Origin of the sequence: Paenibacillus sp. VCA1 (genome assembly GCF_031583795.1) — a bacterium.
GTDB lineage: Bacteria > Bacillota > Bacilli > Paenibacillales > Paenibacillaceae > Paenibacillus_AQ > Paenibacillus_AQ albilobatus.
In genome coordinates, this window is the sequence record NZ_JAVLSX010000015.1 from 1 (window position 1) to 57,671 (window position 57,671).

The window sequence follows — 57,671 nt, forward strand, 5'->3', positions numbered from 1 at the left end:
AAAAGAAAAGCACACACGCACACGTGCTATGTGTTTGCCCTTCCCATCCCATAAAGGGATGTTCTGGCAAAGCCGTCTTTCATCCCACGATTAAAACCGTGGGCTTTCAGTCGGCAATTACTGTAATAAAAGTGCGTCGGATTTATATCAATTGGTAAATATACACAAGTTACAATTTTTTAATTTTCCTCATGGAATTTTAATTTTCGTCGTTTATAACTGGTTGTGTAAGGAATGCGCGTCATTGATCTCGTTTTCGGCCGCATGGCTCCGAGGACGCCGCAAACCTAATTTGCAACCAGGGAGGACGTTATGAACAACAACACGAATAACATCAAAAAAAGCCGAATCGTCAAAACTTTAACCGGGATCGGCCTGGGCCTCTCCATTGCATTTTCCGGAAGCGTGCTGCTTCCATCGCAGCCGGCGCATGCCGCCGCCGCACCATCCAGCAGTTCGATTGCAGATCGCGTCATCGCAACAGGCAAACAATTTTTGGGCGTTCCTTATCATTTCGGCGCTCCATCGGGGCGGACGGATGAGTTCGATTGTTCTTCGTTCACTCAATATGTTTTCAAACAAAACGGTATCGATCTTCCGCGGTCATCGAGACAACAGTCCACCGTGGGAACACCGGTTTCCAAAAATCAACTGCAGCCGGGGGATTTGGTATTTACAGATACGAACCATGACGGCGTTATTAATCACGTAAGCATATATATCGGGAACGGACAATTGCTGCATACCTATCGCGTCGGCATCGGCGTTACGATATCCGATTTTGCCGGAAGCGCTTGGGATCGCTCCTTTGTAACCGCGCGCCGCGTCATTCCCGACAATGGACAAGCTCGCGCGGCTTCGCCGTCGTGGGATACGCAGTCCGTTGATCCACAGTCCGCAGATCCACAGTCCGGGGATGCCCAACCGGCGCATAAACGGCCACAAACGAAGCAGGTCTCCCATGTGAAGAAGCATGAGCGTACTTCCAGTCGCTGGGGTTCCGAAAGATAGGGATCGGCGAATCGGTAAACGTTAAAAACCAAAGCAGAGCCTCATAAAGAGGCTCTGCTTTTTTTCTGCTGAATTTCGCCCGGTGCTCGAGAACGATTTTTCATTTTGACTATACTTCATCCGATTGCGTAAACTAATTTCATTACCCAGCATTTGCATCCTGCGTGAGGGGCGAACCGGATTTCTCATCGATTTCTCATGAATTAGTTCTAGTATAAGACAGAGCCGTAGCCGTTTGAGGAGGAAAAGATGAAACGGATCCTGATTATCGACGATGAAAAGAGTTTGGTTAGGTTTATTCAGCTGGAGCTTGAGCATGAGCATTATTTCGTAAAGGCGGCCTACGACGGAAACAGCGGTTTGCAGGCGGCTTTGTCCGAAGACTGGGATTTGATTTTGCTGGATATTATGCTCCCGAAAATCAACGGGGTTGAAGTATGCCGGAAACTCCGCGAACTCAAAAGCACGCCCGTCATCATGTTGACCGCGAGAGACGGGCTGGAGGACCGGGTATCGGGACTCGACAGCGGGGCGGATGATTATATTGCCAAACCGTTCGACATCGAAGAGCTGCTTGCCCGCATGCGCGCGATTTTCCGCAGAATGGATCTCAAGCAGGGCCAGGATCATACGATTCTGACGTTTAAGGATATGACGGTCGACCTGGATGCTAGAATCGCGACCCGAAAAGGGAAGGTCATCGAGTTGACTAAACGCGAATTCGACCTTTTGGCCGTCTTCATGAAACACCCGAATCTGGTGCAAACCCGGGATATGCTGCTGGATATGGTATGGGGATTTGATTCGCAGGTTGAAACGAACGTGGTTGATGTCTATGTGAGATATTTGCGCAATAAAATCGATACGCCGGGCGAGGAAAGCTTCATTCAAACCATTCGCGGCATGGGATACGTGATGAGATCATGAAGACAATAACCTGCTATTTAAGACGCCTGCCGGTGATATGGAAGCTGATGATCGGAGCAACGCTGCTCATGTTCCTGTTGTTCGCCACGTACAACTTTGCCCAGTACCTGGTGCTAAAACAATGGATGATGCATCAGGAGCGGGATACCCTTCATACGATGATGTCCCAGGTCCAGGTGTTTTTGAAGGATAAAACCGATTCGGCCGAATCGTTGAAGCTTCCCGAGACCCAATCGTATATGAGGGATATCCTCGGCAAAGACCAAATGATGCGGATGATCGACGAGAAGGGGAAGGAGCTGCTTCTTGCCGCCAAAAATTTTGATCCGGCTTGGATTGCGCCGGTCCAAGCGAGAAGCGATTTTTTGGAGGACGCATGGCACGGTGAAGATCATATCCTAATATACAGAAGTCCATTCGCCTTGGGAACGGAACGCGGAACGATAGAAATCGCCACCAATCTCGAGACGTTCGACCACTTTAACGATACGTTGTTATGGGTTATGGTGATTGGAGGTTTTTTGGCGGTGTGCATCAGCGCGCTAAGCGGTTGGGCGATTGCGAATCAGTTCCTCCGTCCGGTAAAGGCGCTGGCCGGCGCCATTCAAAACGTTAAACAAAAGGGACTTCAAGAGCGAGTGACGAACATAAAAAACGGGGATGAGATATCGGAACTGGCCCGGCTGTTCAACGAGCTGATGGATCAGCTGGAAACATCCTTCCGGCAGCAAAAACAATTCGTGGACGATGCGTCGCATGAATTGCGGACCCCCATCACGATTTTGGAGGGCCATTTGAACCTGCTCCATCGTTGGGGCAAAAACGACCCTGCCGTGCTGGACGAGTCGCTGACCGCCTCGCTGCAGGAGGTCCGCCGCCTGAAGGGACTTGTGCAAGGGCTGCTCGCTTTGACGCGTGCAGAATCTTCGCAGTCAAGCGATCATGTCGAATTCATCCGAATCGCCCCCTTTTTGGCCCAAATCAAAATCCGGGCGGAAACGTTATACCCGGAATTCACCTTCAAATTGTCGTTGGAGCAGCAGGACAGCGTGGTAAAAATGAACCCGCTCCATTTGGAACAAATCGTGTTCATTGTGATCGAAAACGCGGTCAAATATTCAGGCGAAAACAAGCTGGTTCACATCGCGTACCGGACGATCCATCACGAAGTGCAAATCTCCGTGCAGGATCACGGCATCGGCATTCCCGAAGCAGAGCTCCCCAACGTATTTAACCGGTTCTACCGCGTCGACAAAGCCCGCAATCGTGAAATCGAAGGGACGGGACTTGGCCTGTCCATCGCCAAAAATCTCATTCAGCGTTATCAAGGGCAAATTTCGATGACCAGCGTCGAAAATGAAGGCACGCGGGTTATCCTTACGCTTCCGGCCGTGTCGCAGACATAAAAAAGCGATGGTTTCAAAGCATTTTCTCATAAATTTCTCATTTTGATGCTGTAAGGTGAATCTACCGGGCCTGAACAGGCCGACAGAACCTTCAGAAGGAGAATGAATATGAGTATAAGTGATATCGACTATCGGCTGTTCCAAGCCATCAATGAAGGGGCAAAATCCGCTTCCTTTTTGAATCCGGTCATGCGTTTTTTGGCGGAGGATGCTTTTTATTTGTTTTTTGCCGGATTATTGGTGTATTGGTTTCTAAGAAATGAAAATAACCGAAAAATGGTTGTGACCTCCGTGATATCGGTTTGTTGCGGTCTCGCCGTCAGTTGGCTGCTTGGCCATTTGTTTTACCGGGATCGTCCTTTTGTATCACATACAGTCATTCAACTGATTCAGCACCCGGCAAACGCCTCGTTTCCCAGCGACCATGCCATCGGCGCTTTCGCGATTGCCGCTTCTTTTGCTTTATACCGGAAGAAGGAAGGCATTGCATGGTTAGTTTTGGCCGCTTTGATTGCATTTTCCCGCGTGTGGACAGGCGTGCACTATCCGACCGACATTCTTGGCGGTGCCTTGATCGGGGTTGCCGTATCGGGCGTCGTTTACATGCTTGTGAATCGGTCCGGGCTGGTGTCCAAATGGGTAGCTGCAAGTTTGAGATTTTATGAAACGTACGAAATGAAAATATGGCCGGGACGTTCCGAAAAAGAAACCCGAATGTCTTCGCATAGGGAGTGAGCGTCCTGCGAAAAGTAGAGGTTTTATGAACATCAACCAGTTGTTTTTCCACATTCATTATTGCAACATACGAAAATGGGAGCATCCTCGCCATATCGCGAGAACCCTGACGCATCATACGCTCCTGTTGGTTACGGAAGGCAGCGGGAGCATCACGATCGGAGATAAAAATCATGCCCTCCAATCCGGGATGTTATATTATGTCGGTCCGGGAACGTTTCACTCGCTGGAGCCGCATTCATCGCAGCCGGCGGGGGTCCTGACCGTTCATTTCAGTTGTTCCCGCGTAATCCTGAACGACGGACGATGGGAGATTGCGGAAGAGGAGCCTGCCCTTCATCTGGCGCCTGCCCAGTCTTTGAAGGATGCCTACGCTGCCCAGGATATGTTCCATAAACTCGTGGAATGCTGGAACGCCAAGCTTCCCGGCTATGAGTTCATGAGCAAAATCCTGCTCCAACAGCTGCTCGTCGCCATCGTCCAACTTCTGAAAAAACAGCGCCAACCGGACGCCGCCTCTTTGAAAGTGGACAAAATAATCCAGCATATGCACGACAAGATCGACGGGAAAATCACGCTCGGCGAGATGTCCGAACTCGTTCGGCTGTCTCCCGCTTATTTGTCGCGCACTTTTAAAGAAACGACCGGATATTCGTTGATTGAATTTTTTAATAAGCTGAAAATCGATAAAGCGAAGGAGCTTCTCGTAGAAGGGGAACGCAAAGTCAAGGAGGTTGCACGCGAGCTGGGATACGCGGACGAGTTTTATTTCAGCCGGATGTTCAAAAAAATCGAAGGCGTCAGCCCTTCTGAATTTTACAGCAAAAATGTCCATGATATTTAAGATCGTGCATGGCATAAGGCCTTTTTTCGAGCTAAGATGAGTTTGTTATTGTTCATGTTGAATGCATAACGACTCGGGCATTGGCAGAAGGGAGGTCTTTTTGGCATGCCGATTTGGAAGCGGAATTTGATCGTGTGCTGGTTCGGCATGTTTGTCACCGGCGTGGGGATGAGCCAGATCGCACCGATCCTGCCCTTGTTTATCAAAGAGCTTGGCGCCGACCATGCGGAATCGGTAGCACAACTCTCCGGCATCGCCTTTGGCGTAACCTTTATCATCTCGGCCATTTTTTCGCCCATCTGGGGAAAAGCCGCGGACAAATACGGGCGCAAACCGATGCTTTTGCGGGCGAGTCTGGGAATGGCGCTTGTCGTAGGATGCATGGGGTTTGCGCACAATGTTTATGTATTGATCGGGCTTCGGCTGCTGCAGGGCGTGATTACCGGTTACAGCACGGCTTGCACGACGCTTATCGCCACCCAGACGGATCAGGAGCATTCGGGTTTTGCCCTTGGCACGCTGTCCACGGCCAACATTGCCGGATCGCTGCTGGGTCCAACGGTGGGAGGTTTCATCGGCGAAAGCTTGGGGCTGCGGTACTCGTTTTTTTTGACCGGCGCACTGCTTTTCATCGCATTTCTCGCGACCGTTTTTTTCGTGAAGGAAAACTTCGTCCGCGGGCATCAAAAAACGCCGAACTTCAAGGAAGTTTGGAACGCCGTACCGGAAAAGGAATTGACCGTTACCCTATTTGTCACGTTTTTTGTGCTTTCGGTTGCCCTGTATTCGGTCGAACCGATCATCACCGTGTATATTACGCAGATTTCCGGCCATGCAGGACATGTCGCCTTGCTGGCGGGAATCACGTTTTCGGCGTCCGGATTGGCGAATATTGTGGCCGCGCCGAAACTTGGGAAGTTGTCCGACAAGATCGGGGCGCATAAGGTCATCTTCGCGGCCTTGATCGCCGCAGGCATCGTTTTTATCCCCCAAGCTTTTGTAAGGAACGCATGGCAGCTGATGGGCTTGCGCTTTTTGTTCGGGCTGGCGGCGGCAGGATTGATCCCGTCCGTCAACATCCTGATCAAAAAGATCACGCCGGGTGCCCTGACAGGCAGAATGTTCGGGTTTAACATGTCCGCAGGGTATTTGGGCGTGTTTGGCGGTGCCGTATTGGGCGGTCAGGTCGCAGCCTGGTTCGGTATCAGGGACGTATTTTTCATAACGAGTGTATTGCTGCTGCTGAACGGTATCTGGGTGTATTTCAGGGTGTACCGGAATCCGATACTGCAAGGAGCAGGTTTAAGTCAAAAAAACGAATGAAACGGAGCGATTCTAATGGAACAACATCAACCAACCGATACACAATCATTAAAGGCGGAAAAAACGGCGCTGGTGGTCATCGACCTGCAGCAGGGCATCGCAAGCGGCGCGATGACTAGCGCTCCGTATTCGAGCGCCGAGGTCATTCGGAATGCCGGCAAATTGGCGGATGCTTTTACGGAAAAGGGCGCCTTTGTCGTATTTGTCAAAGTATCTTGGTTCGATGGAAAAGATGCGCTGAAGCCGGACACGGACATGCAGACTTCTCCAAGACAGCTGCCCGAAAATTGGGACCGCCTGGTTCCCGAATTGGCGGGATTCAAGACCGCCCATGTCATTACCAAACGTCAGTGGGGCGCGTTTTTCGGCACGGATCTTGATTTGCAGCTGCGCCGCCGCGGCATCGATACGATCGTCTTGTGCGGCATTTCAACGTCCATCGGCGTGGACACGACCGCACGGGAAGCTTTTCAACATGGGTACAACCAAGTGTTCGCCGAAGATGCGATGGCCGCTTCCACGAAGGAAGAACATGATTATGTGTGCAAAACGATTTTCCCCCGGATCGGCAAGGTCCGCTCAAGCGAAGATATCGTGCGGATGCTGAAATAGGATTTCCTTAAAATAACCGTAAGTTTAGAAATTCAAATGTGCAAAGAAAATAATGCAAAAAGCCCGCGCGAAACGCGGACTTTTTGCGTCATCCTATATTGCGCGACCCGGTTACCATGAAAACCAACGTTGCATCTACATAAAACGTGACCTGAGCAGTAAAATGATTAAAAAGGAATTTTGGGGTTATCGGAAGAAGATGAATTGTAAAATATAAAGGGGGGAAATTGTGTTGCGTGAATCAGTCATACAATTTTATGATGATCTTGCGGAAAATTACCATCTCATTTTTCAGGATTGGAATAAAACGATTTTAAGGCAGGCCGAAATTTTAAGCAAACTTATCCGTTCAAAATTGGCGGAACCGCGCAAGGATGTGTTGCTTTTGGATTGTTCTTGCGGCATCGGTACGCAGGCCATCGGACTTGCAATGGAGGGATTCAAAGTAACGGCTACCGACATCAGTCCGGTTTCCGTAGAACGAGCCAAAAAAGAGGCGGAATCCCGTGGTGTGGCGATACATTTTGGCGTTGCCGATTTTCGTTCATTGGAACGGGAAATTTCAGGCGTTTTTGACGTCGTACTTTCTGCGGACAATGCAATCCCGCATCTTTTAACGGATGAGGATCTGGATTTAGCCGCCCGCAACCTTTACTCCAAACTTAACGATGATGGCGTCCTTCTCATCACGATCAGGGATTACGATGAGCTCGTCAAAGAAAAACAGAGAGCTACGCCTCCACACGTTTTCGATGGGGGGAAGCGGATCGTTTTTCAAGTTTGGGATTGGGCGGACGATGCCGCCACCTATGCGACAAATCATTTTGTCGTACAGGAGATCGACGGGGAATGGGTCACGAAGCATTCCGTAACGAGATACAGGGCCTTATTGCGTGATGAGTTGGACCGACTTTTACGTGCGGTTGGATTCGTTGAGATCGAGTGGCATATGCCGGAAGAGTCGGGCTTTTACCAGCCCGTTGTAACGGCACGAAAAAAACGCTGATGTTCACGTAAAAAGAGATTCGATTTGCCCTGTACAAAATGTAAGCCCGCCCTGACGGCGGGTTGTTGCTTCCTGTTGTCCATTTTTCATACGGCGAGCCCGGGCTGATTCATGAGAAAACAATACGGGTGATTATTTTTAATGCAATTTTCATATAAGGATTTTATACTGGATGCAAGTCGAGAACATCGGAATAGACCAACAAGCTTCAGGAGGGATCTTTGTGAACATCCGCCATCCTCGAATTCTGATTTTGACAGCAGGCTATGGAGAAGGTCATTTGCAAGTATCCCGAGCCCTGAAACAAGGTTTCCTGTCCAAACAGATTTACGATTTGCACATTGTCGATCTCATGAAAGAAGCCCATCCGATTTTAAACTCGGTTTCTTCCAGGCTATATCGCATGAGCGCGTATTCGTCCCAATTGGGTTTGGATTATTACGGATGGAGTTATTACATGACGCGGGATACCAGCCCGGCGGGTTCTTTGCACCGGTATTTGAACGTCATCGGAAAAAGGAAAATGCTGGAGATGACTGAAAGCGTCCGGCCGGACGCCATTATCAATACATTTCCGTTCGGCGCGGTCACCGAAACAGGAAGAAGATTTTCCATTCCAACCTCCACGGTCATCACGGATTATGCCTTGCATTCCCGATGGGTCCATCAGGAGACCGATAAATACTATGTCGCTACCGAAACGCTCAAAAACGAACTCATCCGAACTTACGGCGTGGCACAGGATCGCATTCGCGTGACCGGTATACCTGTCCGTACCGCTTTTTACCATACGGCGAACGCCGCGGAGGCGTCCGTTTCCGTCGAAACCGGTCCTGGCCGTCATCGAGTCCTGATCATGGCGGGATGTTTTGCCGTATTTCATCATGTCGTGGAGCTTGTGCAGCAGCTGCTGCGCAAGGAGGACTGCGACATCGTTCTCGTCTGTGGACGGCATGCGAGGATGGTTGCGAAGCTGCGGTCGCTCTTTTCGAACAGTCCGGCAGTAAACGTCCTGGGATACGTTGAACGGCTGCATGAGCTCATGGCGTCGTCAGCGTGCATCGTCACCAAGGCGGGTGGAGTTACGTTATCCGAAGCTCTCGTTTTGAAGCTTCCCGTTTTTATATTTAAGCCGTATGGCGGGCAGGAACGCGAAAATGCGCGGTTTTTCAAACGAAGCGGTTTAGGCGATATCGCTTACGACACCCGGGAGTTAGGAGAAAAGATAGTCCGCTTTTTGCGTGACCCTGCCGCCTCGGATGGGATCAGAAACAACATGATTATCCTACACAAAGGGGAGGCTGCCGGACAAATCGTCGAAGATACGTTGTTAACGATTGAGGGACAGCGCGATCTTCGCCGATCTCCGCATTTCACCGCGAGAAAATGATGACTCCAATAACAACAACAATGCCGGCAAGCAGTAACAAATAAAGAGTCCGCTGATATGCAGCGGGCTCTTTTGCCATGGATGAAAGGGAAGATTTGCAGGCGGTTATTTTGTTTTTACAATTCTCCATAAGCTGCCCGTTTTGGGTTTCGGATGTCTCCCGGTTTGCAAGGTGCCCATAATTCCGAAATCAACAAGGTAAAGCTCATCCCCCGCAGCGTTAAATTTGACGTCAATCGGCCGTACCGGGCCTTTCGTTGCGAAGTCCCCTCGGGGATTCGTGAAGAAATCCGAGATTTGCCCCGTATCCAAATCCACCCTTACAACTTTAAAACCGGGAAGCTCCCCCGTTTTTTCAAATCCCGTTTCGCCAAATTGGGCGATGAATATTTCTCCTGGACGGCCAAAATCCGCATGGGTACAAAAATCAAATTTCATCGAAGCGCTGTGTGAATGGAGTCTGACGAGCGGTTGAGAAGAAAGAGGGGGGTGTTCCTTCAACAGAAAAGTTGGCTTTGCTTGTTCATCGGCATGAAAATGGGCAAGGGTCGCAGGCAGGCCGCTGAAAAAGTCAGGAAAACCGTACCAGCCATGCGGAGCGATCTCCCACACTTTATCCCAGTCCAACCGGATTTGCCGGCTGCCCCGCGGATCCGCGCCGTGATCTATGGCAATCAATCTTCCGTTAAAAGGAGAGAATTTTAATCCGAACGTATTCCGAAAACCGTCTGCGACAATACGCAAATTGCTGCCATCCGGATTGCAGCAATAGATAACCCCGTTGGATAGCAATTGGCCCCGGATCATTTCACCTGGGTAACTGGGTTCACCAAAAGGTTTATAAGCCCCCGTAACCGCCGCGCCCTGTTGTTCCGGCAACGGATTCCGGGAGACGAAGTTGGTTCCGGCTAACTCAATATCTCTGGCCGGCGTATCATGAAACCCGGGATGATGTTTCATTATCAGCATGTCGTCGGGACCTACAACGGCAGAATTCGTAGCGGTTCCAACCGAGAAATATAACTTTCCGTCCGGTCCGAAGATCACATCTCCGGTAAAATGGTCGCCGCATGTTTTTAGTCCGGTAACGATCGTTTCCTTTGCGCCGTCTAATGATAGTCGGATAATCTGACCGCATCCAGCCGCATGCTCTTCTCCAATATCTCCCGCCGCTACATAGAGATACCCTTCATGCCAGGCAATCCCCGTCACGGGTCCGCCAAAACCGCCTGCAATTTCCGTAAAAGAACCGTCCGGCTCCATTCGAACGACGCGTCCTTTTCCAGGTTGGGTTCCGTATGCGAAACCTGCCTCCGCTACATAAATTGTGCCTTGCGAATCAAATGTCATGACCGTGGGAAAAGTTAAACCGGATGCCACGCGCTCTAATCGATACCCCTTTTCAATGAAGTAATCCGGTTTTTCTGTATGTTGTTCTTCCTTCGGAGGGTTGGAAAGGGCGAGTTTCAAACCAACAAGCGTATTCACCTGGGAGAGCTGGCTGTGGATAAGGTCATGGATCCCAAAGCTCTGCGAGGAAGCGGGCAGGAAATAATCGGCATAACTCATATATTCTTGCAACAACTGATATTCCCGGTCATACAGTTCTTTCACGCACTCCTGAAACGGCTTATATTTCACGTAGATGGTTGCCGAAGAAGCGGATTTCGCGTTGGAAATCGCGATTGTCTTCAATAATGCTTGTTGTTTTTCCTGCTCATTCAGCAGTTTATCAAAAACCGGTTGCAATGCCGGGATGGGATTGTTCTTCTGCAAGTATTGGTACAGGCAATAATGAACCCATTCCCACCGAAATTGTTGTTCCACCATCCCTTGAGGAATGTACTCGTTCATTCGTGAACCCCCTTTACGCCACGCTGATCGGCACGGCTGCCAGAAGTGATTTTCAATAAAAGAAAAGTAATATATATTCCATCAAGGATTTCATTAGAACAAAAAACGATTTACCGCTGCATGCCGACGTTATTCCCGATTTAACAATTCCATTGCATTCTATTGATTTTCGTAAAATATTTCTATGAGATGATTGTGGGCGGAAAGGAAATCTCGATCAGATGTGCAGTCAGAAACGTAAGGGGAGAGAACAGATGAAAACAACAAAACCTTGGATCAGCGGCATGTTCGCGGCGGTCATGTTGACCGGAACCTTGGCAGGCAGCCCAATTACCCATGCCGAATCGGATGGGGGACAAAATACGGTCAAAAACGTCATCATGGTCATTCCGGACGGAATGGGCAACAGCATCACAGGTTTGACTCGCTGGTATCAAAACGGAAAACCGCTGGAAGTGGATTCGTACGTGAACGGGCTCGTCCGAACTTACGCCTCCAATTCGATCACAACCGACTCCGGCGCCGCGGCAACGGCTTATGCGACCGGACACAAAGCGGTTACCGAGTCTTTAAGCATTCTTCCGCATGAGGTGACGATGCCGGGTGTTCCGGCAACGAAAGCGGAGGATAAAAACAAACCGGTTCCTACCCTTTTGGAGGCGGCCAGACTTGCGGGAAAATCAACGGGGCTTGTCTTTACCTGCACGCTGGATGATGCCACGCCGGACGCTTTTGTCAGCCATGTGGTCAGCCGGAACGAATCGGAGAACATTACTAAACAAATGGTATACAGCGGAGTCGACGTAGTGTTTGGCGGCGGATCGGCGCTCCTGAAACCGGAAGGGAAAGACGGAGGCGCGCGAAAGGACGGCGTTGACCTGACGAAAGCGCTCCAAGCTCAAGGTTATGATTATGTGACAAGCAAAACCGGAATGGATCAATCCAAAGCGAAGAAAATTTGGGGATTGTTCCAGCCTTGGAACCTGGAGGCCGATTTCGACCGCGATCCTACACAGCAGCCAAGCTTGGCGGAAATGACCTCCAAATCATTGTCGATCCTGTCTTCGAATCCGAACGGATTTTTTCTGATGGTGGAAGCAAGCGACATCGATACCTTTGGCCATGAAAATGATCCGGTCGGGATGGTAAGCGAAACCCTCGCTTATGATAAAGCTATGAAAGTCGCCATCGATTTTGCCAAAAAAGACGGTCACACGGCTGTCATTTCCATGGCCGATCACAATACGGGCGGGCTTTACCTGACAAATTACGATTCGGCCAAGCAGTTCAATGCGGTGATGCAAAAAGCAAAACATACGAATCATGCGATTCGGGAGAAAATCAAAAAAGACGGATCAAACCTCAAACAGGTGTTGGAGCAAGAGTATGGCCTTACAGGATTGACCTCCCGGGAACTCGCCGAGATCAAAAAAGCCTTGAAACAGGAAGACGGCGACTTCTCCGGCGTGATCGGGCGCATGCTCGGGGAAAAAGCGGGAATCTCTTTTGCAAATGAAGACCATACGTCGGAAGAAGTCGTTCTGTACGCTTATCATCCGAACGGTTTTAAACCAACCGATTTTGCCAAGAGCGGCGTGCTTCAAAATACGGATATCAATAAATACGTTCAATTCATCATGGGATTTCATCTGGATGAGCTGGGCAAAAGCTTGTATGCCTCCGGCCACGACATTCGGGCGCTTGGGGCGACCGTGGCATTCGATAACTCCAATAAAGCGTTCCCGGTTGCAGTCGTGAAGAAAGGCGGAAAGCAGATCCGGCTTGCAGTCGACAAAAATTACGCGGTCGTAAACGGCCAGAAGAAAACGCTCAAGATCCCGACGCTGTTGATCGACAATCGTTTGTGGACGGACCGCGCCGTATTGGATTTGCTGAAATAATATGAATATAGTGTAATTTCGTATAAAAAAGCTTAACCTCCTGTTGTGTGCAACGGGAGGTTTTTTTATGAAATCATCCAAAACGGCAAAAGCGTGCGCGAAGCTTATTCGGCCGCCCAATCGCGGGATTAACCAAACAGCCATGTACCGAATCTATGAAAGATGAGGCCGGTCGTGTATCATTGGTTTGGAACCCGCGGCTGGACCGAGCATTCTGATGATAAAAAAGGGGATCAGCAGCAGCAGCACGATGGTGCCGTACAAGCTGATGGTGTAGCTGTCGACATATGCGATGCCGAATCCCTTATAAAACAGGAACGTCATAAGATGGATCGACATGTTCGTAAAACAAAAGGCGTAACTGCGGATCATCCAGTTTCTATGCGGGGTGATCCGTTTCTTTTTGATCTGGACCAGCGCCGTGGCGGTGATAAGCAGCCAAATGATGTTTAACACATTAAACCCCATGCTCGTTATTTTTCCTCCGGTGGCGTATGGCGCCATGTATCCCGAAGTGACCACGACGCCCAGCACGGACGCTAAGTAAACATAGCCGTTCAAGCGATGGAATTTGCGGCTTTTTTCAAAGATCCGGTTGGAAAAATTGACGAGCCCTGCCGCCATGGCGATGCAGGCAAACGCAACGTGGACGTACATCACGTTTAACCAGGCGGGAAGATGCAGCTCGCGTTTCAGGCCGGTTTTATGGCTTAAAAACGCCTCGGCGCGCGGATCGATAATATAATTGTTAACCAGCGCGTAAGCGATAAATAGAATGCTGACGCAAACCAATAGGACATATAGTTTGTTCCGTTTTTTCATGTTATCCAAAACCCCCATAGCTTCATGTGTTAACGATTGTGAGATGGAAACCCGCAAGCGCTCTGCTTTACATACTGAATCTTAACAAACGAATATCTCAAATATAGGCGCTAAAAAGTCACAAAACAATAAACAATCGATCACAACCTGTTTTAAGGCACCGGTTTCGGCGGAAAAAATGCTAAACTAGAACAGCAAAGGTGGGATATTGATGAGTGCAGTCCATACGATACTGGTTGTGGATGATGACCCTAGCATCGTCGAGCTGTTGAGGGATTTTTTGGAGAACGAGCGGTTTCGCGTCATAACCGCTTGCGATACCGCTCAGGCATGGGCCATGTTTAAGGAAAAACCGGTTCATTGCATGGTTTTGGATATTATGATGCCGGGAGAAAACGGATTCGAGTTCTGCCGCCGGATCCGGGCGGAAAGCGACGTTCCGATCCTTTTCTTGAGCGCCCGCAGCGATGATGTGGACAAGATTCGGGGGCTGACGCTCGGCGGCGACGATTATATCGTGAAAACCGCTTCGCCCGGAGAGATCGTCGCAAGAGTGAAAGCCGTCCTGCGGCGATCCGCTTCCCGGCAACCGATGGAGGAAAGGGTGCTGGATTTTGGCCGCATCCGCATCAATCTGTCCGCCAGAGAAGTGTCCGTGGATGGAAACGCCGTCGTGCTTACGCCGAGGGAATACGAGCTGCTGCGATTATTCGCCGAGCACCCGAGACATGTGTTTTCATATGAACAATTGCTTGAGAAATTTTGGGACGGGGTAGGCGACCGGCATACGATTCGGGTCCATCTCAGCCGTCTCCGCGAAAAAATCGAATCTGATCCGAACCATCCGCAATATTTGGTCAATGTATGGGGAGTAGGGTACCGCTTTGAGGGAGGTTAACATGAGGACGCTTCGCATACGTACGTTTACCTTGCTTTGCTTCGTTCTCCTGCTTTTACTGCCGTGGATTTTTTATGTCGCGGGACACTTTATGGAGACAAAAACGCTCCGCTTCTCCGAAAGCAGAGCGCAAAATGAGGTTTTGCAGCGGCAATTGTCCGGGATTTTGCACCAGATCGAAACGGGCGCGGACCAATGGAAGGACCCGAATTGGCAGCAACGGCTGAATGGCCGGCTTGAGCAAGCGAAGATTCATGTGGTGATTGCTTCCGCGGCGGATCAGGAAATCTACCGTTCGAGCCCGAAGCGCCCCGCTTTGTCGTCAACGGAACGGTATACGCTCCTCGAGAACGGTCGGGTGATCGGAAAAGTCGTCCTTTACCTGCCGAAATCCAGCGCGATGCCCATGATGGCGGCGTTTGCCGGACTTCTGTTGGCGGTTTTTATCATCGGGGTCGAAATGCGCAGATTCCTGCTCAAGCCGCTTGAGACCATGAGCCATTCGGCGCGGCAAATTGCCGAGGGGGATTGGGATGTAAAGCTGCCGGCCTCCAAGATTACGGAAATCGCGGAAGTCCGCGATGGGTTTGACGTGATGGTAAAGGGGCTACGGACATCGTACCGGAAACAGGCCGAGCTGGAAGAAGAACGCCGTTTCGTCATCGCGGCCGTCGCGCATGATTTACGGACGCCGCTGTTTGCTTTGCGAGGGTATTTGGACGGGTTGGAGCAAGGGATTGCGCGATCCCCGGAGAAAATTTCGAAATACGTGGCGGTGTGCAAGGAAAAATCGGCCCAGTTGGACCGGCTGGTCGAGGATCTGTTCACGTTTACAAAAATGGAGTATGTGGAGACGAAACTGCATCATCGGCCGATCGATTTTAGCCACATCCTACAAAGGTCGGCCGACAGTCTGAGCCCGCAAGCGCAGCAAAAACAGATCGCGATTTCGATTGAAGCCGCGGACGGATGTATCATAAGCGGCGACGAGCATTTGCTGGAGCGCGCCATGAACAATCTGCTCGATAATGCGGTAAGGCATACGCCGGCCCAAGGAAAAATAACGGTCGAATGTTATAAGGAAGGCCGCAGCATCAAGTTTGCCATCCGCGACACCGGAACGGGATTCACCCCAGAGGAGCTGGAGCGGGTATTTGATCCTCTATTCCGCGGCGAAACATCGAGAAACCGATCAACGGGAGGAAGCGGGTTAGGGCTCACCATTTCGCGAACGATCATCAGAAGGCATGGAGGGGAGCTTGCCGCAAGCAATCATCCGGAAGGCGGAGCGCTGCTGGCGGGCTTTGTCCCTGCAGCCGATCCGGAATGATAAAATGACTGGCTTCATTGTTTACGATAATTGTGCAGTCCATATGGATCAACCATCCGTGCCGTATCGATGAACGCCTTGTAAAAAGTGGCCCGTTATAGGACGAGCGTACGCATATTGAACTGCATCCATACCGGTTTTTGGATGCAGTTTTTTATTTTACATATGTTTGCTGGCCCTGTCCCGGATTTGCGACACGAAAAAAGCGGCTTCTTTAGAAGGGGCCCTCGTTATAATTCGGCCGGGAGGAAAGTATAATCAAAACCAAAATGCCAATATCGGATTCGCAAAAGAATCGGTTGTGGAGGTGCATAGTGAAAATTCACAACGCCATTCGGTGGCAGGATAACATGTACTTATTCCAATTTCGGAGCGTATATACGGAACCCGTCGAGTATTTTCACGCCCATGAGGGATTGGAGATCCTGTACGTTCATGAAGGGGAGGGGACCTACGCCATCAACAATGAAATTTTCCCCCTGAAGCCGACGACGTTCATTCTCGTCAAACCGTTTCAAATGCACCGGATCAAAGTGCAGGTTCCTCCCGTTTATGTCCGGACTCTATTGAAGATTAGAGGCACCGTCATGGACCGGTTTTCCAGCATGCTGCCGCAGCTTGCATCCGCCTTTGCGCCATTTTTGGAGCATAAGCGGCCGTGTCAGGTTTATTATTTACCGCCTGCCGTTGCCTCCTGTTTGGAAGAACAATTCATGCAGTTAAAGGAGACGCTGGCGATCGTTTCGCCCCATCTCAGAGCCGATGCCGTCACCTTGTTTTCGTTTCATCTCCTGCAATATTTCGTCAGCCGGATTTATTCGCCTCCCCGAAGTGTTTTGCCGCAATCCTTGGCAGCCAATGATTCTACCGAGCTGCTCGGCAGGATCGTACAATGGATCGACAGCCGCTGCGGCCTTCCCTTTACGTTGAATGACATGGCAGCCGATTTGCATTTCTCCCCGAATCATTTGTCCAAGACGTTCAAGGAACGGATGGGGCTTAGCATCACGACCTATGCAAACGAAAAAAGGCTGGAGGAAGCCCGGATTCTGCTAGTCAACACGTCGCTTGCGATCGAAGAAATCAGCAGGAGAACCGGCTTCAAGTACCCGTCGTATTTTATTGCTTTGTTCAAAGCCAAGTATGGCGCAACCCCTCGCCGGTATCGCATGCGAATGGAAAAATGATATTTTTGCATCGCTTTTTGGCATGCCGTCTCGTTTATAATTAAAGCGCTTTAATATAGGCGAGGATTTCGGATGTAAGGGGTAGGTGAGTTTTTATCATCGAAACGAAAACACGGCCAGATCCTCGCTTGTCCGAAAGCGAAGCAGTCCACTTTTTCGGGGAGGTTTGAAATTCATGGTTAAAAAAACGTTCAAACTTGGCATGATTTCCCTATTTTGCTTGGCTCTTGTTATGGTTTTCTATCCCGGCGGCATGGCGCATGCGGCTACCAAATCGGTTCCGGCCGGGGATGTCGCGACTTTGCGGAGTTACTTATCCAGCGCGAGCCCCGGCGATATCATCGAAGTTTCGGGCGTTTACAACGTCTCGAACGGAACCATTGCGACAGCTATCGGCGGGACGGCGGGCAAATACATTACGATCCGCGGCACCGGCAGCGGCGCGATCTTCAATTTTACGGCTTCGGCCGGCAATGCGGCGTTTCATATCAAACACAATTATTACAAGCTGGAAAACGTGACGATCAACGCCAACTCCCAATCCAACAAAGGACTGCTGATCGAAGCTTCGCATGGATACGTGACGAACGTGACCGTTAAAAATACGAAGGGGGAAGGGTTCAAAATCCGCAAAAACAGCCAATATTGGCTCATTTCGGACAGTACGGCGCAAGGGACGGGGACGGGCGGCAAATTCGGCGAAGGCTTTTATGTCGGAGATGCCGATCAAAACTGGACGACAAGCCCGAATCCCGATGAAAGCGGGTATATCACCTTCTTGAACTGCAACGCCATCCGGACGGTCAACGACGGCTTCGACTTCAAGGAAGGCACGCATCACATCAAAGTGGTCGGCGCGAACATCGATTTTCAGAACACAGTGCCTGAATCGTCGGTAGGAAACAACGGCATCTACATGCGCGCCAATCACGTGCAGATCATCAACACGACGGTCAAAAACAACGCGTCCACGGGTCAGGCTTTTCGGGCGAATAAAATGACGGCTTCGGACGGGGTCTCGTACGGCAGCGACCTGGAACTGAAAGGCGTGAACGTGTCCCAAATGTCGGGCGCCATGATTCATACGGGTTATACCTCCAACAAGCTTTACTCCGACTATACGATGTCCGGCGTTGCCGGCGGGCTGTACGCTTCGGGTTCCAAAACCGCGTCTTCGGCCGATCCCTCCGCGTTTGTCGAGATGACATGGACCGGCGAAGGCGGAGATCCGGTGTTGTGAAGCTATAGTTATGCCAAAGCCCCGGGCAAGGATGCCCGGGGCCTATCGTTCGCAGCAGCTACTGTATGGTTACGCCCTGAAGGCTGGCGGCAACCTCCCTGATGGAGGCGGCTGGATTTCCCTTGACGTACCGATCGAAAAATGCGACGGTAAGCGCGTTGATCGAGGATTGCATCTGCCTCGGTTCTGCTCCTTTCGGGTGAAGCAGCGGCGAGAACAGATAAAAATCGGTGAAGCTCATATGGTTCGCATGGGCAAAAGTGACTGAATACGCTTCTCCCTCGGCGGCCCGCTTGCGCCGTGTTGCGGACTCGTCCCAAAATTGTTCGTAATCCTCCCGGCTGCGGCCGGATTTTTGAACCGCCTGATCCAGCGATTTTTCGAAGACGTTCCGGCTGACGCTCAGCTCCGCATTCATCTGCAGATAGGGTTTGCCAAAACCGCCCTCCGGCACAGGCTGGCCGTATAACGTTCCGTCCATGTTCAGGGCCGCTTTTACCCGATCATCCGCTATCAGCATTTGCGCGGCCGTGGCTCCGCCGAAGGAATGGCCGAACATGCCGACTTTGTCCAGATCGAGCCTGCCGGAAAACATCCCCTTCGGGTCCGCAGCGTTTAAACGTTCCAATTGATCCAACACGAATTTGGCGTCTTGGACCCATACTTTGCTCTTATCCTTATATGCCTCGAAGCCGGATAAATTTTCAAGCTTTAACGTAGCCGTATGATCCGGGAAAACGACGGCGGCCGCATCGTAGGCATGGTCGATGCCTACCACGACATATCCGCGGCTGGCGAGTTCCACGACCTGAAACGTGTTTTGGTTCCGGAAGCCGGTTAATCCGTGGGAAAACAACAGCACAGGGAAACGCTCCTGTTCCCCGGACAGCACCGCATTTTGCATCGCATCGGTGTGGACGTATTTGAGCTGGCCTAACAGAAACGGGGGAAGGGTGATTGCCTGGCGCAAGCCGTCCAATATTTCCGGCAAATGCTCAATATAGGGCGCCGGACCGGTACCGGTACCGGCTTTTGCCGGATACCAGATTTGAATCATGAGCTTTCTGTGATCGTCAGAATCGGCCGTGGCCGTTTCTTCCCTGTCGGGATCCTCTAACATCAGCGAGGTGGTTCCCACAGAGTACGGTCCTTGCGGTTCGGCGAAAGAGAAGACCGGCAAAAGCGTCGGCAGCGCAACCGACATACCTGCATACACGAGGAACAAGAGCGCGGCGATTCCATGGCGTATTCTTTTTGCTGCTCTATGCGGTTTCTCCGGTTGTTCATCTGTTCTTGCCTTCGACTGTCGAGATTTCTGCAGGCAGCGCAGAGCCAGAACCCCCGTGACTAAGCTGGCCGCATAGACCGGAATCATCTGCCACCGGTAACCTTCCGTGATCATTTGAACCGAACTAAGTACGGTCGTTATAGCGGTTGCCCAGGCATACACCTGAAACGGTCGTTTCCGTTTCCGGGCAAGCAGGATGCAGCCGAGAATCACCGCCATGTTCGTAATGAATAATGTTATTTCGTAGATTCGCATGTTTTTCCTCCTGACTTTGATGTACTATCAGCGTATCAATCGTATCTGTAGCCGATCTGTAGCCAACCTTACATTATCCTTACAATTGACATTCGTCTCGCATGGGCAGATCATTACAGTGTATATTTTTATATGAACAAGGCGGCCAAGCCTAAACAAACAATGGAGGAAAAAATCATATTGATGCATGAACGAAGGGACATCGAGGAACGTACCATTCTTGTCGCGGACGACGAGCCGGAAATCGCGGAACTGCTGAAACTGTTTCTTGAGCGTGAGCATTGCCGCGTGATCGTGGCGGGAACAGGACGGGAGGCATGGAGCATTATTCAACAAGAGCAGGTTGACTTGGCCGTGGTCGATATCATGATGCCGGAACTGGACGGTTATCAGCTGATCGGGCGGATTCGGGAGAAACATACGATCCCCGTCATTATTTTGTCGGCCAAAGGCGGAGACGCGGATAAGGTGACGGGGCTTGGGATCGGAGCGGACGATTACATCTCCAAACCGTTCAGCCCGATCGAAGTGGTGGCGAGGATCAAAGCCCAGCTTCGCCGTTATTATGAGCTGAAAGGGGCCGACGGCGACCGGGCTCGGGCGAAGCTTGCAACGGTCTGCGGTCCGCTGAAGCTGGATCACGAAGCCTGCACGCTGTACAAACGAGGCGAAGAGGTTGCGCTCGGACCGTTGGAATATAAGCTGCTCAAGCTGTTGATGGAATCGCCGGGAAGAATATTCACGAAACGGCAAATTTACGAGAATGTCTGGAACGAGCCTTATCTAGAGGACAGCAACACCGTCATGGTTCAGATCAGCAGGCTAAGGGAAAAACTCGAGGACGATCCGAGGGATCCCCGGTTTCTCGTTACCATTAAAGGATTGGGATACAAGCTTGATCCGAGGGACGTGCAGCCATGAGAAAAATGCGAAGCGTTCATGCGGGCTTAATGATAAATTACGTGCTTTTTTCCGTTATTCTCGGCATCATTGGTTTCCTGGTGTATAAAGGCATGTACGATGCACGGGACCAATACTTGAACCAGACGCTGCCCATGGTAGAGGCGAACCATCTGATCCGGGACGATTGGGAAAAGATACCTTATAATACCGTCCAATCCTTAGGCGGATATATTCAAGTGCTGGACCCTGATTTCAACGTCGTTTTTTCGCGCGGAAGCGGCATTGAAAAAGCCAAGTCCTCTTATACGGAGGAGGAAATATACGCGATGTTTTATGACGGAAACCGTTCGGCGTATCACTCTTTGGCGCCTATCGTTACGCCGGCCGGCGAGACATACCGACTGCTTGTCACGATACCGGGCGGAACGGTTCAGAAGGAGAGTCGCTTGGCAAAGACGAACGCGGAGATTACCGGCGTATTTGTCGGTTTACTGCTGCGAGGTTTGCTGTGGTTCGCCGCTGCGTTTTTGGTTAGCTTATGGCTTTACAGCCGGATCACGGCCAAACGAATTACCAAGCCGCTCGCGGCGGTCACCCGGGGACTCGATCGCATCGCGGAGGGCAAGGAAGATGGGCGGCTTTTTTATCGGGCCGATCGGGAGCTGATGGATCTTCAATTTCGTTTCAACCGCATGGCCGACAGGCTGAAGGAGGCTGAGGCGGCAAAACGCAAGCTTGAAGAAGGGCGCCGTCGGATGATGATGGATATTTCCCATGATCTGAAAACGCCGATTACGACGATCCAAGGTTATGCGGAAGTGCTGCGGCTTGGTATGGAAAAGGACGAACATCAACGGCACGATTTCGCAAACCGCATGTACACGAAAGCAAGGTTTATCGCTTCGCTTGTCGATGATTTGTTCGAGCTGACCAAGCTTGAAAGTTTGGAGCCGGTGTACGAGCGCAAGACCGAAGATTTGGCGGAGTTGTGCCGTACCGCGGCCGCCGATCTATACGATTCATTCGAGCAAAAAGGCATCGACTTCGATATCCGGATTCCGGAGACGCCGGTCCCGGTGTGCTGCCACGAGGGGCTGATGCGCAGAGCGGTCGCGAACCTGTTGTCCAATGCGCTGAAGTACAATCCGGGTGGTACCAGCGTATGGCTAATGCTTGAAACATCGGAAGAAAACGTGCGGGTGACGGTAGGAGATAACGGGCCGGGGATCGCGGAGGATGTGAAAGAAACCGTGTTCGAGCCGTTCGTGCGAGGCGACCGGGCCCGCCGGAGCGACGGCGGGAGCGGGCTAGGGCTTTCCATCGCGAAAGGCGCGGTCGAACGGCATGAAGGGCGCATCTGGCTCGATCCGGAAGCGAAAGGCACCGTCATTCACGTCCTTTTGCCACTCAAAATCGTAAAAGCCGCCAAGGTTGACCGACGATCTGAATGCTAACTTGAGCAGGTCCAACGTATTCTGCCGGAAATTTTTTCCGGCAGTTTTTTCAATTTGTTCAAAACCTTTGGGTACTCCCGCGTATCTAAATGATGTGCCAATGAACGACAGGTTAATACGGTTAAAGGAGCAGAGAAGAGTGAATGTAAAACAAGAAGTGAAAAAAGCGAGGAAGGGGGACCATGAAGCATTCATCCGGCTTGTGCTTGACATCAAAATGAATATGTACGGGCTGGCTTTCTCGATTCTCCGCAGCGACGAGGATTGTGCGGACGCTATTCAGGAGACGATCCTGAAAGCGTACAAATCGCTTCATACGCTGAAAAAAGCGGAGTTTTTTCAAACCTGGATCTGTAGAATACTGATCAATGAATGCCACCAGGTATTGAGAAACAAGAAACGGCTGGTCCCCGTGGACAATATGGAAGACATGGATCAAGCGAAGCCCGCATCCGATTATGATTCGTTGGATATCCGGGATGCCGTCGAACATCTGGACGAGCCGCTGCAGACCGTCATCCAGCTGTTTTATTTTCGGGATATGCCGCTGTTGTCCGTAGCCGAATTGCTGGGCATCACGGAAAATGCGGTCAAAGGGCGACTGTTCAGGGCCCGCCGGAAGCTGCTTCAAATATTGGGCGATACGCCGGAGAGGAAGGAAAAGCATGGATCTGAACGATATCGAGATGAAGCTTAAGAGCGGTAGGGTGACGATCCCTGACGAACTGCCGCAAATGGTGGGCGAGCGTATGGCTGCGGCGTTTGAGGAATTGCCGTCTTTAACCGTAAAGCGCAGGAACAAGTGGCTATACGTTTGCGGATCGGCCGCCGCCGCCTTTGCGGTGTGCCTTGCTTTGCTGGGTTCCGCGTTTGTTTCGCCTGCTATGGCCAAATCACTGAAAGGGATTCCCTTTATTCAGGATTTATTCCAATTAACTCACCATATCGGTTTGCAAACCGCCGACGAAAAAGGCATGATGGATGAGCCGAACGCAAGCGTGACGCATCACGGGGTGACGCTTCGGATTCCGAAGCTGGTTTATTCCGGATCTAATATCTATTTCGTGCTGGAACAGGATACCGACGACCACCTTTTTACCAATCGCGATTACAGCGTCAACGGCAAGGTCAATGGGGAAATCGTCGATATGACCGTAAGCCAAGGGACGATGAAGAATTGGGGGCGTACTGGAACTCCTTCGGCCTCGGTGGTGACGATCAGCCATCAGGAATTCAGTTCCAAGGACCATACCCCTTACCGATTCCCGGACGAATTTACGCTAAACCTGGAAATCACTCTGGCGGGGATGGAGAAGGATCCGTTCATTTTTGACATTCCCGTCAAGAAAAATGAAGCGGCGACCAAAATCGTAACCTCGAACGATCCGCCGAAGGAATGGAAGCAATTCAAAATTTCTCTGGGCAAAATCGAACTTACGCCGGTGATGACCAAACTGACGATCAATGAAGATTATGCGAAGCAAGATCTGACCATACGGAGAGAGAGACTGCGATATGTCCTTGAGGACCAGGACGGCAATCAGTTGGATTCGGCCGGCAGCGGATATGGAGGCAGCATTCCCGGCACGACCATGGTGGCGATGAACATGGATATGGACCCGTTTGAACGGATGCCCAAACAAATCAAAATCAAGCCGTACCTTATTTCGCATGAAACGCGCAATAAGATGTTCATTCCGGAGCTGGAGATGACGGTGCCGGTGGGCGAATAACGAGAGCTCGGAAGCGGCAAAAGCCTTAAGATTGTAAGAGGAGTTTTTAAAAGGGAAGGAATCGTTTCTGCTGCATAACATTTTCGGTACCTGTTCCATCTAATCTTATAGAGGGCCCTCGAAAGATACCTGAAATGTTTAGGAGGAACTATAGATGAAACCGATATATAAAGTGATGAGCGCCGCCGTGTTGGCCGGCAGCGTATTGGGAGGAGCCGCATGGGGGACAGCTTATGCAGCCCAGGTTCAGGCACCCAAATCTGTTTCCGGTACCGCAACTCAGCAAGACATTTCCCTTCGCATCGCCAAGGCGACATACGACGGCAACGTCGTTCAACTGGAAGTCGAACGTAACGGAAAGGGCCTTGTCGGAGGCATTACCGATTGGAAATGGGATGATCAAAAACAAGACAGCGTTCGGGAAAAAGGAGCGATTACATCCATAGAGCTCTTTATTAACGGTATCTCCGCAAATGTATACGGCGGGTCCAAGTTATGGGAGCGCCCAAACATTTCGTGGGTACCGGGTTCCAATCCGGACAAGATGCTGATCACGATGACCGATGCGAGTTATCTGGGAGAGAAAGCCAGTCTGAAGGCTTTGCCGGACAACTTTAAACTCACGGCGAAGATTACGCTGAAAGGCGTAAACAAACCTTATACGCTGAACGTTCCTATACAAAAAAATGCAGGCTCGGTGATCAAGCTGAATCCGAACATGACGAAAAAATCGGGTAAAGTCTCCATCACATTAAAAAAAGCTAACGTGACTTCGTATTCCACGAGACTGCAGCTGATCGTTACAGGGGTGGACGCGAACACGACGATGCTGTACGATTTCTATGACGATCAAGGCCGTAAAATCGAGCCGTTATCGGGTGGAAGAGCTACCGACGAAAACGGGGCCAAGGGGGTCATGTACCACGACTTTTTCCTGAATACGCAGGGGAAAAACATCAAGTCCATTACGATTAAACCGGGCAAACCCGTGTTTGAGGAGCCTGGCGCCACATCCGGTCGATTCAAGGTAGATGATCATGGAGAAGTGGTTATGGAATACATGAAAGATCTCGAAATGACCGTAAAGATAAAATAGAAGCGGCAAAATAATAAGTTTTTTTCTACACTGTTTTAGGGTTCAACGAAATCGGAAAAATCGCGGTCCCTTTCCGGCAGGCATGGTTCGCCGGGAAGGGATTCTTCGTTTTGGCGCAATGATTTCCATATAACATTTCACGCCTCCGGACCATCTAATCCATAGAGGGCCCTTAAAAGGAGATGAAAGCAACGTGGCAACCATGGCACTTGAAGTCAAGAAGGCGCAGAAGGGAGATCTGGATGCGTTCGTCCAAATTATGCGTGATCTGGAGCCCCGGCTGTACAGCTTGGCAAAGTCCATTTTAAGAAGAGACGAAGACTGCGCGGATGCGATGCAGGAGGCAACGCTTAAAGCCTATAAGTCGCTGTCGACATTAAAAAAACCTGAATATTTCAAAACATGGATGATCCGGATTCTCATCAACGAATGCAATCAATTGCTCCGAAACAGGCAGCGGATCGTAGTGATGGACGAGGTCCCGGAAGCGAAAACCTCAGAAGCATATTATGGCAGCTATCAGAAGATGGATATTCAGGAGGCGGTAAACCGGTTGGACGAATCGCTCCGAATCGTCATTCACCTGTTTTATTATGAGGATCTTCCGATAAAGCATATTTCGGAAATTCTCGGCATTTCGAATGGTGCTGTCCGGGCACGCCTGCACCGCGCAAGGGGCATTTTGGCGAATCGAATGAAAAACGGAAAGGAGGGGGATTTATCGTATGAGCCCGTTTGATTTGGAACGCGAACTGACGCAATCCGGCAAGAAGCAACTCGCCTCGGAGGTTCCGGAGCTGATACGCCGCAAGCAGGATGAGATCTACGCCGCTTTGGCCGAAATGGAAGGAGGTGCCCGGCCGGGAAGAGACCGCCAGCGAAAGAAAGCAGGCAAAATCGTTGCAGCGGCGTCGGCAGCCGCTTTTATTGCGGTTTTGGGAAGCGGCTTCGTTTCTCCGGCGATGGCTCAAACGATGAAACAGATTCCCGTCGTCGGCGGCATTTTCAAGCTTGCGGACGAATTGGGGCTGCGGACGGCGGAAGAACAGGGGCTTGTATCGAACCCCGAAGCCTACGACGAACATGACGGAACGGTTCTTAAAATACGCGAGGTCGTATTCGACGGAACGCTGTTGTCGTTTTCCCTTCAACGGGAGGGCGGAGATTTTGAAGGGGGGATATCCGATTATAAAGAAGTTCGTTCGGGCGGCGAATCAAAAATCGCCTACGAAAAAGGAGCGATCAAAGATGCCGAAATGTTCGTGGACGGCGTTGCGATGAACAGTTTTCCGGGGGCGTTCCGTCCGGATATGACATGGGAACAGTCGGCTGATGACGATGCGGTGTTGTTCCATGTCTTTAATAACAGCAATGGATCGATCTCGAATTCCGCGCATCTGCCGGACGAGTTTTCGTTCACGTTAAAGATTACCTTGGAAGGCTTCAAGGATCCTTTTGTGATCACGCTCCCGGTCCATAAACAGGCAGATCGCGTCACAGTTTCATCCGGCGAAATGAAAGCGTGGAACGGACTATCCATGACGGTAAAAGAATTGGAATTCTCGCCGGTTTCAACGATCCTGCGGCTTGAAGTCCATGGCGACCATGAATTGACCGATGCCGAGAAGGGAAACCTGCTCTTTGAAGTCGTAGGAAAAAACGGGGAAAAAGGAAAACAAATCGGCGGCAAAGGGATTTACCCGGACCGAAAGACGGCGACGTTCGAAATCGTGCTGGATCGCTTCAAAGAAGCGCCGGATTCCGTCATCATAAAGCCGTACCGTCCTATCTTCGCGAATCCCGCGGCGACCTCGGGCAGGTATGCGCTTGACCAAAACGGGGAAATTCGTAAGAGTTTTATGGAGGGATTGAACATAACGGTTCCAATCGATCCTTCGCATATCGACAAATTGTATAACCTTCAATGAATGATTGCCATCCTCTGAACGCCGGCCGGGAAAGATTCCGCTCTGAAGTTATTTCCGTGCCGGAGTTTTGGAGGATTTTTTACATTGTGACAGGCAGCTATTTTGCCCGCAAATACCGTTTGTCCTTTAAGAACAACCACCAGAACAAGACAAATACCGGCAGTAAGATGACGGTCCCGAAGCCGTACCCCCATAGCAAAGACACAAACATCGCATGATTGGTAAAACCCGCCTCTACGGTTAAATCCGGGTATATAATATACGGCAAATGCGCCCTGCCATAAGCATAGCTGGCCAAGGCGAACTGCACGATGACGGCGACGACCGAAAGCCGAAGCCAACCTTTCCGCCCGTTTTTCCTGCGGATCCACAAGGCACTGTACCCAATGGCGAATGCAATGACGGAAAGCAAGAACCAGACCGATTGTCCCTGCATCCTTTCCACGATCCACAGCGCTTCCGGAACCATCGTGAAGGTCGCCAGGACGGCCATCGCAAGGGCAAGCGGACCAAGAACGATCGCGATGGAGCGGTAATGCTGTGAAACTTGTTCGTCCCCCGCTTCCCGCCCGTAGTCGGAGAGGAACAAGGCGGACAGAAACAGCTCGGTCAGGATCCCGAAGCCGACATGCGCGTACAACGTTGCGCTGAGCATCAATTTTCCGAATTCAAGCTGTGGAAAACCTTGCTTCATATGAATAAACCCGCCGAGCGAGATCGGGAGCACGCTAACCAGCAGCCCGGGAATGAGCAGACCGGTGATGCCCGATACGACTCGGAGCGCAAGCTCATGTTTCTGGACCGAATACGAGTAGACGATAAACGCGCTTCGGAACAGCAGCAGCACCAGCACCAGGCTGACCGGCACGAGGAGGAGCGTTCCCAAGACGAAGGCCGCTCGTGGAAAAAATCCGACGAGCGCAACGACCATCAGCACGAGGAAGACGTTGGTTACTTCCCAGGAAGGCGACAGAAAACGATTGGCGATATCGGCCGCCTGCGGATTGCGTTTGCTGAAGATCATCGACCAAAAGCCTGCGCCGAAGTCGATTGATCCCGCGATTGAATAAATGAAAATAAAACACCAAAGAATGGTGATCGCTAACGTCGTATCGCTCATAAGCTTCTCCCTTCGGCATTCCGGCCGTCCGGCATGTCCAGATTGACCGGATGCCGCTTAAAATAATAGAACATGACCACGGCCGTGACCACCAGCAAAAATGCGTACAGTCCGATAAAAAGGACAAACAGCGAGCCCAGATGCTGCGCCCTTGTTGCGGCGGACGCCGTCGTCTGGATATGATAAATCGTCCACGGCTGCCGGCCTGTGCAGCTAAACACCCAGCCTGTCTCGATGCCGACCATCGATAATGGACCTGCAAGCAGCAGCGAATATAAAAGCCATCTGGGATACGGGCGTTTGAAAATAAGACGAAGCGCAACGGTGAAAGCGGAAACCGCGAGGAGCAGCATGCCGATGCCGACCATCAGGTCGAAAAGCGTGTGTATGATGAGCGGAGGCCAATCTTCCTCCGGGAAATCATTTAATCCTTTGACGACGGTATCGAACCGGTTGCCGGCTAGAAAGCTGAGCGCCCATGGAATCTCGATCGCTCCTTTGATGCTGCGTGTTTCTTTATCCGTGACGCCGCCGATGGCAAGCGGGGCATAAGCTTTGGTTTCGAACAGCCCTTCGGCCGCCGCCAGCTTCTCCGGCTGATGCACGTGCAGCATTTGAGCCGTTTCGTGGCCGCTGAGCGCCGTTAGCAGCGAAATGATGCCGCCCACCAGCAGCGACAGAAACAAGCTCTTTTGGTGATATAACCGTTCCCGCTCCGAAGATTGGCGTCTCAGCAGCTTAAACGCCGCCACCGAAGCAACGGCGAATGCGCCGGTCATGTAAGCCGACAACAAAACATGCGTCGCCGTGGTCGGCAAACTCGGGTTGAACACGGCCGCCCAAGGATGGACGTCCGACACCCGGCCGTTTTCCATCCGAAAACCGCTCGGGGTATTCATCCAGGCATGGGCATCCGTGATAAGCACCGCCGACATGCTGGATCCGATAGCGACGAATATGACGCTTAAGATCCGAACCGTCGGGGGCAGCCGATCAGCCGCGTATACATAGATGGACATGAACAAGGCTTCCAGAAAAAACGCCCAAATTTCGATCTGAAAGGGGAGGGCGATGACTTGGCCGACAATTTCCATGAAACCGGGCCACAGCAGGGAGAGCATGACCCCTACAAGGGTTCCCGACGGTATGGCGACGCCAAGCAAAATGGCAAGGCCTTTCGTCCAGCGTTTGGCCAGCGTGGCATAATCCTTGTCTTTTTTGATTTGGTACAAAATTTCCGCGATGACAATCATGAAGGGAATGCCTACCCCGAGCGTCGCAAAGATGATATGAAACGCCATGGACGATCCGAACAACGACCGAGCCAGCACAACGTTATCCATGGGATGCCTCCGTTCTGAATACGAAATCCCGTATAGTGTGATCTGAATATATCCAAAGTATTCCTTAGCTACGGAAAAATGGAGATGGGATCGCGGCGCCAAAATGCCCGAATAGAATTTTGATTGCCTGAATGCCCATACACACTTGCCGATGAACCCATAAAATACATTGTATTTAAAATCAAGGAGGAATATCTGATGAGCGAAGTCAAAGGACATGGTTATGGCCCCGTTTATGGTTATGGTCATGGTTATGGATTATGGGGAGGAGGAATTGGAGCGATTCTCGTCCTGTTCATCCTTTTGGTCATCATCACCAGATCTTTCGTATGGTAAGCAGAATAGATAAATGAGAGCCCGTTTTCCTGACCGTACAGGTCAGGTTTATTTTTGTTAAAATAAAATGTCAGGTCATGACACATGTTGAAATCTTGTAAAAGGAATCCGATACGTATATAATAGATATTGCAGATCTATAATAAATAGGAAGGAGAGAGCAAACATACAGTTTTCCAAAAGCACAGATTACGCCTTGCATGCTTTAATACATTTGGCGAACGCTGAGCGCCGGCAAAACATTGGAATCAAGGAATTGTCTTCCACACTTGGCGTTTCCGAAAGCTACTTGTCCAAAATTATGTCCAAGCTGCGGCAGGACGGCATCGTACGTGCCGTGTCGGGAGTGAACGGCGGTTATGAACTGGCCCGGCCGGCAGAGCAGATTACGTTTCTCGACGTCGTCCAAGTCATTGAAGGCAGGCAGCAGCTGTTCGAATGCTCGAACTTGAACTCGGAGCAGCATCTATTGTTGGCCGAAGAGAACCCGGAGGAACACGATTCTCAAAGAAAATGCGAATGTTTGGTCAAAAAGGTCATGGACGGCGCCGAACGGCAGCTGAATGAATATTTGCGCGAGCATTCGATTCAAACCGTGCTTGACATGGCTTCCCATCGTTGTAAGGATGCTGCGAACAAGAAGTGATCAGCTTCTTGTATTTTAATTATGGATATTGAAGATCTATGGAGGTGTTTTAACTAAATGGAAAAACAAGTTCTCGATGTAGCGATTATTGGCGGTGGTCCGGCAGGCTTGAATGCCGCTCTTATGCTGGGGCGGGCGAGGAAAAATGTGGCGGTGATCGACGATGGCCGTGCCCGCAATGCGGTAACCCGCGAAACCCATGGGTTTCTGACCCGTGACGGGGTAAGCCCAGGCGAGTTCCGGAGGATCGCGAAGGAGGAAATCGGAGCCTACCCGTCCGTCTCCTTTGTGGAGGACACGGCTGTATCGATCGAAGGCGCGGACGGCAGGTTTGTCATCTCGACAGCGCAAGGAAAAAGTTTTGTCAGCAGGAAGGTTCTGTTTGCCGTCGGAATGAAGGATCGGCCGCTGGACATTCCGGGCTTGGCGGAGACTTACGGGAAAAGCGCCTTCGTCTGTCCTTATTGCGACGGTTGGGAGCTGCGGGACCAGCAGCTTGTCGTCATTGCGAAAGGGGAGGGGGCGATGCATTTCGCTCCGCTGCTATCCGGATGGACGAAACGGTTTACCATCTGCACGAACGGTCCCGACGAGTTGTCGGAGGAGCAGCGAGAAGAGCTTCGAGGACACGGCATCCCCGTTTTTGAATCGCCGATCCGCTCCATTGAGTCGAACGCAGGGATCGTATATCAGGTCGTGCTCGAAGACGGGACGACCATTCCTTGCAGGGGAATCTTTTTTCAACCAGAGTTGGTGACAGGGTCTGATTTGCCTCGATCCATCGGATGCAGCATCTCGGAAATGGGAGCGGTCGTCGTCGACCAGTTCGGCAAAACGAACGTTCCGGGCGTCTACAGTGCCGGCGATGCCGCCTCGCGTCAGTATCAGGCCGTTGCGGCCGCAGCCATGGGAGCATTTACCGCCGCCGCCATAAACAATGAGTTGAATTTGGAGGCATGGAAGCGAGAGGGATGACCCCCACGCATGCCACATGGTTTTCAAGCGGTTTAGCGTTTAACCCTAATCACAGCTTTTAATAAAAAACTGCCCGATTCCCGAAGCATTGACCGGAAAAGGGCAGTTTCTGTTTGATTATGCGTAATCGAATGTGAGCTTGCAAACAACGCTTGATACTTGGTTTATTTAGCGTCACCATTCGTAAAATAAAGCGTCTGAGGCCCGGCCGCGCCGCCGGTTAGGCTGAGTTCGGCCGCCACGGTTTTGCCTTTTTTGTTGACCGTAAACTCGGTAAATTTCCAAGCATTCAGGTAATTCACGTACGGCGACTGCAGCAGGTCCTTGCCCCAGCCGATGACATAATGGCCCGCGCCGCCGGATGGGTTATCGTAAACCGAAATGACCCGCTTCGCGTCCGTTTCGTTATGAATGGCTATGTTTAGACGGTACATCACGCCATAGTTTCCGTTGTTGATGGCGCTTTCGCCGTCGATCGCGTTCCAGCCTTCCTCGTATTCGCCGGGCATGCTGTCGCTCCATGGGCCGGAGGCGGCCGATGAAATGCGGATCAGCGAATTGCCGTCGGAAGTATTGTATTCCAGCGTGCCGGTCCGGTCCATATGGGGAAAGGTGCCGCGAACATGCATATCCTTCGGCAGGATCGGAACGTCGATCGGGTTTGCCGGTTGTTCTTTGTAGCCCAGCGTCGTAACCGTAACCGTGGCGTCTTTATGGCCTTTTTGCGTATAAGCGGAAAAATTGGCGATGCCGCTTGCGGTATGTGTGTGTTCCGTCAGGGCGGTCAAGCAATAGCTATCGCCCGGCTGCAAAATCGCTTCCTTCTTCTGAGCTGCGCGGTTGTTCATAAATCCGGCAAGCGCTGTTTGTCCGGCGACGTCGGGGTAATAGTCCGTGGCCAGTCCGATTCCGTTCGAAAACAGCATGACGGGCTCATCGGACTCGTTGGTCACCGCCACTGCCACGGTTAACGGCTCCCCGGTCATGTTTTGATGATGCCAAAAGACACGGAACGAACCGGTGACCGAATCCCGATAATACGCGCCTTCCGTTTTCGGGGATTCCGGAGAGTCGCTCAAGATCAAGGGACCGCCGGTTCCCGTCAGCACCGGTTTGACCATCGGAACGGCGGGTTTCAGCGATTCGATCGGCACAAGCTCCGCTTCGTCGGCAAATGCCGCGACCGATCCGTAGCATAGCAGGGTGCCAAGCAGTCCAACGAGAAGCAGGCATTTCGTTTTTTTCATCTCATTTTCCCTCCTGAATTTGTGTTGATATCCTTCCAGGTGGCGATCATGCGATGTGTTTTTCGGATGGTTAACATGTTCGTTGGCACGGGGCAGATTCCTTTTTTTCGATCTGCGGCCAAAGGATCATTTATTGAAACGGATATTCATTGAATCGGCAGGTACTTTTGGCAGATAAAAAAGAAACCAAAGACCCATAAGGTTTGGTTTCTTTCAAGGCGCCCGCAGGTGCAGGCCGTATGCCGTCTCGTTTTCATTTGCCTATCATAGATCCGATTTCCATAACTGCGATGTTTGAAAAACAAAAAAGCCCTTGATATTCAAGGACTTGGGGTGATGTTAACGGAAGGTTGCACGGGAGTTTTAGGCTTATTCCTCCACCGGTCTTTTTACTTGCAATGGGGGAGGGATCAGCCAGCCTTTTTCCTTGCTCATATGCAGGATGCGAAGTCCGATCGCTGCCTTGGTCGCATGGTATTTCATGAACAATGCCCCGATATCTTCCCTGATGCATTGGCCGATGACGGAACTGCACGCTACAAGGCATGCCGCCGTTTCAACGGCGATTTTAGCCGCAATTTCCTGATCGGCAAATCTGGCGCCGACCGGAATATCCTCGAGTTTAACCTCTGGTCTTTCGGGCAAAACCGGCGCGGGAGCAATACCGTTATCGGTCAGAAGAGCGTCGCATTCCTTGATTTCGAGCTTGGCTTGATCGATCAAATCTTCCAAAACCTTTTTTAGATCCTTGTCTCCGGCATGATTGAGGTAAGCTTGGTAGCAGGAAACGGTTCCTTTAGCCATTTTCGATGTTTCCCAAACGCTGAATATTTCTCCATAATGCATCGGTTCGTCTTTCGGATTTCCACTCAGAATGCCCATTATTAATCCCCTTTGGTTTACAGATTTTGTTATGATTATTTGCCGATTATTGGGGTTTTATGTGAGGCAGGCATGAACTAATTTTGGGAATTCAGGATCTTTCGAGCTTATCCGTATTTTCAAATCGTGACCATATGGCGCTTTGAATTAACGACATGACACTTCGCTGCTGTGGTTCATCCCCGCCTTTCCGGCATTGCCCTCATGATATGGCTCGCCTGATTCCGCGCTGCGGCGGGTACGTTTTATGCCAATCAAAACCATGCCCGCGATTACGCCCAAACCTCCGATCCACTGCGGCACCCCTGCCGGTTCCTTTAAAAACCAAACCGATAAAATGAGAGCGGTAAAAGGCATCATGCCGGAAAAGGCTGCGGCCGTAGAGGCGTCGGAACGCCGAATTCCGGCATACCAGCACATGAACGCCAAGGCCGTGACTGCAGGCCCATACCATACTAAAGCCATCCAACCGCTCCATCCGATGCCGACCAATGAGGGCAGGGGATGTTCCAGCAAGCATGGGATTAGGCTTAACAGGAACGCGATGGCCGAAACTAAAGCCGTTTGAACGACGGGATGGATGGATTCGGCTTTGCCTTCTTCATTTTGGACGGCTGCCGCCCTCGAAAGGACGTTGAACACGGATTCGCATCCGGCCGCGCAGAGGACCAGAATGTTTCCGGGCAGATGCGCCCAAGTGAATTGGTATCCGGGCAAAAACAACCCTTGAATCAGCAGGATTCCGCAAATCGTGCTGAGTACTCCGGCGATTTGGTTGCCTTTCATTTTTTCGCGCAAAAAGACCATGGCAAGCGTCACTGTAATCGCAGGGGTGACTCCGGTCAGTATTCCGGCTTCCGCAGAGCTCGTCAGGTTCAGCCCGTACAACAGGAACATACGGAACAGAAACACGCCAAACAAGGCTTGGCAGAACAACAGCAGCCATTCCTTTAAGGTCAAAACACGAATCGTTTGCAGCAGTTTGCGCGAGCAAAACGGAATCATCGAAAGCAGGGACAGCAATAATCCCATGGACGTAATCGTAAACGTTCCGAGCCTTCCGTTGACGAAAGACGCAGCAATGACGGAGGTGCCGGCCAGTCCGAATGCGCATGCCAAACATAAGTATCCTTTTAATCGTTCCATGAATTCAATTCCTCCGGTGGTGTGGATTTGAAATGATTGTTACAATCGTATTGCAATCCACTAAAAGGGAAAAGAACCAGTTGAACTTCATTTGATACGATCCAGTGGGAGGACTTATGTGGGGAATTCATTTGAATCGGGAGAGCGAAATTCCGTTGAAACGGCAACTATATCAAAGCTTAAGCGAACGGATCATGGCCGGAATCCTTAAAGCGGGAGAATCGCTTCCTTCGACGCGGGCGTTGGCCCAAGAGCTGAACGTTTCCCGAAATACGGTTAACGAAGCGTATGATATGCTGGTTACCGAAGGGTATGCGGAAACGCGGCAGGGAGCGGCCACGCGAATCGTCGGGGGACTTGTTCTGGATAAGCAGCCCCAAAGCAAAGCCCAGCGGCAGGAAACGCCGCCGATCCCTTCATTTTTGGCGGATTTCAGGACGGGCCAGCCGGATTTGCGCCAATTTCCGCGATATGCCTGGCAGCGGTTATCGCATCAAGTTTTAGGCGAAATGTCGGTCGATCTGTTTGGATATACCGGTCCGCAGGGGTTGCCGCGGCTGCGCCGGGAGATTGCCGCCTGGCTCATGCGGAGCAAAGGGCTTGAAGTTGAAGCCGAGGATATTTTTATTACTGCAGGGGCGACGCAAGCGCTGCACTTGATCGCGGATCTTTTGTACGACAATGACAAAGAAATATTAGTTGAAGATCCATGCAACATCGAAATGATTCAGACATTCATCGGTAAAGGATACGCCGTCAAGCCGGTTCCCGTTGACGAATATGGGCTTCAAACCGATGGATTGACCGCAAAATACGGCAGTCCGGTGTACGTTACGCCTTCGCATCAATTTCCGCTGGGGGCGATTCTTCCTGCGGCAAGGCGAGCGGCGTTGATCCGTTTTGCCCGGCACAACGGCAGCTTTGTCATCGAAGATGATTATGACAGCGAATTCAGGTATGTCGGCGAGCCGGCATCGCCTCTTTATGCCATGGATCCGGATCGGGTCATCTATATCGGCACGTTCAGCAAGGTTTTGTTCCCGGCGCTTCGCATCGGTTACGTGATTTTGCCGAGGGAGCTTCAAAGTGCTTGGAGCAGGTTGCGGACGTATACGGACGTTCAAAATCCTCCTTTTGAACAAGCCGTTTTGGCACAATTTTTGCATACCCGAAAATTTGATCGCCATATCGCAAAGATGAGTAAATTGTACCGGGAACGGCGTCAGGTTCTTATGGATTCGCTTCAAGCCGGCTTCGGGGAGGGACTGCTTACATGGGGGGACGCGGCGGGACTGCATTTGGCCGTCGAATTCCCGGGGCAGACATTTGACGAACATTTTCGGCAAGAGGCCCGACGGAACCGGATCCGGGTAACTCCCGTGGAGTATCATTGCGTTCGTAAAGGAAGGCATAACAGCAAGCTGTTGTTTGGCTACGGCCATCTGGAACCGGATCAGATCCGGGAGGGAATCCTTTTGCTTCGGCGCTTTTTGCATGAAAATGGAAAATGAGCATTGATGAAGCGAGTATTAAATCCGAATCACCGTTTATCATCCAACCCTAACCCGGAAAGGATGCTATTTAGAAGCAGAGAATCGATGTTACAGCGAGAGATCCATCGAATACAGTGATTGTAAGCGATGCCACGAATGCCTTTTGCGCGTTTTCAATCCTAAATTTGCTTCTTTGCCTCTTTACAGCAAATGTCCGGAAGGAGTAAGATTTCATTCGTAATCATGAACATGTAAACCTGATTTGAAATATTCCTTAATCGCTTAATCCTGAAATTAGGAGCGGGGGAACCAACGGGATGAAGGGAGAGCGCTTCGTCCCAGGGGTGAATCACTTGATGATGCATCGATTCGAGTGTAGGGATACTTTCGGTCCCGAATCCGTCAGCTAACCTCGTAAGCGTTATGAAAGAGGATTTGTCGCGCGTTTTATGAAGCCGCGGGAAGGTCCGACTTTCCTGCGGCTTTTTTTGGTGCGCAAATTTGGCGAAATGGGTAACAATAAGGATACATCCATGATCATTCAACTTAAACAGTGGCGGTGAAATCATTTATGGCGGCATTGAAAAGGCTCCTTATCGGACGGCCACTTAAGTCCACGGAATTGGGGGAGCAAAAGCTAAACAAAAAGAAGGCCCTTGCCATACTATCTTCGGATGCGTTATCATCGGTCGCCTATGGTCCGGAGCAAATTCTGTTGGTGCTGATCACGGTTAGCTCGGCGGCATTATGGTATTCGATCCCGATCGGCATCGGGGTTCTCGTATTATTATCGGCACTCATTTTATCATACCGTCAAATCATTTTCGCTTATCCGCACGGCGGAGGAGCCTATGTCGTTTCCAAGCAAAATTTGGGACTTTACCCTGGACTGATCGCCGGCGGATCTTTGCTGGTGGATTACATTTTGACGGTGGCGGTCAGCGTGTCGGCAGGGACGGATGCCATCACGTCGGCCTTTCCGGTGCTGCATGAGTACAAGGTAGCGATCGCCGTTACGTTCGTTATCCTGATCACTCTTTTGAACCTTAGGGGCGTTACCGAGTCGGCAACCATTTTGGCGTACCCGGTCTATTTATTTGCCTTTGCGCTTTTCATTTTGATCGGCGTCGGGCTGTACAATATCGTTTCGGGCCATGTTTCGCCTCATCTTCATACGCCGATTGGCACGCCGGTGGCGGGCATCAGCCTGTTTCTGCTGCTAAAAGCTTTTGCGTCGGGAAGCTCGGCCCTGACGGGCGTTGAGGCGATATCCAACGCGATACCTAACTTCAAGCATCCCGCACCGAACAATGCCGCGAAAACGTTAATGGCGATGGGGATCCTGCTGGCTTTGCTGTTCTCGGGCATCGTGTTCCTCGCTTATTACTTGGGGATATCGCCGAATGCCAAAGAAACGGTCGTATCCCAAATTGCCGAGGAAACCTTCGGACGCAATTTTATGTATTTCTTTATTCAAGGAACGACGGCTTTGATCTTGATTCTGGCCGCGAATACGGGATATTCGGCATTCCCGCTTCTTGCCGTCAATTTGGCCAAAGATCGGTTTATCCCCAGAATGTTTACGGTAAGAGGCGACCGTCTCGGTTATTCCAACGGAATCATCATTCTCGGCCTGCTCTCGATCGTCCTGATCATCGCCTTTCATGGGCAAACGGAGCATTTGATTCCGCTTTATGCCGTAGGGGTGTTCATCCCGTTCACGCTGTCGCAGACCGGCATGATCGTAAAATGGGTGAGGGAGAAGCCGGCCGGCTGGATGACGAAGCTAACGATCAATACCATCGGCGCGCTGATCAGCTTCACGGTTTCGGTGATGTTTTTTGTAACCAAGTTCCCGCAAATTTGGCCGATTTTAATATTTTTGCCGTTGATCGTTTATCTGTTTCACCGGATCAAAAAGCATTACGAGGCGGTCGGGGAGCAGCTGCGGCTTTCCACTTGCGAACCGGCGGTACCGATCGAAGGGAACGTCGTCATTCTTCCCGTATCCGGCATCACGCATGTTGTTGAGCATTCCTTGAATTATGCGGAATCGCTGTCAGCGGACCAGATCATTGCCGTTTACATCCCTTTCGAGCGGGAAGAGGAAGTCCGGTTCGAGGAAAAATGGAGCAAGTGGCGTCCCGATGTTCGCCTGGTGACGCTGCATTCTCCTTACCGAAGCATCATCCAGCCGCTTAGCAAATTCATCGATACGGTCCATCGGAAGGCGAGCGAGTCCAATTATCAGGTGACGGTCATCATTCCCCAATTCATTCCGAAACGAAGCTGGCAGAATTTGCTGCATAACCAGACGAGTTTGATGATCCGTACCTATTTGCTGTATCGCAAGGACGTCATTGTGACAACCGTACCGTATCATCTGAAAAAATAAAGAATGAAGCGGCAGCCCAAAATATATAGAGGCATCAGTTTCAAGTTCACAAAAAAAGGATCGCGGCGAGTACACTCGTCCGCGATCCTTTTTTGTGGTGAATGGCAGCAGCTTCGTTTTGTTTTCGGCTAGGACTCCACCATCTCGCCGCCGCCCACGTGAAGAATTTGGCCCGACACGTACGAAGCGTCGTCGGAGGCTAAATACACATAGGCGGGAGCCAGCTCAAAAGGCTGGCCCGCTCTTTTCATCGGCACCTCGGTGCCGAAGTGTTTGACCCGGTCCGGGGTAAAGGAAGCCGGGATCAGCGGAGTCCAAATCGGTCCGGGTGCGACGCCGTTTACTCGAATTTTTTGGTCGATTAAATTTAAGGATAACGAGCGCGTAAAAGAAACGATGGCTCCTTTGGTCGAAGAGTAATCGATCAAAGTTTTTTCTCCCCGGTATGCGGTTACGGATGCCGTATTAATGATCGAACTTCCTTCTTTCATATAAGGCAGCGCCGCCTTGGTCAAATGGAAAAAGGAAAAAATATTGGTTCGAAAGGTAAACTCAAGCTGTTCCTTCGAAATGTCAAGGATGCTGTTCTGTGGAAACTGGACCCCATGGTTGTTGACCAAAACGTCGATCCTTCCAAATGCCTCCACCGCTTTTGCGATGGCATACCTGCATGCCTCTTCTTCCTTCAAATCGGCGGAAATCAAATGGCATCGCCTTCCGGTGCTCTCGATTCTTTTTTTCGTCTCCGCCGCGTCTTGATGTTCGTCAAAATAAACGATCGCCACATCCGCGCCTTCCTTGGCAAAAGCGATCGAGACCGCGCGTCCGATCCCGCTGTCCCCGCCGGTAACGACCGCGATTTTGTTCGCGAGTTTTCCTGATCCCCGGTAATTCGGGTTTTCAGCGATGGGTTGGGGAACCATGAGGTACTCGAAACCTGGCTGCCGACGCTGCTGCTGCGGCGGGAACGTAATCGGAATCTGTTTGCACTGTACTTCGGAACCGTAGTACGGATAGGATGGATACATTTAACAATCCTCCTTGCGATACGTTTTTTATCCGGTGCAATGTCCCGATTTTCATTGAAATCATTATGCCGAACCGCTTGTTCGTTATGCTGCAAAGATTGATCCTCTCGGATTAATTTTTAAGAAACACTTGAATCAAATGTACCTCTTAGATATAATACAAGACATAACAAATAAAAGCGTTTTCAATCGGAGGTGGATCCATGAATATTGCGGGGATGAATATTACGTATAGGCATTTTCCTTTTGGGCATTTTCTCGATTCCATGTCGGAGCTTGGGGTAGATCAGATAGAGTTGTGGGCGGGCGAACCCCATTTCTATGTGTATCGGGGAGGACTCGGCCAATTGCGGCGAATCAGGCAAGAACTCAGGTCGAGGCACATGAAAGTGATCTGTTATACGCCGGAACAATGCGTTTATCCGTACAACCTGGCTTCCTCAGACCGGGATCTGCGGCAAAAAAGCGTGGATTATTTTGTGGAAAACCTGTATGCCGCGCTGGAACTGGATTGCAGCATGGTGCTGGTCACGTCCGGGATTGGGGATTTTCATGTTTCCCAAGAAGAATCTTGGAAGTATTCGGCCGACTCGATCGGCAGACTGGCCCGGGTAGCCGAAAAGGAAGGAGCAACGCTCGCTTTGGAGCCCTTGACCCGCTTTGAATCGAACCTGATGACCAACGTTAAGGGGATCCGGAAAATGATGGATGAAATCCGGTCTCCGGCGCTTCAGGGAATGATCGATGCCGTGGCGATGCAGCTGGCCGGCGAAACGCCGGGGGATTACTTTTCCATGCTGCCGGGTTTGTGCCATTTCCATCTGATTGATGGAGACGGAACGTCGGACGCCCATCTGGCGTTGGACGATGGGAGATTGGATTGGAGGGGGGTTCTGGCGGAGCTTCAAAGCCATGGTTACCAAGGGATATGTACGCTTGAAATTATGGGATTGCATTATTATCAAAATCCGCACGACGTTGTCATGCATTCCATCAGGAAAATAAGGGAACTGAACATCTTATCATCTTGATTTGGAGGAACTTACGATGAGCAATGGCACTCTTACAAGAAAGCTGGGTTTTTGGTCAGCCTTGGCCCTTGCCGTGGGAACGACAATCGGCTCCGGGATCTTCGTCTCCACGGGAGATGTGGCCAGGGCGGCGGGCTTGCCATCGATTTCGATTCTGGCCTGGATTATCGGCGGCGTGATTGCCATTCCGCAGGTCATGGTATTGGCCGAGCTGTCCACAGCCTACCCCGAAAATGGAAGCGGTTACGTGTATCTGAACAAGGCGGGCTGGCGTCCGCTCGCCTTCCTGTACGGCTGGGCCACGTTTTGGGCATTGGATCCGCCGTCCATTTCGATTATGGCGCTGGCCATTGTGACGTACCTCGCCAGCTTCTTCCCGTTCTTCACGGGAATTCCCGGCAAACTGCTGGGCATCGCGATTATTCTGTTCATCACCTCCATCCATTATCGCAGCGTGAAGGAGGGGGGCCGTTTTCAAGTCGTGATTACCTTCATCAAGATCATTCCGTTTCTTATCGTCATTGGGCTGGGCTTCATGTACATGAACTACGACCACTTTTCCTATACGCCCGTTAAGGGATCAGGCAGCGGCAGCTTAATCGGCGGCATTTCGGCGACGACCTGGGCTTATACGGGGATGGCTTCGATCTGTTTTATGGCGGGGGAAATCCGGAATCCGGGCAAAGTGTTGCCGAAGGCGTTGATCAGCTCCGTCCTGATCGTCTTAGGACTGTACTCACTTCTTTCGGTCTGCATTACGGGACTTATGCCTTTTGATAAATTGATGGATTCAAGTGCGGCCGTTTCCGATGCCGTCAGCTATATCCCGGGTCTATCCGGCATAGCGTCCCATTTCGTGGCGATTACTGCCATCATCGTTATTCTCGGTTCCTTAAGCTCTTGCATCATGTTCCAACCTCGCTTGGAATATGCGATGGCCAAGGACGGGTTGTTCTTTCAAAGGTTTGCCAAGGTTCATCCCAAGCACGAAACGCCGAGCTTTTCGATTCTGGCTCAGGTATCGTATGCCTGCATTCTCGTCTTTTTCAGCGATTTAACCGCGCTGTTGGGTTATTTTACGCTGATCCAGCTTGTCATTAACATTTTGGACTTTGCAGCCGTTTATAAATGCCGGAAGAGAGAGGATTACAAGCCGATCTATCGAATGCCTTTTTGGAGAATCACAACGATTTTGGCGATCCTTGGAGCGGGGTGGCTGGCATGGGGTACCTTCACCTGGGCTCCGCTGGAAGGGATGATTGCGGCATTGGTCGTGATCGTAACCGGTCTGCCCGTCTATTATTATTGGGAAAAGAAATACGGACGACATAAGAATCAACGCAACAACCCCGATATTGTCGCTTAAAGGGGAAACAAAAAATGATTGTAAAATATGTATTGTTTGAATATAATACAAGGCATAACAAATAAAAAGCCGGAGTTGTCCATCGCTTCGGTCAGGAGGGGAATGGAATGATGTTTAACTTTGACGAAGAGCTTTTCCTAAGACTGGTGGAAAAAGAAGGATTGGCATATCGGAACCGGATCGAGGAAATCGTCGACGGGATATGCCGGAAAGGGTACAGCAACATCTTTATGATTGGCGCAGGCGGTACCATCGCCATGATGTACCCTTACGAATATATCCTGAAATCAAACTCCAAGATCGACGTGCACGCCGAAATCGCCGCCGAATTTCTGGTTATGAACAACAGGCATTTCAGCAAAGATTCGGTGTGCATCTTCACCTCGGTATCCGGAACGACGAAGGAGACGATCGAAGCGATCGAATATTGCAAAAAGCGGGGCGCAACGACCTTTGCCCTGGTGGCCGAGCCGGATACGCCGATTACGAAGCTTGTCGATCACTGCATCACCACCGGATCGGAAAAGCACTCCTTTGATACGTTCTTCATGCTGCTGTACATGGTCGTATTCCGGTTCATGCATAACAATAACGAGTTCCCTCAATACGAGCGGTTCACGAAGGAAGTCGCCCTGCTGCCGCGTGCCATCCTCGATGCCGTCAAAGCATTTGACAAAAAAGCCGAAGCTTTCGCGATCGAACATAAAGATACGAATTATCACATGATGGTCGGTTCCGGGAACCTGTGGGGCAACACGTATTCCTATGCGATGTGCGTGCTGGAGGAGATGCAGTGGATCCCCGCCAAATCCATTCATGCAGCCGAGTTTTTCCACGGAACGCTCGAGCTCGTGGTGGAAGATACGAGTGTGATTTTGCTGAAAGGCGAAGATGAAACGAGACCGCTTGCGGATCGCGTCGAACGTTTTGCAGAGAAGGTGACCAAACGGCTGACGGTCATCGATACCAAGGATTTTGCGATGGAAGGCATCAGCGAAGAGTTCAGGAAGCATTTTGCCGTAAGCATCAACTGGGCGTTGCTCAGCCGAATCAGCGTCTACCTCGAACGCGAAAGAAATCATCCGCTGACCCTCAGAAGATACTACCGCAAAATGGAATATTAATATGTACGGGGAGTGCTGCGTTGTTGCCCGCAGTACTCTTTCTTGAACATGGGGAAGGTGGGGGAAAATGCGAATCGTTGCCGTCGGAGACAATTGCATGGATGTCTATCAATCGACCGGAAAAGCTTATCCTGGCGGGAATGCGGTGAATGTGGCCGTCTATTTGGCCGAGTTGGGCGCAGATACAGCGTATATCGGCTGGGTCGGGACCGACCGGTATGGCGAGACCATGGTTCAGGCCATTCAGGAAAAAGGCGTGGATGCCTCCAGGGTTTCGGTAAAAGAGGGGAGAACGGCGGTTACCTTTGTCGAAATGGCAGGCAATGAAAGGAAGCTGGGAGATTACGAGGAAGGCGTGATGGCCGGGTTCTCCTTAAGTCCCGAGGATCTTCGTTTTACGGAGTCGTTTCATCTCGTGCACTCTGCAATATGGGGACATGCCGACGCTTGTTTTGCGTATTTTAAGGAAAAGGGACTGCTTACCTCCTTCGACTTTGCCGATAAACTGGATCATGAACTGTTGACGACGTTGACGCCATACGTGGATTATCCGTTTTTATCCTATACGCAGGATGACGGCTATATCCGCGGCTTGATGAAAAAGATCAAGGATCGCGGGGCCAAATTGGTCGTCGCCACCCTTGGAGAAAACGGGTCGCTAGCCTATGACGGCAAAACATTTTATAAACACGGAATCGTTGAGGTTGAGGTCGTAGACACGCTGGGGGCGGGCGATTCTTTTATCGCCGGGTTTATTTACGGCGTGTTGAAAGGGTTTTCGGTCGAAGCTTGCCTGGAGCAAGGCGCGCAAAGGGCCGCAAAAACGATAAGCTATTTTGCTGCATGGTGACTGGACGCAACCATCAATGTATAATAAAGGGATAAAGAATACGATCATTGATGGATAAGGATGTATGTTCAATGAATTTAAATCCTTCAACGCCTCAGCCGCTGTACATGCAGATCAGGCAAATGTTGAAAAACGATATTCAGCAAGGACGTTACAAGCCGGATGAACAGATCCCCACGGAAGCCGAACTCTGCAATATTTATAACGTAAGCCGGATTACGATCCGCAAAGCGATCGAGGAGCTGGTCCGGGAAGGGGCACTCACCCGGATACCGCGGCGGGGGACGTTTGTGGCCTCCAACAAGTTTCACAACGAACTGCTGTCTGTAAGCGGATTCTCGGAGTTTAGCCATCAGCTCGGCATGATTCCGAATTCGCGTATTTTAAAGAGCGACGTCATCGAGGCGACGGAGGAGATCGCCGGGTATCTTCGCATCGATGCGGGAAGCCCCGTGCTGGAATTGGAACGGCTTATGTATGTCAATGACCGTCCGCTGTTTTACGACATCGCGCATTATTCGCTTACCCGGTTTCCCGATCTTGAGAAAAAGATCGCCATGAACGAATCTACCTACAAGATTTTGGCGGCGGATTACGGCACGGAAATCGTGAGCAATGATAAGGAGATCGATGTCATCAGTGCGACCAAGGACACGGCAAAATTGTTGGAATGCGATATCGGGGCGAATTTGTTTCGGATTTTGAAGGTCGCATTTGACGCCGATGACGAGCCCGTGCATCTTTCCACATTTATGTGCGAAACCAATCGGGTTACCCTGACGGTTCACCGGGCCAAACAGGCGCATTGAGCCGGGCCTTTTTTATCTACAAACGGAATATGCGGCTTCAATGAAGCTTGAGGTATGAAATGAATGAGTCGGGTTAGACCAATTAGCGTTAAAACCTTTAATCAGGGTTTTAACGCTTTTTTTTCTTGAAGTTAACCCGAATGTTTTTGCCCAAAAAAAATAAAACGTTTGGCGGTTTGCTTGCCGTCTATAAGACAGATCAGCATTTCGCTGAAAGCTTGATTATTGGGAGGGCATCATGGAAGAACACAATCTGGCCGCGGCTGCTTGCAGGGGAGATGAAGAAGCCTTCTTCAACTTTCTGTCGCTGCACAAACGAAAACTCTACGGCGTTGCATTCAGCTATATGCACAACGAAGCGGATGCGCTGGATATGCTGCAGGAAGCCGCGTACAAGGGGTGGTCGAAATGCCGCACGTTAAAAGACCCCGACGCCATGCTGCCTTGGGTGATCCGGATCGTCATCCATTGCTGCATCGAAGAATTGAGAAGGCAAAAACGCAGACAGCGCATCGTCCTGGAACGATCCGGCACGTATACCCCTGAAATGGTTAGCGTTGCAAAGCTCGATATGGAAAAGGCGCTGAACCGCCTAAAGCCCAAGTACAGAAATGTGATCATACTCAGATACTACAACGATATGACCGTACCGGAGATTGCGCAGATTCTCGGGAGGGCGGAGGGGACCGTCAAAACGTGGCTGCATCAAGGACTCAAGCAACTGCGCGGGAAAATCAATTATGGGGGTGAATTGCAGCATGACCAATCATGAGGACTGGATGATCGAGATGGGCGGACAGGAGGTACGGCAGGCGGTCGGCATGGCGTCGGATAACAAGCTGGACGAAGCGCTGCGAAAAGGAATCCGGCGGGCGGCGGCAGAACAAACGGGTCCAATGTACCGATTCCGGACTGCGAAGCGGGTTCGCGTTGCCGCCGCGGTCCTGGCTGTCCTGCTGGTCGGTGGAGCGGGCGCGGCCGCAGGCTATAAGCTGTACCCGGTTCCGGCGGCGGGGGAATCGCAGACGAACGTACAGATCCCAGCATATGTCGAGAAGATGTTCGACAAATCCGATAATTTTCTTGTCATGCTGAAGCAAGCGGCCGAGCACGGATTGTATCATAAGCTGAATCAATCCGTCTCTGCAGGAGGTTATACAATCAATATCGAGGGGACGGTTTCAGACAGCAGAAGAATCATTCTATTTTACACAACGGAGAACGGCAATGAATCTCTTCCGCTGCGACTAAGCTACAACCATCCTCCGCAGCTGCTGGATGAGCAGGGGCGGCCGCTTGAGGGTTCGTTCACTTGGGACACCTACGCCAAGCTGCCAAAGGATCAACCGCTGACAAAGGGGATCATGATATTTGATTTTAAAGAGAGCGGGCAGATGCCGGAAAAATTGCAGATCCAAACGACCTGGTCCCAGCTAAAACCCGAAGGAAGCAATGTCAGCGTGAAAACGGAAAACCTGACTATACCCGTTACCTTACAACACGGTCCGCACGCAAGGGATATTGAAGAGCGCCCGATTCATGTGGATATCACGCAGAGCGGACAACAGATTACTTTTACCAAAATGATTCAAAGTCCTTTGAGAACGGACCTTGAGTTCGACTTCAAAAGCAGCAACGGCAAGAAATTGGAAAAGATCGAAGCTACACTAGACCTTGTTTCACAGGAAAAGCAGGCGAAGCAGCGGCTGAATTATGATGCGGTGTTAAGATTTGATCGAACGCTGGTAACGCCTGAAGGCGGAGCCATTTATCTGACCAGCAGTTTTTACTCGGAGCACAGGGAGCTCTGGCTGAAATTTTATTATGCGAGTTTCGAACCCGATCATGAAGTGGAGATTGCCATCGATCCGAAGCAAGGCGCTTTAGTGCAGACGCCGGATTCGCAAATCTCCTTAAAGCAAGAACCGGAGAAAAGTTCGGATCAAAAACTGGCCCTTCGCTTGATGTATGGATCGCAGCAACCGGTTCAGGGCGGATATTTCGAACTGAAGGATACTTTTACCGATGCTGACGGCCAGCCTCATCCTTTCGTTCAAGAGTATCAATCCGCCGAAGGGACATATCTCTACATTCCGAACTACCAAAAATATCCTGGCCCCTTCAAATTCGAAATCGTAAAATATTGGGGGAACGTCCTTGAGATGCATGAGGAAAAGGAGCAGCGCATCCGTTAGGTTTCGAACATGAAACGAGACTAGCGGGGATATTAAATAGAATATGAGGTTATGATACATGAAGATCAGAACGATGAACGATAAAGATATGGATGCTGTGATTGGCATATGGCTGGACGCCTCCAAGGAGGCCCACCATTTTATCGAACCCGGCTACTGGGAGGCCAAACAGCAGGACATGCGAAACGTGTATTTGCCTATGGCCGATACCTATGTGTTGGAAGAGACGGGCCAACCTGTTGGCTTCATTTCGACGGTTCAGGATTACTTGGCCGCTTTATTCGTACACCCTAACCATCAGGGCAAAGGATACGGCCGGGCTCTCCTTCAATTCGTGAAGGAACGAAGCGAGGAACTGAAACTAAAGGTATACAAAGACAACGATAACGCCTACCGTTTTTATTGCCGCCATGGTTTTGTCGTCATGGAGGAAGCCGCCGACGAGAACACGGGGCATGCAGAATTCGTCATGTCCTGGAGCAGGCGGTAAGCTGCAATATTCTGGTACTTGAATGCTTGATAGATACAAAGCGATCGTTCTTGAATTGACAAGTCTGCCAGGCAATTTAGCAAGAAACCGAATATCTTCGTAATTCGACAGAAAAAAAGCGTTTCTCGTAACGAGAACGCTTTTTTTTCATGCTTATCCATTCGATTCCGCCCGGCAAGGGGCCCGACGGACAGTGTCCACACGGGGATTAATTCCGGATTCCGTTTGCCGGCAAGGCTTGAAGGGAATAGAATTTTCCTTTTTTATTGATTTTTCCGATAATGGTGGTTGCGCCTTTTTTAGTGAACGTATACTCATTTTTGTTTATCTTCACGGTATATCCGTTCATTTGAATCCCGAAGATCGATTTGACCTTGGGTTTGACGGCGGTAAGGGCTTGGTTTTTGCTGAGCACCGGCTTGGCGAACGATTTGGTATAGTCCTGATCGTTGGCCCAATCCTGTCCGTACAGATTTTCAACCTCCCACACCTTTCCGGTCTTGACTCCGATGACCACCCGGTTGTTGGCTTCATCGTCCCGGTAATTCCAGACAAAATTCTTGTCCGCTTGTTTTTGCCGAACCGCATAATCAAACGGTTTAACGGTGCCGATTCCAAGCGCCTTGAGGGAGCGGTTTGCTTTGTTGTTGAGCTCCGCTTTCATTGACGTCAGAGGATACGTGATGCTGGCCGTTATTTCTCCGCTTTTATCCAGATCGATGTACAGGCTTTGATTGTTGCCCCAGAGGACCCAGTAGTTCCGGGGAGCGTTGTCCTGATAAGGGGAGTATACGCGCCAAACGGCTTCCGTCTTAAACTTGCGATCGGTATCGAAGGTTTTCAGGAAAGCTGCCGCTTTATTGGACAATGCCGCACCCAATATCGCATTCGTATTCGAGGATTTGTAGATGATGCTAGTCGATTCCACCCGTTTTTTTGCCGGATTGTATTGCTGAATAATTTCTGCGTTTATCGGGCCGCTAAGCTTTCCGTTAACAAACAGGGGTTGTCCTTCTGCATCCTTATCAACGCTTGTAAATTCAATTTTGGCGCCAGCTGCGAGCTTATTCAAAACTTTCGTCAATTGCTCCTTTATTGCGGGATCCAGGTTGACTGTAGATGATTGTTCAACTTGAGTTGAAGCAGGCATGGATTGGGGCGCCGCATAGATGGGCGCGGCCGATAACAGCAGCGAAAGGGCAGCGGCCGACAAGGTGATGTTTTTCCATTTTTTCATTAGTCGTTTCCCTCCTATGTCTGATAACAATGTTGTTTAGGCATTCCATGAATTAGACGTGTTTGAAAATGAAAAGGTTTCATGATTTGTTATATTTTGCGTTTCATTTGTCGTTGTCGGCTTAACTCAGATAAAGGGATGCAGCTGATTCGCGTAAAAAGCAAGCTCGCTTTCAGATTCCAGATCGCGAATCAACGCCCGCAGCAGAAACGTCCTTGGATGATCTTTTGCGGATTCTTCCCGGAGCATGGCCGCAACCTCCGCCAATTCCTTTTTTCTCTGGTTCGGTACGGCGATATCCGGAATAATGGAAGAAATTCTCTCAATCAGTTCGGCTTTTCTTCCTTGCCGGGAATCCAATACGTTCATCAGGTCGATCCGGGAATACTCCGTCATAATCTCGTCCGTAAGAAGGGCAGGCGCAGATCTTTTTAGCAAACCTTCCACAAGATCGTCCATCCGTTCAGCGATGAACAAGGCCAGCTCTTTTTTGCCGATCGGCTTGCCTTCAAACAGCAGGTGAAACGTATATTCCCGGATTAACCCGCTTAGCAGCGCGGTGGCATCCCATTTCCATTTTTCAATTGCTGGCCCGTATTGCCTGATCAGCATGTCTTGATAATAAAGAAACATGTTTCTTCTTATCCGGCTCAGGACGCTTTCGATTTTATCGTTGTTGACCGGTGGAAGCTCGTTATGGTCCCTGGAAATGTAATAGCCGTGCTTCACGTAAAAGTCGAACTGGTACGCGATTTCTTCCAGGTAGGTTTCTCTTTTGGGCAACTGCATGTTTCGGATTCGATCCACCGCATCGACCATATCCTGTTGACGTTTCTCCAAAATGCTGATGTACAGCTCTTCCTTGGAGCTGAAATGTTTGTACAGGGAACCCTTGGCGATGCTGCAATCATCCGCGATATCCTGTATGGAAGTTGCCTGATATCCCTTTTCCGCAAAAAGCCGGATCGCCGACTGCAAAATTTTTTCCTTTAAAACGCTCATCCGTGCCGCCTCCTTCGTGACGTCAAACCTGATGACGGTATTTATCCTCCCAACGGCAACTCCGTCATCGCTCTGTTTTTAACCAATTCGGATCTATCGTACCGCTTTTTGCCCATGCCATCCACAATCTTTGCGTCGCATCCAAGCAGGGAGGCCGAAGGCCAATCTTTAAAATACGGCATGGTAAAGCAGATAGAGATGCAGCAGCGCCAAAAAATAGATCCCCCAAGCCGTCTTAAACTCGAATTTGTGCAAAATGAGCGCAACGGCCATCAGCACCGGAAACAGAAACAGCCCGAGGTATTTATTTACGAACCGGTCCGCATGACCTCCGCTAAAATGGATGGGGATATAATGGGGACAAAATCCGATTGCGGCAATGGACAATAAAAATGCTAGAATAACGATCACGGTCAATGTTTTGAAATCCGTTAGCGGGCTCATGATTGTATTCCTCCTGTCTATTAATGTTGCCCGTTATACGATAAGGCCATTGCATTCCAAGGTCAAGCGGCATTAGGATGGATGCTTTAATGTCCTGCGTCGTCGGTCAGGCCGGATCCTGCCATTTCCATTTTGGCAAGCTTGGGCTTGCGGATGAAGAAGCTAAGCAAAAGCCCCGCGCATGCGATGCATGCAGCCGCAAAAAAGGTTTCCGCGAAGGAGGTTATGCCTGCTTCCAGCGGGCTTTTTGCTACGGCTATCTGATTCATGTTCGCCGTCATGCGGGAAGACAAATAACCGGTAAAACCCGCGATGGCAAGCGAAGTGACGACCTGCTGCGACGCGCTGGTAAGCGGCGTGACTCGGCTGACCAAATGTGGCGGTGTGGCATTAAGCACATGCGTGTTTAATGACATCATGGACAATCCCATGCCGGAACCGAGCAAAAACAAGGTTGCCATCATATACGCCAGCGGAGTATCGGGACGCAGGAACGACATCGCAAACAATCCCGACGAAATCAATATCATTCCGGCAATGAGGGGCGGACGAGCTCCGACTTTGTCGAACATCCGCCCGGCCAAAGGCATGAAAATCATCGAACCGGCAGCCTGCGGCAAAAGGATGAGTCCGGTGGCGAGCGGCGAGTAATGTTTGACCTGCTGGAGCAGGAGCGGAAAAAGCAGCACCGTACCGAACAAAGCCGTTTGCATGATCCATGATGCCACGATGCCGCGGGTGAAATCCGACGATTTGAATACTCTCAGTTCCAGCAAGGGCTGCTTTTTCATCAGGCACGAAATGATAAAACATGCCAGGGCGGCTCCGCCGATGATCAGGCCGGACAAAGTTCGGGTCGAGGTCCAGCTTACGCTTCCTTCGCTGATCCCGAACGTGATCAAAGCAAAAGCGAACGGACCCAGTATCATGCCTGCGATATCCAAGGCGGGTGCTTCATGTCTCGGAAAAGAAGGCAGGAATTTGTTCCCGACGACGATTCCGACGATCCCGACCGGCAGATTGATCAAAAAGATCCACTGCCAGCTTGCGTATTCGACCAGCCACCCCGATAGGACGGGACCGAGAGCTGGAGCAAGCAGCATAGGAATGCCGAACATTCCGATGATCGATCCCCTTTTTTCCGGCGGGGCGATACGGTAAACCATGGCCATCCCGATCGGGGACACCAGGCCGCCCCCAAGGCCCTGCAGAATCCGGTAAAATATGAGCTGCTGCGGGGTATGGGCCATAGCACACAGGACCGAACCGGCGGTAAACAGGCCGATGGAGACAAGAAATACCCGTTTGGCTCCCAATTTATCCGACATCCAGCCGGCCAGGGGAATGACGGCGGACAAGGATAACGTGTAGGCGGTCACGGACCATTGAAGAATCCGCAGCGAACTGTCGAAATAATCGACCAGCGTGGGAATGGCGATATTTACGACCGTGCTGTCCAATATGACCATGAAGGTGCCGATAACTACGGCGAGAAGCGAGGCAACGATCCTCTTCATCGAAAAGCTCTCCTGTTCGCGAAGGGTCTGCGCTGCGAGATGATTTGACATACGTTCTCCCTGCTTTCTTAAAAAGTAAATATCGATCGGATCCAACTTCTGTCCCCTTTAAGTAAGCCGAGTCCGACCCGGAGTGACCAATAGGTTTTTATAAAAACTAACTGGTCACTACAAATACATCATATCGACGTAATACGTTTCTGTCAAATAACAATAAAACGGGGTAAAGCCTCCAACAGCATTTCGACATATGGGATGAATAAAGTTGGCGGTATGGCCGAGATCGTAACATCGTACCCCAAAAACAAGCCGATTGTCGGTTCTATACCAAAAAGGCGCATATTACACTGTTAAGCGAAAGACCCTCTGAACAAACGCGAGTAGGAGATCATGGATGAGCGAATATGGAATATACGGAACGATGGATGATGATTTGTTGACGGCGGCCTATACGGAAGCCCTTGCTTTATGGAAAAGCGCCGCCGAAATTGAAATAGAATTTCTTCATGCGTTGTATAAGGAAATTTGCCGAAGGAAGTTGGATCAGGTTCTGGCAGCTCCTCCGATGAAATAAAGAAAAAGCGCAAGGGTCTGGAATGTTGGGACCAGGCTTCCGCATGAATGAGCCCTTTGAGGGCTCTTTTTTTTATCCATCCCGCGATTCGGATCAACCGTCGTAACTTTCTGCACCTATCGTAAGATCTTCCACCTACGGCAGATTCGAGCGAAGTTAACATCTGTGAATTGTTCCCCAAGGATCGGCTTTTTGTCGGTTCTTGGCCGGCGCAAGTCCATGTAAAGTAAGGGATGAAGAAAGCACTTACATTAAGCTGAAAGGGCTTTCCGAACCAAATACTTTGCAAGAAAGGGATGGTCAAATATGAAGATGAAAAAGAAGTTCACGGGCGTTCTGGCGGCCGGATTGACGCTGGCGCTGGTCATGTCGGGATGTTCATCCGGCACAAAAGACCGAGGGACGGACACGTCGGCTGCGGATAAGCCAAAAACGGAGAGTGCAGGCGGCAGCCCCGTCGAAATTACGTTCTGGAATATGTTCGGCGGCGGGGAAGGCGACTTCGTGGATCAGATCATCAAAGGCTTTAACGATTCCCAAAAAGAAGTTACCGTGAAGCAGCTGCGTCTCGAATCCAACGAGTATTACGCGAAATTGGGAACGGCACTATCCTCATCCAAAGGACCGGACGTTGCCGTGGCGCACGTGGACCGGATTTCTCCTTTCGTTAAAGCGAAGCAAATCGTTCCCGTGGACGAACTCGCAGGCAAGGTCGGCTTCGATCTGAAGCAAATTACCGAGTCCAATATGGAAAGCGTTACCTATGACGGCAAACCTTACGCCGTGCCGCTGGATACGCACTTCCATATGTTCTATTACAATAAGGACATTTTGAAAAAAGCGGATCTGCTGAATGAAGACGGCACGCCGAAGCTTGGCGAAATGACGCCGGAAGGATTCGAAAAGACGTTGGCGGATATCCATGCGAAAGTGCCGGACGTGCAGGCGCTTGCCGTGAACACCCCGTATTTCCAAGAACCGTTCCTGAACTTGTACTACGAAGCGGGCGGAGACATCCTTAATGCGGACATGACCAAAGCCGCCATCAATAATGATAAAGCGCTGAAGGTTTTGAACTTCTACATGGACCTCTATAAGAACAAGTACAGCGACTTAAACGACAAAAATCCTTGGGATACGTTCCTCAACGGCAAAGCCGCATTTTGGTTCGGCGGTGTCTGGGAAGCCGGATTGCTTCTTGGAGACCAATCGAAGAATATCGGCGCCATGCCGCTTCCGCCGATCTTTGGCAGCCAAACGCATTGGGCGAGCTCCCACACCCTTGTCATACCTTCGTACGTGTCGCCTGAGAAACAGGAAGCGGCGGCCAAATTCATGAAATACTTCTCCGAAGTCGGCGGCAAAACTTGGGGACAGGCGGGGCATGTACCGGCGAACAGCAATGTGACGGCAAGCGAAGAGTACAAAAACCTCCCGTACCGAAGCGCATTCATCGAAGCGCAAAAGACGGTGAAATTCGCACCGCCGACGGACAAATACACGACGATCATTACGACGATTTCGGAATCGCTGCAGAATATCATTTTCGGCAACGAGACGCCGGAAGACGGACTCGCAAACATGGAGAAACAGATCAACGAAGTGCTCGATAACTAGAATTGTTGAAGGAGAGGAAGCCGTGTGACCCGCGTGGCCCGGAGCTTTCTCTCCATTTAAAGATCAGAAGCTACAGCCAAGGAGAATGAGCAATGGAGACGAAGTTGAGAGAAGGCAAGGGATCCGCTGCTCTGCGCAGGTCCGAGCCTTTGCGTTTGCGTACTGAACTGAAGGCCATCATATACCTGATTCCGTTCCTGGTTCCTTTCGCCGTGTTTTATTTATGGCCGGTGCTGCGGGGGGCATGGATGAGCCTCCATGTTTGGGGCATCCAGGGGATGGAAAAGTATGCGGCTTTCGCCAACTACAAGAAGATTTTGACCAATCCGGATTTCTATACGTATTTGTGGCACTCTTTATATTTCGTGCTGCTGTGCGCGCCGACCGTGATTATTTTGGGGCTTGTGCTGGCGCTGATCATTAATCAGAACATCTGGCTGCGGACCTTGATCCGTTCGGTTTATTTTCTGCCGTACGTATTGTCCGTTTCGGTAATCAGCTTTATCTGGCTTCGCCTGTTTGACGCGAAAAACGGGCCGGTCAATGCATTCCTGCATTTGCTGGGCCTTCCGCAAGACATCCACTGGCTTACGGATCATCGTTTCGTGTGGTGGGCCATTACGATCGCGACCGACTGGTGGACCGTCGGCTTTGTCATGGTGCTGTTTCTTGCGGGCTTGCAGGAAATTCCGACCGACCAATACGAAGCGGCCAAAATTGACGGAGCAAATGCGTGGAAGAGATTTCTGCACATTACGCTGCCGGGATTGTCCAGAGTCATGAAGATCCAAATCTTTTACCAAATTATCAGCTGCCTGAAGCTCTTTGGACAGGTGCAAATCATGACCGGCGGCGGGCCTGGGGATTCAACGAATACGATGATACGCTATATTTACGTGACCGGATTCAAAAAGGACATGTTCGGTCTGGCTTCCGCCCAGTCCATCATCTTCTGCATCATCATGCTGCTGATTGCCGTCATTCAATTTAAAATCACCGATCGCAGCAAAGGATGAGGAGGAGAGAACATGAATAAGATCCTTTTAAACTTGATCGCTATCGTACTTGCGCTTTTATTTATATTTCCGCTGATCTGGATGCTTCTTGTCTCTTTAAAACCTGACGGAGTGAGCGTTTATTCGCTTGCGGACTGGGTGAACTGGTCTGACCTGAACATCGATAACTATGTCAAAGTCGTCCGTGATTCGCATATTTTGCGCTGGACCTGGAACAGCTTCGTCATCGGCGTTTTGACGTCCGTCATTTCGATTCTGATCAGCTCGCTGGCGGCATTCGCTTTCTCGAAGCTGCCCTTCCGGACCCGGGGGATATTCTATCTCGTCATCGTTTCGGGCCTGCTGATTCCGACGGAAGCGATTTTGATCCCGCTTTATGAAACATCGCTTCATTTGGAGCTGATCGATAACATGTGGGCGATCATTTTGCCGGGACTGACGAACCCGATCGGTATTTTGCTGTTAAAGCAGTTCATGGACGGCGTGCCGAAGGATTATATCGAAGCTGCGCAAATCGACGGCAGCCGCAACTTCCGTTTATGGTGGAGCATTTGCCTTCCGCTGACGCGTTCGGCGATGGTGTCGGTAGGCATTTTCTTCTTTATCCTTTCCTGGAACAATTTCCTGTGGCCGTACCTTTCGATTACGTCGGAAGAAAATATGATTCTTTCGGCAGGGCTTCCCACCTTTTTGTCGAATAATACAATGTCGTTGAACTTGATCATGACGGCAAGCGCCATCGCGGCGATTCCGACCATTATCGTGTTTATTCTGCTTCAGCGCCACATTGTCCAAGGCGTGTCGATGTCGGGCGTGAAGGGATAAGCCGACACCGGCAGATTTCTGCTAAAGAAAGGGCTGCGCGCATGACCCATCCGCCTGTAGAACAATCAAAGCGGTCCTGGATTCGGGTTCGATCCTGGCCGCATATATGGAAAAGCAGCATACGTTATAAATGGATGCTGCTTTTATTTCTGTTCTCCTTGACGCCGCTGGTCGTCATGGGGATTATTTCTTTTTCCATCTCCAAATCGACGATCAATGATAAAGTCACCGAATACTCCGAGCACTTATTGAATCAAACCGCCGACAATTTGGATACGCGGCTTGGCATTTATAAGGACATGATGATGCAGGTGCTGAACAACAACGAGATCGTCGGCATGCTGCGGGCACTTGATCAATCGGATCCCGCCCGGTACGATGTGGATAGCCTGTCGCTCACGACGAAGCTGTCGACCATTGTCGCGATTAATCAGGACGTGCAGTCGATATCCTTCGTATCCGGAAAGCATTACATTAAAGGGATTTACCGTTGGAGCAAACGGACCCCGAAAGAAGTGGCACCATTCCTGCATACGCTGGAAGACGGCAGCAATTTCCGGTGGTATCCCACCCGCTACGGAACGTATGTCGACAGCCTGAATACCCAGAGCACGCATGTCTTTTCCTTGGCCAAGCAGCTGTACAAAACGTCGGACGACAGTCCGCTCGGCATCGTGGCCGTCCTGGATATTCGGGAAGACGTGATCAAAGAGCTCGTATCGAAAGCCGTGAACAACAACCGGGATTTGCAAAGCTTCGTCGTAGACGGCCGCGGAAACTTGGTTACATATCCGGATAATCAATGGATCGGTAAAAACGTAAGCGAAGTGCTCGGCCAAAGCGGTTATGAGAAAATTATCGGCTCAGGTTCGGGGGAGCAGCGTTTTCCGCTGATCCATAAAGGCAATCATCTCATCGTCAACGTAAAAAAGCTCCATACCAATGACTGGATGGTCGTCAACGTCATTTCCAAAGCTGCGCTGTACCAGGATTCGAGCCGTCTGCTGCAAGTCATTTTAATCATCGCCGTGGTTTGCATCGCCTTTTCGATCGTAACCGCGATTTTAATGGCCAACTCGATCACGAACCCGATCCTGAAAATGATCCGTCTCATGCGACAAGTGATGTCCGGAGAATTGAGCGTCCGTTATAAAGCAAAGAGCCGCCACGACGAATTCGATGTTCTGGGCAACAATTTCAACTATATGGTGACTCGCATCGATGAGCTGTTAAAGGCCGTTTATGCAGAGCAGGACCAAAAGAGGATCGCGGAGCTGAAAGCATTGCAAGCGCAAATCAACCCGCATTTTCTGTACAATACGCTTGATATCATCAAATGGACGGCGCTCATCCAGAAGGCGAACAATGCGGCGGAAATGGTAAGCCTGCTGTCGCGGCTGCTCCGGATCAGCCTTGGCAAAGGGGAGGAGACCGTCACCGTCGAAGAAGAAATCGAGCATGTCCAATGTTATTTGGGCATCCAGAAGTTCCGTTTCAACTTCAATATCGAGACCGTGGTCGAGATGGACCAAGAAGTAAAATCGCTGCGAACACCCAAGCTGATCCTGCAGCCCATTGTCGAAAATGCGATCATGCATGCTTTCGGTGAACGGGAATCGGGAGGCAGGATCCACATTCGCTGCTTCAAGGTGCCCGGCGAAGGCCTGCGGTTCGAGGTGGAGGATAACGGCAAAGGAATGGAGCCGGCTTTGGCGCGCGGTTTGCTGACAGAGCAAGGTTTTGGAGGAGAAAAATCGGGCGGCATCGGATTGGCCAACGTGGACGAGAGAATCAAACTCATCTGCGGAAAAATGTACGGC

Annotated in this window: 52 protein-coding genes and 1 riboswitch (1 of these 53 running past the window's edge); of the genes, 39 read left to right on the forward strand and 13 right to left on the reverse strand. The window is 50.7% G+C overall.

Translation table 11 applies throughout. The features are described from left to right. Positions 1–312 precede the first annotated feature (312 nt). The 9 genes from RJP21_RS26315 (at position 313) to RJP21_RS26355 (ending at position 9,254) form a co-directional block, all read left to right on the forward strand. On the forward strand, positions 313–1,011 hold the full coding sequence (locus tag RJP21_RS26315; RefSeq protein WP_310861915.1) for a C40 family peptidase: 699 nt from the start codon (positions 313–315) through the stop codon (positions 1,009–1,011). Positions 1,012–1,260: 249 nt separating this feature from the next. Beyond that, on the forward strand, positions 1,261–1,938 hold the full coding sequence (locus RJP21_RS26320; RefSeq protein ID WP_310861916.1) for a response regulator transcription factor: 678 nt from the start codon (positions 1,261–1,263) through the stop codon (positions 1,936–1,938). Then, positions 1,935–3,344 carry a HAMP domain-containing sensor histidine kinase gene (locus RJP21_RS26325; RefSeq protein ID WP_310861917.1) on the forward strand — a complete coding sequence of 470 codons (1,410 nt, stop codon included), beginning with the start codon at positions 1,935–1,937 and terminating at the stop codon, positions 3,342–3,344. Before RJP21_RS26320 ends, RJP21_RS26325 begins: the two co-directional genes overlap by 4 nt. Before the next feature lie 108 nt (positions 3,345–3,452). Then, complete coding sequence (locus tag RJP21_RS26330) at positions 3,453–4,079, forward strand: undecaprenyl-diphosphatase (protein WP_310861918.1); 627 nt, start codon at positions 3,453–3,455, stop codon at positions 4,077–4,079. Positions 4,080–4,104: 25 nt separating this feature from the next. Beyond that, positions 4,105–4,923, forward strand: a complete 819-nt coding sequence (locus RJP21_RS26335; protein ID WP_310861919.1) for a helix-turn-helix transcriptional regulator — start codon at positions 4,105–4,107, stop codon at positions 4,921–4,923. 105 nt (positions 4,924–5,028) lie between these two features. Next, positions 5,029–6,246: a multidrug efflux MFS transporter gene (locus RJP21_RS26340; RefSeq protein ID WP_310861920.1), complete on the forward strand. Its 1,218-nt coding sequence runs from the start codon at positions 5,029–5,031 to the stop codon at positions 6,244–6,246. A gap of 15 nt (positions 6,247–6,261) precedes the next feature. Further along, positions 6,262–6,858, forward strand: coding sequence for a hydrolase (locus RJP21_RS26345; protein WP_310861921.1), 597 nt, complete (start codon positions 6,262–6,264; stop codon positions 6,856–6,858). A gap of 232 nt (positions 6,859–7,090) precedes the next feature. Continuing rightward, positions 7,091–7,864 carry a class I SAM-dependent methyltransferase gene (locus RJP21_RS26350; protein WP_310861922.1) on the forward strand — a complete coding sequence of 258 codons (774 nt, stop codon included), beginning with the start codon at positions 7,091–7,093 and terminating at the stop codon, positions 7,862–7,864. A gap of 280 nt (positions 7,865–8,144) precedes the next feature. Beyond that, complete coding sequence (locus RJP21_RS26355; RefSeq protein WP_310861923.1) at positions 8,145–9,254, forward strand: MGDG synthase family glycosyltransferase; 1,110 nt, start codon at positions 8,145–8,147, stop codon at positions 9,252–9,254. Between the two features lie 105 nt (positions 9,255–9,359). Here the strand turns inward: RJP21_RS26355 and RJP21_RS26360 are convergent, their stop codons facing one another. After that, positions 9,360–11,108: a PQQ-dependent sugar dehydrogenase gene (locus tag RJP21_RS26360; protein ID WP_310861924.1), complete on the reverse strand. Its 1,749-nt coding sequence runs from the start codon at positions 11,106–11,108 to the stop codon at positions 9,360–9,362. 254 nt (positions 11,109–11,362) lie between these two features. Between RJP21_RS26360 and RJP21_RS26365 the strand changes: the two genes are divergently transcribed. Then, complete coding sequence (locus tag RJP21_RS26365) at positions 11,363–13,009, forward strand: alkaline phosphatase (RefSeq protein ID WP_310861925.1); 1,647 nt, start codon at positions 11,363–11,365, stop codon at positions 13,007–13,009. Positions 13,010–13,162: 153 nt separating this feature from the next. Here the strand turns inward: RJP21_RS26365 and RJP21_RS26370 are convergent, their stop codons facing one another. Then, complete coding sequence (locus RJP21_RS26370; protein ID WP_310861926.1) at positions 13,163–13,831, reverse strand: DUF2306 domain-containing protein; 669 nt, start codon at positions 13,829–13,831, stop codon at positions 13,163–13,165. Between the two features lie 211 nt (positions 13,832–14,042). Here RJP21_RS26370 and RJP21_RS26375 point away from each other — a divergent pair, with 211 nt between their 5' ends. The 4 genes from RJP21_RS26375 (at position 14,043) to RJP21_RS26390 (ending at position 18,486) form a co-directional block, all read left to right on the forward strand. Further along, positions 14,043–14,729: a response regulator transcription factor gene (locus RJP21_RS26375; protein ID WP_310861927.1), complete on the forward strand. Its 687-nt coding sequence runs from the start codon at positions 14,043–14,045 to the stop codon at positions 14,727–14,729. Position 14,730: 1 nt separating this feature from the next. Continuing rightward, the gene (locus RJP21_RS26380; protein ID WP_310861928.1) at positions 14,731–16,059 is read left to right on the forward strand and encodes a sensor histidine kinase; all 1,329 of its coding nucleotides are present in this window, start codon (positions 14,731–14,733) and stop codon (positions 16,057–16,059) included. 314 nt (positions 16,060–16,373) lie between these two features. Then, positions 16,374–17,246 carry a helix-turn-helix domain-containing protein gene (locus RJP21_RS26385; RefSeq protein ID WP_310861929.1) on the forward strand — a complete coding sequence of 291 codons (873 nt, stop codon included), beginning with the start codon at positions 16,374–16,376 and terminating at the stop codon, positions 17,244–17,246. A 175-nt stretch (positions 17,247–17,421) separates the two neighbouring features. Then, positions 17,422–18,486: a hypothetical protein gene (locus RJP21_RS26390; protein ID WP_310861930.1), complete on the forward strand. Its 1,065-nt coding sequence runs from the start codon at positions 17,422–17,424 to the stop codon at positions 18,484–18,486. A gap of 58 nt (positions 18,487–18,544) precedes the next feature. Here RJP21_RS26390 and RJP21_RS26395 read toward each other — a convergent pair whose 3' ends face one another. Next, positions 18,545–20,029 carry an alpha/beta hydrolase family protein gene (locus RJP21_RS26395; protein WP_310861931.1) on the reverse strand — a complete coding sequence of 495 codons (1,485 nt, stop codon included), beginning with the start codon at positions 20,027–20,029 and terminating at the stop codon, positions 18,545–18,547. Between the two features lie 183 nt (positions 20,030–20,212). On the opposite strand from RJP21_RS26395, the gene RJP21_RS26400 reads away from it, so the two are divergent. The 7 genes from RJP21_RS26400 to RJP21_RS26430 all read left to right on the forward strand — a co-directional run bounded on the left by RJP21_RS26400 (position 20,213) and on the right by RJP21_RS26430 (position 27,143). Beyond that, positions 20,213–20,950 carry a response regulator transcription factor gene (locus tag RJP21_RS26400; protein WP_310862003.1) on the forward strand — a complete coding sequence of 246 codons (738 nt, stop codon included), beginning with the start codon at positions 20,213–20,215 and terminating at the stop codon, positions 20,948–20,950. Next, on the forward strand, positions 20,947–22,386 hold the full coding sequence (locus RJP21_RS26405) for a sensor histidine kinase (RefSeq protein ID WP_310861932.1): 1,440 nt from the start codon (positions 20,947–20,949) through the stop codon (positions 22,384–22,386). The genes RJP21_RS26400 and RJP21_RS26405 overlap by 4 nt, the downstream gene beginning before the upstream one ends. A gap of 139 nt (positions 22,387–22,525) precedes the next feature. Beyond that, the gene (locus RJP21_RS26410; RefSeq protein WP_310861933.1) at positions 22,526–23,083 is read left to right on the forward strand and encodes a sigma-70 family RNA polymerase sigma factor; all 558 of its coding nucleotides are present in this window, start codon (positions 22,526–22,528) and stop codon (positions 23,081–23,083) included. Beyond that, complete coding sequence (locus tag RJP21_RS26415; RefSeq protein ID WP_310861934.1) at positions 23,052–24,119, forward strand: DUF4179 domain-containing protein; 1,068 nt, start codon at positions 23,052–23,054, stop codon at positions 24,117–24,119. Before RJP21_RS26410 ends, RJP21_RS26415 begins: the two co-directional genes overlap by 32 nt. 154 nt (positions 24,120–24,273) lie before the next feature. After that, a complete protein-coding gene (locus RJP21_RS26420; protein WP_310861935.1) occupies positions 24,274–25,215 on the forward strand; it encodes a DUF5643 domain-containing protein in 942 nt (313 codons plus the stop codon). 202 nt (positions 25,216–25,417) lie between these two features. Then, positions 25,418–25,954, forward strand: a complete 537-nt coding sequence (locus RJP21_RS26425; protein WP_310862004.1) for an RNA polymerase sigma factor — start codon at positions 25,418–25,420, stop codon at positions 25,952–25,954. Then, positions 25,941–27,143: a DUF4179 domain-containing protein gene (locus RJP21_RS26430; RefSeq protein ID WP_310861936.1), complete on the forward strand. Its 1,203-nt coding sequence runs from the start codon at positions 25,941–25,943 to the stop codon at positions 27,141–27,143. Before RJP21_RS26425 ends, RJP21_RS26430 begins: the two co-directional genes overlap by 14 nt. A 97-nt stretch (positions 27,144–27,240) precedes the next feature. On the opposite strand, the gene RJP21_RS26435 is transcribed toward RJP21_RS26430, so the two are convergent. Together RJP21_RS26435 and RJP21_RS26440 are read right to left on the reverse strand one after the other, a co-directional pair. Continuing rightward, on the reverse strand, positions 27,241–28,263 hold the full coding sequence (locus RJP21_RS26435) for a cytochrome d ubiquinol oxidase subunit II (RefSeq protein WP_310861937.1): 1,023 nt from the start codon (positions 28,261–28,263) through the stop codon (positions 27,241–27,243). Next, positions 28,260–29,606: a cytochrome ubiquinol oxidase subunit I gene (locus tag RJP21_RS26440; RefSeq protein WP_310861938.1), complete on the reverse strand. Its 1,347-nt coding sequence runs from the start codon at positions 29,604–29,606 to the stop codon at positions 28,260–28,262. The genes RJP21_RS26435 and RJP21_RS26440 overlap by 4 nt, the downstream gene beginning before the upstream one ends. Positions 29,607–29,804: 198 nt before the next feature. Between RJP21_RS26440 and RJP21_RS26445 the strand changes: the two genes are divergently transcribed. The 3 genes from RJP21_RS26445 to RJP21_RS26455 all read left to right on the forward strand — a co-directional run bounded on the left by RJP21_RS26445 (position 29,805) and on the right by RJP21_RS26455 (position 31,563). Beyond that, a complete protein-coding gene (locus tag RJP21_RS26445; protein WP_310861939.1) occupies positions 29,805–29,942 on the forward strand; it encodes a YjcZ family sporulation protein in 138 nt (45 codons plus the stop codon). 166 nt (positions 29,943–30,108) lie between these two features. After that, complete coding sequence (locus RJP21_RS26450) at positions 30,109–30,588, forward strand: RrF2 family transcriptional regulator (protein WP_310862005.1); 480 nt, start codon at positions 30,109–30,111, stop codon at positions 30,586–30,588. Positions 30,589–30,645: 57 nt separating this feature from the next. Then, the gene (locus tag RJP21_RS26455) at positions 30,646–31,563 is read left to right on the forward strand and encodes an NAD(P)/FAD-dependent oxidoreductase (RefSeq protein ID WP_310861940.1); all 918 of its coding nucleotides are present in this window, start codon (positions 30,646–30,648) and stop codon (positions 31,561–31,563) included. A 164-nt stretch (positions 31,564–31,727) separates the two neighbouring features. Here the strand turns inward: RJP21_RS26455 and RJP21_RS26460 are convergent, their stop codons facing one another. From RJP21_RS26460 to RJP21_RS26470, 3 genes are all read right to left on the reverse strand, one after another. Continuing rightward, positions 31,728–32,810, reverse strand: coding sequence for a hypothetical protein (locus RJP21_RS26460; RefSeq protein WP_310861941.1), 1,083 nt, complete (start codon positions 32,808–32,810; stop codon positions 31,728–31,730). 369 nt (positions 32,811–33,179) lie between these two features. After that, entirely contained in the window at positions 33,180–33,692 is a 513-nt protein-coding gene (locus tag RJP21_RS26465) for a DUF3231 family protein (protein WP_310861942.1), read from the reverse strand. A gap of 147 nt (positions 33,693–33,839) precedes the next feature. Then, positions 33,840–34,838 carry a DMT family transporter gene (locus tag RJP21_RS26470; protein WP_310861943.1) on the reverse strand — a complete coding sequence of 333 codons (999 nt, stop codon included), beginning with the start codon at positions 34,836–34,838 and terminating at the stop codon, positions 33,840–33,842. Between the two features lie 155 nt (positions 34,839–34,993). Here RJP21_RS26470 and pdxR point away from each other — a divergent pair, with 155 nt between their 5' ends. Both pdxR and RJP21_RS26480 read left to right on the forward strand, forming a co-directional pair. Beyond that, on the forward strand, positions 34,994–36,349 hold the full coding sequence (pdxR, locus tag RJP21_RS26475; protein ID WP_310861944.1) for a MocR-like pyridoxine biosynthesis transcription factor PdxR: 1,356 nt from the start codon (positions 34,994–34,996) through the stop codon (positions 36,347–36,349). 251 nt (positions 36,350–36,600) lie between these two features. Continuing rightward, positions 36,601–36,768, forward strand: a riboswitch (cyclic di-AMP (ydaO/yuaA leader). A 134-nt stretch (positions 36,769–36,902) separates the two neighbouring features. Continuing rightward, complete coding sequence (locus RJP21_RS26480; protein ID WP_310861945.1) at positions 36,903–38,726, forward strand: APC family permease; 1,824 nt, start codon at positions 36,903–36,905, stop codon at positions 38,724–38,726. A 128-nt stretch (positions 38,727–38,854) separates the two neighbouring features. Here RJP21_RS26480 and RJP21_RS26485 read toward each other — a convergent pair whose 3' ends face one another. Then, on the reverse strand, positions 38,855–39,754 hold the full coding sequence (locus tag RJP21_RS26485; RefSeq protein WP_310861946.1) for an SDR family oxidoreductase: 900 nt from the start codon (positions 39,752–39,754) through the stop codon (positions 38,855–38,857). 203 nt (positions 39,755–39,957) lie between these two features. Between RJP21_RS26485 and RJP21_RS26490 the strand changes: the two genes are divergently transcribed. From RJP21_RS26490 to RJP21_RS26525, 8 genes are all read left to right on the forward strand, one after another. Further along, positions 39,958–40,785 carry a sugar phosphate isomerase/epimerase family protein gene (locus tag RJP21_RS26490; protein ID WP_310861947.1) on the forward strand — a complete coding sequence of 276 codons (828 nt, stop codon included), beginning with the start codon at positions 39,958–39,960 and terminating at the stop codon, positions 40,783–40,785. Positions 40,786–40,801: 16 nt separating this feature from the next. Beyond that, positions 40,802–42,151, forward strand: a complete 1,350-nt coding sequence (locus RJP21_RS26495; RefSeq protein WP_310861948.1) for an amino acid permease — start codon at positions 40,802–40,804, stop codon at positions 42,149–42,151. Between the two features lie 110 nt (positions 42,152–42,261). Further along, positions 42,262–43,275, forward strand: a complete 1,014-nt coding sequence (locus RJP21_RS26500; RefSeq protein WP_310862006.1) for an SIS domain-containing protein — start codon at positions 42,262–42,264, stop codon at positions 43,273–43,275. A gap of 67 nt (positions 43,276–43,342) precedes the next feature. Continuing rightward, positions 43,343–44,125 (forward strand): fructoselysine 6-kinase, encoded by a 783-nt coding sequence (frlD, locus tag RJP21_RS26505; protein ID WP_310861949.1) that lies wholly within the window; start codon positions 43,343–43,345, stop codon positions 44,123–44,125. A gap of 71 nt (positions 44,126–44,196) precedes the next feature. Next, complete coding sequence (locus RJP21_RS26510) at positions 44,197–44,934, forward strand: GntR family transcriptional regulator (protein ID WP_310861950.1); 738 nt, start codon at positions 44,197–44,199, stop codon at positions 44,932–44,934. A 238-nt stretch (positions 44,935–45,172) separates the two neighbouring features. Then, on the forward strand, positions 45,173–45,706 hold the full coding sequence (locus RJP21_RS26515) for a sigma-70 family RNA polymerase sigma factor (RefSeq protein ID WP_310861951.1): 534 nt from the start codon (positions 45,173–45,175) through the stop codon (positions 45,704–45,706). Beyond that, positions 45,693–47,129 carry a DUF4179 domain-containing protein gene (locus RJP21_RS26520; RefSeq protein ID WP_310861952.1) on the forward strand — a complete coding sequence of 479 codons (1,437 nt, stop codon included), beginning with the start codon at positions 45,693–45,695 and terminating at the stop codon, positions 47,127–47,129. The genes RJP21_RS26515 and RJP21_RS26520 overlap by 14 nt, the downstream gene beginning before the upstream one ends. A 58-nt stretch (positions 47,130–47,187) precedes the next feature. Continuing rightward, a complete protein-coding gene (locus tag RJP21_RS26525; RefSeq protein ID WP_310861953.1) occupies positions 47,188–47,619 on the forward strand; it encodes an N-acetyltransferase in 432 nt (143 codons plus the stop codon). Positions 47,620–47,827: 208 nt separating this feature from the next. Here the strand turns inward: RJP21_RS26525 and RJP21_RS26530 are convergent, their stop codons facing one another. The 4 genes from RJP21_RS26530 to RJP21_RS26545 all read right to left on the reverse strand — a co-directional run bounded on the left by RJP21_RS26530 (position 47,828) and on the right by RJP21_RS26545 (position 51,870). Continuing rightward, on the reverse strand, positions 47,828–48,856 hold the full coding sequence (locus tag RJP21_RS26530) for a hypothetical protein (protein ID WP_310861954.1): 1,029 nt from the start codon (positions 48,854–48,856) through the stop codon (positions 47,828–47,830). A 126-nt stretch (positions 48,857–48,982) separates the two neighbouring features. Then, positions 48,983–49,858: a TetR/AcrR family transcriptional regulator gene (locus RJP21_RS26535; RefSeq protein ID WP_310861955.1), complete on the reverse strand. Its 876-nt coding sequence runs from the start codon at positions 49,856–49,858 to the stop codon at positions 48,983–48,985. A gap of 168 nt (positions 49,859–50,026) precedes the next feature. Next, complete coding sequence (locus RJP21_RS26540; RefSeq protein WP_310861956.1) at positions 50,027–50,302, reverse strand: DUF1648 domain-containing protein; 276 nt, start codon at positions 50,300–50,302, stop codon at positions 50,027–50,029. A gap of 86 nt (positions 50,303–50,388) precedes the next feature. Next, positions 50,389–51,870, reverse strand: coding sequence for a DHA2 family efflux MFS transporter permease subunit (locus tag RJP21_RS26545; protein ID WP_397386289.1), 1,482 nt, complete (start codon positions 51,868–51,870; stop codon positions 50,389–50,391). 343 nt (positions 51,871–52,213) lie between these two features. Between RJP21_RS26545 and RJP21_RS26550 the strand changes: the two genes are divergently transcribed. From RJP21_RS26550 to RJP21_RS26570, 5 genes are all read left to right on the forward strand, one after another. Further along, complete coding sequence (locus RJP21_RS26550) at positions 52,214–52,393, forward strand: hypothetical protein (protein ID WP_310861958.1); 180 nt, start codon at positions 52,214–52,216, stop codon at positions 52,391–52,393. A 306-nt stretch (positions 52,394–52,699) separates the two neighbouring features. Continuing rightward, positions 52,700–54,010, forward strand: coding sequence for an ABC transporter substrate-binding protein (locus tag RJP21_RS26555; protein ID WP_310861959.1), 1,311 nt, complete (start codon positions 52,700–52,702; stop codon positions 54,008–54,010). 92 nt (positions 54,011–54,102) lie between these two features. Next, positions 54,103–55,026 (forward strand): carbohydrate ABC transporter permease, encoded by a 924-nt coding sequence (locus RJP21_RS26560; RefSeq protein ID WP_310861960.1) that lies wholly within the window; start codon positions 54,103–54,105, stop codon positions 55,024–55,026. Between the two features lie 12 nt (positions 55,027–55,038). Then, on the forward strand, positions 55,039–55,851 hold the full coding sequence (locus tag RJP21_RS26565; RefSeq protein ID WP_310861961.1) for a carbohydrate ABC transporter permease: 813 nt from the start codon (positions 55,039–55,041) through the stop codon (positions 55,849–55,851). A 134-nt stretch (positions 55,852–55,985) separates the two neighbouring features. Beyond that, positions 55,986–57,671 carry the 5' portion of a cache domain-containing sensor histidine kinase gene (locus tag RJP21_RS26570; RefSeq protein ID WP_310861962.1) on the forward strand. It continues 66 nt past the right edge of the window, so only the first 1,686 of its 1,752 coding nucleotides appear in the window; it begins with the start codon at positions 55,986–55,988; its stop codon lies beyond the right edge, outside the window.

Bases quoted from the DNA above. Each gene is read 5' to 3' on its own strand.
- RJP21_RS26330 (WP_310861918.1), top strand. From the start codon at position 3,453: ATGAGTATAAGTGATATCGACTATCGGCTGTTCCAAGCCATCAATGAA.
- RJP21_RS26515 (WP_310861951.1), top strand. From the start codon at position 45,173: ATGGAAGAACACAATCTGGCCGCGGCTGCTTGCAGGGGAGATGAAGAA.
- RJP21_RS26420 (WP_310861935.1), top strand. From the start codon at position 24,274: ATGAAACCGATATATAAAGTGATGAGCGCCGCCGTGTTGGCCGGCAGC.
- RJP21_RS26530 (WP_310861954.1), bottom strand. From the start codon at position 48,856: ATGAAAAAATGGAAAAACATCACCTTGTCGGCCGCTGCCCTTTCGCTG.
- RJP21_RS26415 (WP_310861934.1), top strand. From the start codon at position 23,052: ATGGATCTGAACGATATCGAGATGAAGCTTAAGAGCGGTAGGGTGACG.
- RJP21_RS26405 (WP_310861932.1), top strand. From the start codon at position 20,947: ATGAGAAAAATGCGAAGCGTTCATGCGGGCTTAATGATAAATTACGTG.
- RJP21_RS26315 (WP_310861915.1), top strand. From the start codon at position 313: ATGAACAACAACACGAATAACATCAAAAAAAGCCGAATCGTCAAAACT.
- RJP21_RS26560 (WP_310861960.1), top strand. From the start codon at position 54,103: ATGGAGACGAAGTTGAGAGAAGGCAAGGGATCCGCTGCTCTGCGCAGG.
- RJP21_RS26495 (WP_310861948.1), top strand. From the start codon at position 40,802: ATGAGCAATGGCACTCTTACAAGAAAGCTGGGTTTTTGGTCAGCCTTG.
- RJP21_RS26565 (WP_310861961.1), top strand. From the start codon at position 55,039: ATGAATAAGATCCTTTTAAACTTGATCGCTATCGTACTTGCGCTTTTA.
- RJP21_RS26345 (WP_310861921.1), top strand. From the start codon at position 6,262: ATGGAACAACATCAACCAACCGATACACAATCATTAAAGGCGGAAAAA.
- RJP21_RS26550 (WP_310861958.1), top strand. From the start codon at position 52,214: ATGAGCGAATATGGAATATACGGAACGATGGATGATGATTTGTTGACG.
- RJP21_RS26440 (WP_310861938.1), bottom strand. From the start codon at position 29,606: ATGGATAACGTTGTGCTGGCTCGGTCGTTGTTCGGATCGTCCATGGCG.
- RJP21_RS26485 (WP_310861946.1), bottom strand. From the start codon at position 39,754: ATGTATCCATCCTATCCGTACTACGGTTCCGAAGTACAGTGCAAACAG.
- RJP21_RS26380 (WP_310861928.1), top strand. From the start codon at position 14,731: ATGAGGACGCTTCGCATACGTACGTTTACCTTGCTTTGCTTCGTTCTC.
- RJP21_RS26365 (WP_310861925.1), top strand. From the start codon at position 11,363: ATGAAAACAACAAAACCTTGGATCAGCGGCATGTTCGCGGCGGTCATG.
- RJP21_RS26480 (WP_310861945.1), top strand. From the start codon at position 36,903: ATGGCGGCATTGAAAAGGCTCCTTATCGGACGGCCACTTAAGTCCACG.
- RJP21_RS26455 (WP_310861940.1), top strand. From the start codon at position 30,646: ATGGAAAAACAAGTTCTCGATGTAGCGATTATTGGCGGTGGTCCGGCA.
- RJP21_RS26430 (WP_310861936.1), top strand. From the start codon at position 25,941: ATGAGCCCGTTTGATTTGGAACGCGAACTGACGCAATCCGGCAAGAAG.
- RJP21_RS26425 (WP_310862004.1), top strand. From the start codon at position 25,418: ATGGCACTTGAAGTCAAGAAGGCGCAGAAGGGAGATCTGGATGCGTTC.
- RJP21_RS26370 (WP_310861926.1), bottom strand. From the start codon at position 13,831: ATGAAAAAACGGAACAAACTATATGTCCTATTGGTTTGCGTCAGCATT.
- RJP21_RS26470 (WP_310861943.1), bottom strand. From the start codon at position 34,838: ATGGAACGATTAAAAGGATACTTATGTTTGGCATGCGCATTCGGACTG.
- RJP21_RS26360 (WP_310861924.1), bottom strand. From the start codon at position 11,108: ATGAACGAGTACATTCCTCAAGGGATGGTGGAACAACAATTTCGGTGG.
- RJP21_RS26325 (WP_310861917.1), top strand. From the start codon at position 1,935: ATGAAGACAATAACCTGCTATTTAAGACGCCTGCCGGTGATATGGAAG.
- RJP21_RS26400 (WP_310862003.1), top strand. From the start codon at position 20,213: ATGCATGAACGAAGGGACATCGAGGAACGTACCATTCTTGTCGCGGAC.
- RJP21_RS26390 (WP_310861930.1), top strand. From the start codon at position 17,422: ATGGTTAAAAAAACGTTCAAACTTGGCATGATTTCCCTATTTTGCTTG.
- RJP21_RS26395 (WP_310861931.1), bottom strand. From the start codon at position 20,029: ATGCGAATCTACGAAATAACATTATTCATTACGAACATGGCGGTGATT.
- RJP21_RS26535 (WP_310861955.1), bottom strand. From the start codon at position 49,858: ATGAGCGTTTTAAAGGAAAAAATTTTGCAGTCGGCGATCCGGCTTTTT.
- RJP21_RS26445 (WP_310861939.1), top strand. From the start codon at position 29,805: ATGAGCGAAGTCAAAGGACATGGTTATGGCCCCGTTTATGGTTATGGT.
- RJP21_RS26525 (WP_310861953.1), top strand. From the start codon at position 47,188: ATGAAGATCAGAACGATGAACGATAAAGATATGGATGCTGTGATTGGC.
- RJP21_RS26340 (WP_310861920.1), top strand. From the start codon at position 5,029: ATGCCGATTTGGAAGCGGAATTTGATCGTGTGCTGGTTCGGCATGTTT.
- RJP21_RS26540 (WP_310861956.1), bottom strand. From the start codon at position 50,302: ATGAGCCCGCTAACGGATTTCAAAACATTGACCGTGATCGTTATTCTA.
- RJP21_RS26375 (WP_310861927.1), top strand. From the start codon at position 14,043: ATGAGTGCAGTCCATACGATACTGGTTGTGGATGATGACCCTAGCATC.
- RJP21_RS26465 (WP_310861942.1), bottom strand. From the start codon at position 33,692: ATGGGCATTCTGAGTGGAAATCCGAAAGACGAACCGATGCATTATGGA.
- RJP21_RS26460 (WP_310861941.1), bottom strand. From the start codon at position 32,810: ATGAAAAAAACGAAATGCCTGCTTCTCGTTGGACTGCTTGGCACCCTG.
- RJP21_RS26555 (WP_310861959.1), top strand. From the start codon at position 52,700: ATGAAGATGAAAAAGAAGTTCACGGGCGTTCTGGCGGCCGGATTGACG.
- RJP21_RS26335 (WP_310861919.1), top strand. From the start codon at position 4,105: ATGAACATCAACCAGTTGTTTTTCCACATTCATTATTGCAACATACGA.
- RJP21_RS26435 (WP_310861937.1), bottom strand. From the start codon at position 28,263: ATGAGCGATACGACGTTAGCGATCACCATTCTTTGGTGTTTTATTTTC.
- RJP21_RS26490 (WP_310861947.1), top strand. From the start codon at position 39,958: ATGAATATTGCGGGGATGAATATTACGTATAGGCATTTTCCTTTTGGG.
- frlD (WP_310861949.1), top strand. From the start codon at position 43,343: ATGCGAATCGTTGCCGTCGGAGACAATTGCATGGATGTCTATCAATCG.
- RJP21_RS26545 (WP_397386289.1), bottom strand. From the start codon at position 51,870: ATGTCAAATCATCTCGCAGCGCAGACCCTTCGCGAACAGGAGAGCTTT.
- RJP21_RS26520 (WP_310861952.1), top strand. From the start codon at position 45,693: ATGACCAATCATGAGGACTGGATGATCGAGATGGGCGGACAGGAGGTA.
- RJP21_RS26510 (WP_310861950.1), top strand. From the start codon at position 44,197: ATGAATTTAAATCCTTCAACGCCTCAGCCGCTGTACATGCAGATCAGG.
- RJP21_RS26500 (WP_310862006.1), top strand. From the start codon at position 42,262: ATGTTTAACTTTGACGAAGAGCTTTTCCTAAGACTGGTGGAAAAAGAA.
- RJP21_RS26320 (WP_310861916.1), top strand. From the start codon at position 1,261: ATGAAACGGATCCTGATTATCGACGATGAAAAGAGTTTGGTTAGGTTT.